We start from the raw sequence: 45064 nt of genomic DNA on the forward strand, positions 1-45064 counted from the left end.
ATAAGAGATTTATCTAGTATATCTTTTATTTAACACTGCCCGTGACTATACAGACGAGGAAACGCCTTGCTCCATCTCGAACCAAGAAGCTAAGCTCGTCCTGGCTGATGATACTCTCCCTTACTGGGATGTTGGAAAAGTAGGTCGTTGCGGGCTTTGTTGTTAATCTGCTTTAATTCTTATATTATTTAATCCTAGTTTTTATTAGTGTTTATTTCTGTTTAAGTATATGATATTAGTTTTTACTTTATATAATTAGTTTTTATTGATTAAATGTAGTAAGGCTTTTTATATATGTTTTTATGTTATTGGGTTTATTCGTTTTTTTAATTTTATTCTTTTCTTTTTATATCTTTTAGACTAAATTTGACTTAAGGGTTTTTCTAAAAAATAAATACATGGCTAAAGTTGAACCATAAACAAGTGTTATGATTGATTAATTTCTTATATTAAAGCTTCAATGTATATCTCTTTATAAAATTTGATATAAATTTTTTTAAAATTTTAACAATGTTTTTATTTTTTTAAAATGGGCTATGAAATTTGAGAACCCAAAGCTTAAGCTACTTGATGCAATAGATACAAGTAACGACAAGGTAGGCTTTATTAAGAAAGTCTTATTAAACAAAGACATAAGCGACGGAGTAAAAGCTAAAGCAGTAAATAGGCTAACTAAAATTAGTCAAGGTGCAAAAACTAGCTGTATATCTACTAAAAACTCAGATAACAATTAAAAGCCCTATTTTTAGGGCTTACTCTTTTTTTCAAAGCAAACAAAAAAATATTCTTTTTGCCAAAATTGGGTAGATTTGGCACAGCCACAAATGATAAATTGCCATTAAATTGCATAAAAGGAGCAAAGAAATGGCAATAACTACAACTGGGTTTCAAGCCCCAGCTACAAAACGTGAAGGCTTAAAGCCTTCAGTCTACGAAAACATAATCTTAATAGGTGCTGACTAGACGCCTATACTTAAACTAATTGGCACTTCAAGTGTTAAAGGTATAGAGCTCTCCTCTCTAACTGACAGCTTAGCTGCCTCAAAGAAAAACGCACAGCTAGAGATTTCTGACTTTGATGATCAGATCAAATCAAGTGTGCAAAAGACCTCAAATGCGGTGCAAATTTTTACTTCTAATGTTGGCGTTTCAAGAAGTATGCAAGCAGTGGCTACTTATGGCGGTAAAGAGCTAGAGCGTGAGACAGCTAAAAGAGCGAAAGAGCATAAGCTAGATATGGAGTATGCTATCTTTGGTATTGGTCGTGATGCTGACGCTAAAAAGAGTGTATTTAAAGCACCCGAGCGTTAGAACTGATGTAACAGCTGGCGAAATGGCAGGACTATTTTTATTTCTTGGCTAAAGGCGCAGGTGCGTATACTGCTAAAGATGCTAAAAGAGAAATATATAATATAATTGTTGTGAAGCTAAACGAAGATATTTTTAAAATAACAGCAAAAAATTAGAAATAAAAAGAATTTTATAATGATGCAGCAATTTCTAGCAAAATAGCAAAACTATTATTTCATGATATATAGGTTTATATATGCATTAAACTACTAGCCTACCTTTATAAAATTCTCTTGGTTTTTAAAGAATGGTTTTAGCCCCTCGTAGGCTGCTTGGATCTTTTTAAATTTAGCGTTATACTCGTTTTTTATGCTTTCGCTTTTGTTTGAGTGTCTATCTGGGTGATAAATTTTAGCAAGGGCTAGGTAGCTATCTCTTACGGTTTCGAAGCTATCGCTATTTGCGCAGCCTAAAATTTCAAAATTTTCTTCTAGTAAATTTGCTAAAGCGCTAAAGCGACTTTTAAATTTGGCCGAGTTTTGGATCTTGTAATTTCTCTTGAACTCTTTAAATTTGACTTCATTGTAGTTAAAATTTACTATAAATTTTAGATGTTCGCGTCTTGAAATGATCTCTTCTATCAAGTCAAAATCGCTTTCTTTTTTTATCTTTAGGCTAAATTTATGATTTTTCTCGTCAAATGTAGACTTATTGCCTTTAAAATTTTGCAAAATGTAGCTAGCAAAAGCTCTTGGAGTGTTATTTAGTGTAAAGATCATCTCGTCGTTAAGAAACTCAATGTCGATGTTGTAGATGTTTGTCAGAGCGTTTCTTTGCACTAGAGATAGTTTTATGGTTTTGTATTTTGCAAAGGTTACATCAAGCTCGTTGCCCTGTTTTTCGTAAAGTTTTTTTATAAATTTTAAAAAGCATTTTCGCTGTGGGATCTCGCTCTCTTCGTAAAAAGAGATGATCTTGTCTTTGTTTGCTAGTGTTTTTGTGAAATTTTTACTTATCAGTGCGCGAAGCTCGCAAAAAAGGGCGTCGCTATCGGTTAAAATGCTTAAAGATTCTAAAGTTTGGGTTATATTCATGGGTTTCTCCATTCAAAATATCCCTATTTAAAGCAACTAGCGTTCCAAAGTTAAATTTTTCTGATATTGCTATCTTTTGTATATGCCAAAAACTCATCTCTTAGCTTTTGTTCTTTGTGTAAGATCGCCTCCTCTTTTGTGTGAGAAGCGGTTTCTTTTTGGGGCTTTTTTGCCACTCCTTGCTCTTTTGTAAGCTCTTTTTTTATCTCTTTTAGACTATCAAAAAAATCGTTCATTTTTGCTCCTTTTGCTTAAAGGATTTTACTAAAAAGGTTATAAATTTAAAATGAATACAATCTCTTTTTAAGGAAAGTTTGGTTAATATCACAACTTAATTTTTCATGTGCGCTCGTAGCTCAGCTGGATAGAGCATTTGATTGCGGTTCAAAAGGTCAGAGATTCGAATTCTCTCGGGCGCACCATCCTTTTCTCCCCAAATTTTATTTTCATACCACTTTTGAGCTTAGTTAAATTTATAAAAAACTCTATTTAGATATAGCCCTTCAGCAGGTGCTGGTATGCGAGTTAGAGCAGGACGTCCATTTAGTGAAGCTTTGATGAGCTCGCTGCTGTCTTTTTGTTTTAGCGCCTTTAGTAAATTTGCAACCATGAGCCGCACCTGGCCGCGTAAAAAGCCATTTGCTTTAAAAACGATGATAGTCTGCTCTTTGTGTGTGTAGCAAAATGCTTTGTAAATTTCTCGCACTGGGCTTTTTGTATCGCTCCCAGTTTTCATATATGCGCTAAAATCATGCTCGCCGATAAAATTTCGCAAAATTTCATTTGCTTTTTTGATATCAAATTTAGGCAAAAATACCTTGTAGTTTGAGCTAAAAACATCAAATTTACCGTGATCTATCACATATCTATAAGACCTTGCGACCGCGTCAAATCTTGCTTGAAAGCTATCATCCACCAAATTTATGCGTTTTATGTGAATGCTTGGATGTGCGTGGCGGTTTATAAGATCTTTTAGGCGATTTAAATCTTTAAAGTGATCGCCGCAAACGACGCTTGAGCTTTGGTTGTTTGCATGCACGCTTTTATCGGTGCGCGAGCTAGAGATCACTCTTTCGAAAATGCCAACGTGAGCTAGGGCGCGCTCTAACTCATCCTCTACGCCGTTTTCGTGCGGCTGGGTCTGCGAGCCTTGAAATTTCGAGCCATCGTAGCTGTAGATTAGCTGAATTTTCATCAGTATCTTCGTGTGATCTTAGCTTTATAAAGTAAGACGCCAGCTAGTAAAAATACGAAAAATATGAGCGGTATCGCAAGCGCTGGCTTTGATGAAAAGAGCATTATTAGCGTAAAATAGCCAAACAAAACGCCAAAAGTGCCCACATAGACCATGCCCTTTTCATATCTATATGTGACGATGCCAAGGCTGATCGCAAAGAGCGTGCTAGCAAGCGGGAAGAGGGCCACTAGGACGTAAGTGCTAAGGTCTTTTCTGCGCTTATCGCTGCTAGCTGCATCCATCCAGTACTCTTTGATGCTGCCAACGTCGCTTATCTCCTCGCTTTGGGCGGTTCTTATCTTCATTGATTTGAAGTTACTTTGGTGATAAATTTCATCTCTTATGTCATACATTTTGCCCTCGTTTAAAGAGAGCTCCACGCTTTGATCCACGTTTATGATCTTTGCGTTTTTGGCGGTTATTAGGCGCTGTGAGTCTTTGACAAATGGGTTAAACATAACGATATCTTTGTAGGTTGTGCCATTTTTGTCTTCGCTTTCGCTGCCCACATAGACCATCCAGTCGGAGAATTTTTGTCCAAACTGGGTTGGCTTTAAATTTAGCTTAGCAACCGTCTTTTTATAGTCGATGAAATTTGCATTTAGCTGGGCGGCTATTGGTATCATGACGATGGCGACTACTAGCAAAGCAGCGCTTAAAAGGGCTGAAAAAGCTAAGAAAAATCTTGCGATCTTATTTGGCGAGCCACCAAGCGTGAAGATAACGATACTTTCATTCTCTTTTGATAGCCGAAAAAGTGTCATTGCAAGTGAGACGAAAAACGCGATAGGCACGACAAAGAGCAGCACGCGTGGGAGCATAAATGAGTAGAGTTTAAAGAGCTCGCCAAAGCTGATCTCGATATATGAAGTGATACGCGCGATCTGGATGAAAAAGACGATCGACATGATCAAAAAAAGCGTACTAAATAGCGATGCAAACGTGCCTAAAAAGTTAAACAAAAGATATTTATTTACTCTACTCATAAATGAACCTTAAAATTTCTAAAATTTGCCCGTCAAAAGCGTAGGTGACAAGCAGCCCCATGCTTAAAAACGGCACAAAGGCTAGCTCGTAGCCCTTTTTGCGAACGAGCGCATAGACTGGAAGCGTAAGAAGTGCGGCCAGATAGATCGCCACAAGGGCTACCTTGACTGGTAAAATAGCTCCGATGATCGCTGCGATAAATATGTCAGCACTGCCCATGGCTTCGCGCTTCATCGCATAGCTCACGACAAATCTAAGCGCCAAAAATATAAATCCAAAGAGGATTAAATTTAAAATTTGAGCAAAATTTCCTTTAAAGATAAAAAGCAGCAGGGCGTAGCCAAATGCAAAAAATAGCGCTGCAAAAAGGAGCGGATCTGGCACGGCTTTATATCTTATATCTATGACGCTAAGGGCTAGTAGCATGATAAAGCAAAGCCCTAAAAATAGCGTATAAAGCAAGGTTTCTATGCTCAAAATTTCGCCGCACTCTTTAAAAAAGCAGATCAGAAAAAGCAGGCCAGAAACTAGCTCAACTAGCGGATAGACAAGGCTTATCTTTTGCTTGCAAAAGGCGCATTTGCCACCTAAAAATAGCCATGAAAAAAGTGGAACGTTGTGATAAAAATTTAGCTTGTGGGAGCACTTTGGGCAGTGTGAGGCTGGGAAATTTATACTTTCACTTCGTGGCAAGCGGTATATCAGCACATTTGAAAATGACCCCACGCAGATGCCAAAAACAAAAGCAAAAACGGCAAAAAAGATGACTAGAATATCCATTATCTCACTAAACTCCGCCAAATCTTCGCTCTATATCTTTAAATTTAGCAACGATGCTTGCAAGCTCATCCTTGCCAAAGTCAGGCCACAGTGTCGGCGTGAAAAAGAGCTCCGCGTAGCTTGCCTGCCAGAGCATGAAATTTGAAAGCCTGCTCTCGCCACCAGTCCTAATGAGAAGATCCACCGGCTCACTCTCATCAAGCGCCGCATTTAGGCTCGCTTCACTTATCTGGGCACCTTCTAAATTTAGCTTTTTTATGGCTCTTATGATCTCATCTTTTGAGCCATAGTTTATCGCTAAATTTAAAAGTAAATTTGTATTTTCCCTTGTTGCGTCTTTGGTGATCTCTATCTCATTTTTTAGCTCATCGCTAAATGGCGAGATGTCGCCGATCGTGTTAAATTTGATCCCATTTTTTATAAAATCATCACGCTTTAAAAGAAGAAATTTTTTGAGTAAATTCATCAAAAAATCAACCTCTTTTTGCGGTCTTTTCCAGTTTTCGGTGCTAAATGCGTAAAGGCTTAAAATTTTTACCCCATTGTCGATGCAAAATTCGCACATATCACTCACTACATTTGCTCCGGCCTCGTGCCCATTTGTCCGCAAAAATCCACGCTTTTTCGCCCAGCGTCCGTTGCCGTCCATGATGATAGCGAGGTGGTTAAGTTTGTTCAATATCTAGCCTTTAAAGTCAATTATCTGCTCTTTTTTACTCCAAAGAGCGCTTACGTTTTGCACCACAACTGGCGTGTCAAATTCGCTCTTTAGCAAGCTTGCGACGTTGCTAAATGGAGTTGAGATCTCACACAAAATTTCATCTTTAAATTTAAAAATAAGTGGCGCAAAATTTGAAAATACTAGAAAAACTCTCATCTCATTTGCCTCTTTTTTAAGCTGGAAAATGCCGTTTGTGCCGCTATATGCAAATGGTATATGCACGACGTTTTCTTGTAGAGCAAAGAGCATTTTTGCTAGCACTCTCATCTCATCTTTTGTTTTAACTTCGCTTAAGTTTTTAAATAAATAGCTGTAAAGCCACGATAAATTCTCGTTTTTTACCAAATTTTCTATCAAATTTAGCCCGTCAGCCAAAACGTCCTCATCTAAAATTTTTGGCTTTTCGTATAAATTTTTTATGACGATGTTTTCGCCCTGACTATGCACCTCGCCCCAGTATCTAGAGCCCACATTTAGCTCTTTTACGCTTTTTGTGTTTAAATTTCTATTTGCGAAATTTAAGATGTATCTGTTAAAGCTGACCTTTTGGCTCACCAAAATGCTAAGTGGCAAGGACGAATTTATCGCTACTAGCGGAGCTTGGCTGTTGTTTGCTATCTTTTGGACGCGTGAGATTTGTTCTATCATAAATTTGCCGCTAGCTCCACGATACGCCCTGCGATCTCGTCTTTTGAGGCAAGTGGCAGTAGGGTTTCGCTGCCCCTTGTAATGAAATTTACCTCGTTTTGCTCGCTTGCAAAGCCATTTTTCTCGCCTAAAATATTTAGACAAACTGCATCAAGCGCTTTTTTCTCTAACATCGATCTAGCGCTTTTTAGAGCGCTCTCGCTTGAGATTTCAAGCTTAAAGCCGATCTTTTTACATTTAAACTCTTTTAAGCTTTGCAAAATATCGACATTTCTCTTTAGGTCTAAATTTAAGCTCTCTCCAACGTCCTCTTTTTTTATCTTGCCGTCTATCTTTGTCGGTACAAAATCGCTCACCGCAGCGCACATTACAAGTAAATTTGCACCCTCACACTCACTCTTGCAAAGCTCTAAAAGCTCGCTACTTGAGCTAAATTTAAGGCTAAGAAACGGCTCGTTTGCGGTTTCAAAACTAGCAAGCAGTTTTACCTCCGCACCTGCGTAGTAAAAGGCTCTAGCCAAGGCTCTTGCCATCTTTCCGCTTGAGAAATTTGTAATGGCTCTAACATCATCTATCTTTTCAGTTGTTGCGCCACCAGTTATCACTACTTTTTTGCCTGCGAAAAGTGGCTTGCTAAGCCTTTTAATGGCAGCTTCTACTATCACTTCAGGACTTGCAAGACCGCCCTTACCAACGTCGCCACAAGCTAGAGTTTTAAGTACTGGCTCAACCACTAAAACGCCGTTTTTCTTTAAAATTTCAAGTGAATTTTGCGTTGCAAAATGCTCGATCATATTGTTATTTGCAGCTGGGGCAACGACCAAAGGCACGTGCGAGGCGGCGATTAGCGTTTGCATAAAGACATTGTCGCAGATACCAGCTGTTAGCTTATTTATCGTATTTACCGAGGCAGGTGCTATGAGGACTAGATCCATTTTGGAGTAGGCTATGTGATTTACGCCGTCTTGCCAGTTTTGCGTTTGTGAGCTTAAAATTTTATGCTCGCTTAGCGCCTCAAAGCCGCTTATACTGCAAAATTCAAGCGCTCCGTCACTTAAAGCCACATAAACATCAGCACCTTTCTTTTTAAGCAGCGATAAAATTTCAAATGCCTTGTAAAAGGCGATACTGCCGCAAACGGCAAGTAAAATTTTCTTATTTTTTAACATCGTCTTTGCCAAAGAATTTCTCAAAAAAGCCGCTTTTATTCTCTTGACGACCTCTGCTGATAGCTAGAGCGCCGCTCTCAACGTCTTTTGTGATGGTGCTGCCAGCTGCAATGATGACGTTATCAGCGATATTTACAGGGGCGACTAGCTGCGTATCTGAGCCAACAAAGACGTTTTTGCCGATTTTGGTTTTGTATTTTGCCTTGCCGTCGTAGTTGCATGTGATCGTGCCACAACCGATGTTTGTGCCACTTTCTATCTCGCAGTCGCCAAGATAGCTTAAGTGTCCAGCTTTTACGCCGCTAAGAACGCCTTTTTTAACCTCGACGAAATTTCCTATGTGCGTGTCAGAAATTTCAGAATTTGGCCTTATGTGAGCTAGTGGGCCGATGTCTGAGTTTTTGATGACGCTGCTTTCTATCACTGATGAGCTTTTGATGATGCTCTCAGTGATGACGCACTCGCCAAGGATGCTTACGTTTTCTTCGAGCACGCACTCGCCTTCAAATTTAGCCCTGCTATCTATGAAAATGCTCTCAGGCATGCGCATCAACACGCCAGCTTTCATCAAATTTTGTTTGATCTCATCTTGCATTATTTTTTCAGCGATGCTTAGCTGAAATTTATCATTTATACCCATGAAATTTTGCTCATTTACATTTACTGCGACGCACTTTAAGCCCTTTTCATTTGCTATTTTGATGGCGTCAGTTAGGTAGTACTCTTTTTGTGCGTTTTGGTTGCTTATGAGCGGTAAAATTTGCTCTAGCGCCTCGCGTTTAAAGCAGTAGCAGCCAGCATTTACGCTTTTTATCGCAAGTTGTGCTTCGCTCGCATCTTTTTGCTCGACGATGGCCTCGACTTTGCCGTTTTTTATGATGACTCTGCCGTAGCCAAAAGGATTTGCCGCTTCAAATGAGCTCATAACCACGTCTGCTTCGGCATTTGCTAGACGCATAAGGTCAGTTGATCTAACAAGTGGCATGTCGCCGCAAGTGACAAGCACCTTTTCACCGTTTAAATTTACGCCTTTTATCGCGCCAGCAGTGCCTGGGAAATTTGCTAGATCTTGCTCGAAAATTTTAGTTTGAGGGAAAATTTCTTTTATCTTTTTGCTAATTAACTCTTTTTCGTAGTGAAGCACGACACTAACGTCATTTGTGATAGCATAAGCTTGCTTTAAGATGTGAATGATCATTGGCTCGCCGCATAGCTCAAATAGGACTTTTGGGTGTTTTGATTTCATCCTGGTGCCAAGACCAGCAGCTAGGATTATGATTGAAGTATTATTGTTCATTTTTAAGCCTTTTAACGTTAAAAATTTCGCAGATTGTAGCAAAAAATGGCAAACATTTTTTTTAATTTAACGATTGTTTCAACAAAAAGCTAATAAAATAGCAATTCTTAAGAATTTATAAATAAAGCGAGTTTAAATGGATTTAGGAACCGTCGTCGGCTGGGTTTTGACCCTGGTGCTTTTGTTTGGATCAATGGCGATAGGCGTTGGTATAGGACCATACATCGATATCCCTTCTGTGATGATCGTTTTTGGTGGTACTATCGGCGTTATGATGGTTGGCTTCAAGATGGAGACGCTTAAAGGTGTTGGTAAATTTTATGGTGTTGCTGTTAAGCCATCAGTTGTTGTAAATTTACCTGAGACTATAAAAAAAGTAGTTGATTACTCAACCAAAGCTAGGCGAGATGGCATCTTAGCACTTGAGAGCGAAGTAAATAATGAATCAAATCAGTTTTTAAAAAAAGGCCTTTCAATGGCGGTCGATGGCAATGAGCCAGATGCGATCAGAGCGCTTTTGGAGATCGATATTGATCAAACCAGCACAAGGCATGCAAATAACATCAAAATTTTCGAGCAAGTAGGTGGTTTTGCTGGTGCGATGGGTATGATCGGTACGCTGATCGGCCTTGTTGCGATGCTTCTTAACATGTCAGATCCTAGTGCGATCGGTCCATCTATGGCGGTTGCTTTGCTTACGACACTTTATGGTGCGATGATAGGTAACATCATCGGCTCACCTGTTGCAAATATCCTCTCGATCCGCGATGCTGATGAGGCACTTGAGAAGCAAGTCATTTTAGAGGGTATCATGGCGATACAAGCAGGGGATAACCCAAGAACGCTTGAAGCTAAGCTTTTAGCATTTTTACCTCCAAAAGATAGAAAAAGTCAGTTTGAATAATGGGTAAATTAATAAAACCAGAAGAGTGCCCAAAGTGTATGCCTGAGTGGCTGGCTGCCTTTGGTGACCTTATGTCGCTTCTACTTTGCTTCTTCGTTTTGCTCCTTTCTATGGCGACAATGGATGCTAAAAAGATGGAGGCTGCTGTTGGCTCACTAGCTGGTGCGCTAAGCGTACTAGAGGGTGGCGCAAGACCAGATAGTCAGGTAGAAAAAGAGACAGACCCTGAAAGCAGACGCACTCCAAAGCCAAAAGCTCAAAAAGGCGCTCAAAATGAGGTCACTTCGACTGTTAAAAAGATAAATGAGCTACTAACGGCTAGCGGGGCACCTGAGATCACGATGGAGGAGAGCGAGGATGGCTTTATCGTGAGACTTCCAGCTGCGATGCTCTTTGACAAAGATAGTGCTGAAATTTCTGGCGAGGATGCGAAGCTCTTTTTAAAGCGAATAGGCATGATCATAGCCAAAATGCCAAATGAGGTAAAAACAGATATCATCGGATATACTGATAATACAAATCCAAGCAAAGACTCTATATACAAAAACAACTGGCAGCTCTCTACCGCAAGGGCGCTAAGCGTGCTTGAAGAGCTAGTTAGCGATGGCGTGCCACAAGAGAGGCTTATCACTTCTGGCAGAGCCTCTTTTGATCCGATCGCTAGCAACAGCACAGAGGAGGGCAGAGCTAAAAACAATAGAGTAGAAATTCACTTCGTCTCGCTCGAGCCAAAAAATAAAGAGGCTACTAAGAAAAGTATCCTTGATACGAGGAATTAGTCGTGAAAGCACTGCTTAGTTTAGCGGTTTTGTTTTGTGTAGTTTTTGGCGCTGATCCTGCGCTGCCAACTATAAATTTAAGCCTAAATTCACCGCAAAATGCCGAGCAGCTTGTAAATTCACTAAATGTTTTACTAATCCTCACCGCACTAGCACTCGCTCCTTCGCTCATCTTTATGATGACGAGCTTTTTGCGCCTTGTCATTGTATTTTCATTTTTACGTCAAGCGATGGGCACGCAGCAAGTGCCACCTTCAACGGTGCTTATCTCGCTTGCGATGGTGCTTACATTTTTCATCATGGAGCCAGTTGGACAAAGAAGCTACGATGAGGGCATAAAGCCTTATATAGCCGAGCAGATAGGCTATGAGGAGATGCTTGATAAGAGCTTAAAGCCCTTTAAAGAATTTATGGTCAAAAACACTAGAGAGAAGGATCTTGCGCTATTTTTTAGGATAAGAAATTTGCAAAATCCAGCAAATATCGAGGATATCCCGCTAAGCATTGCGATGTCAGCCTTTATGATAAGTGAGCTAAAGACATCTTTTGAGATAGCATTTTTGCTCTATCTGCCATTTTTAGTTATCGACATGGTCGTAAGCTCCGTTTTGATGGCGATGGGTATGATGATGCTGCCTCCTGTCATGATCTCGCTGCCATTTAAACTACTCATTTTCGTGCTAGTTGATGGCTGGAATTTACTAATAGGAAATTTAGTAAAGAGTTTTCACTGATGAAAAAAATTTTATTAGCACTTTTACCTTTGGCGCTATTTGGATCAAATTTAAGCGAGATAGCAAACAAGGCCACTCAAAACGAAATTTCAAAGATCAAAGAGCTTGAGCTAAAAAGAGCAAATTTAAGTGATGAAGCGACATCAAGCGCTTATTTGCCAAGCCTTAGCCTAGAGGGCTCATACGGCAAAAACGCAAGCACCTTCCCAAGCATAGTCGCCAAAGAGTCAGCTGGCGTGCTAGCAAGGATCGATTTTTTACTATATGATGGTGGAGCTAGAGAGGCTAGGCTAAAGATGAGCCAGCTTTTAAAAAATAAAGCCGCTATCGCAAGTGATGAAGCCAAAAACTACCTTGCTTTTAAGGCTGTAAATTTATACTTTAACGCCTGCGCACTTGAAAATATAATAGCAGCCAAAAACGCTCAGGCAAATTTCTTAAAAGGCGTTTTAGACAAGCTTGAAAAGGCAAATAAAGCAGGACTTGCCCCAAAAGACGAGCTAGAAAATGTGCGGGCAAAATACCACCTAGCAAACAGCACGCAGCTTGAATATAAAAATAAAATGGAGCAAATTTTAAATGAGATAAATTTGCTAACAGGCGAGCAAATCGCACCTATGAGCGGGGCAAAAATGGCTGAGATTGGCTCAAATTTAGCTTCAAAAAATGCCGAGCTTGACAGACTAAATCAAGATATATCTTTAAGTGAGGCTAAGCTTAGCGAGACAAGAGCTGGCTTTTTGCCTCAAATCATGCTTTATGACACCTATGGATTTTACAAAAATAACTACGACATCGACCTTGGCAAGTATAGTGCTTATCGCCCATATCTTGATAAATATCTAAAAGAGGACACACACGGCAATAAATTTGGCGTTAGCTTTAGGTGGAAAATTTTTGACTTTTTTGCCACTAGCAAGATGAGCCAAGCTAGCAAGATCGCGCTTGATGAGGCGAGGCTAAATTTAGAGTATAAAAAGCGTGAAAATGAGACTAAACTTAAAAATTTACAAAACGAGATCGCAACTCTTAGCTCAAAGATCACCTCGCTAAATGAGTATGTAAAGGCGAGTGATCTAGCACTTAGAGCGAGCTTTGAGAAGTATAACTCTGGACTTTTAGGGTATAGTGACCTACTTGAAGCACTTTCTCAGAAATTTGACGCCATTAGCCTTTTTGAAGGGGCAAAAGATGAGCTAGAGATCAAAAAAGCGGAGTATTTTTTTGAGAGTGGCGAGAGCATTTTAGAGAGGATTAGGGATTGAAAAAGCTGATAATTTTAATGATATTTTGCATCTTTTCATTTGCAGCAGAGGAGATTTTTGCTGATTTTGAAGTCTATGCTAAGCAAAGCTCAAAGCTTGCATTTGAGAGTAGCGGCAAGGTGGATAAAATTTTTGTAGATGTCTCAAGCCACGTTAAAAAGGGCGACGCTTTAGCTAGTCTTGATCAAACGAGCCTTGAGATCGCTCTAAAAAAGGCAAAAAACGACCTAGCGCTTGCCAAAAATGCCAAAGAATTTGCTAAAAGCACCTTTAATAAATTTAGCCAAGTAAAGGACGTCACTTCAAAGCAAGAATTTGATGAAGTAAAGTATAAATTTGACGAGGCAGCTCTAAGAGTTCAAGCGGCTGAGATCGCTATTTTAAACGCAGATGATCATCTTAAAAAGGCCATTTTAAAAGCTCCTTTTGATGGCGTCATAGCTAGTAAAAATGTCGAGCTTGGCGAGAGTGCTTCGCCGCTTCAGCCAGCCTTTGTTCTAAACTCTGAGGAGGCTAAAATTTTAATAGCGATTGACGAAAAATACGCAAATTTAGTAAAAGTTGGCGACATATTTAAATTTAAGCTTGACGCGACAAGCGAGGAAAAAGAGGTTAAAATCGCGCTAATTTACCCAGAGATTAAGCGAGAGACTAGGAAATTTTACGCCGAGGCTTATGACAGCGGGCTAAAGCCAGGCATATTTGGTCAAGGAAAAGTGATAATCGGCGAAAATAAATGATAAAAACAGCCATAAACCGCCCCATAACTACGCTTATGATATTTTTAAGCCTCGTTGTCTTTGGCATCTACTCGCTAAAGACGATGAATGTAAATTTATACCCGCAAGTAAATATCCCAATAGTAAAGATCACGACCTACGCAAACGGCGATATGAACTATATAAAAACTAAGATCACGCAAAAGATCGAGGACGAGGTCTCAAGCATCGAGGGGATAAAAAAGCTTTACTCAACTAGCTTTGACAACCTAAGCGTGGTAAGCATTGAATTTGAGCTAAACAAAGACCTAGAGAGCGCTACAAACGACGTCCGCGACAAGATGCAAAAGGCGAGACTTGGCGCAAACTACGAGATAGAAAAGCTAAATGGCCTTTCTTCAGCCGTCTTTAGCCTCTTTATCACAAGGCTTGATGGCAACGAAACTAGGCTCATGCAAGAGATCGATGACGTGGCAAAGCCATTTTTAGAGCGCATAAGCGGCGTTTCAAAGGTTAAGACAAACGGCTTTTTAGAGCCAGCGGTTAAAATTTTACTAGATAGATTTAAGCTTGATAAAAACGCCCTTAGTGCAAATGAAGTGGCAAATTTGATAAAGGTTGAAAATTTAAAAGCACCGCTTGGCAAGATAGAAAATGAGCAGATCCAAATGGCGATCAAGTCAAATTTTAGCGCCAAAAGCATAGATGAGATAAGAAATTTAACGATCAAGCAAGGGGTCTTTTTAAAAGATATCGCAAGTGTTGATCTTGCTTACAAAGACGCAAACGAAGCAGCGATAATGGATAAAAAAAGTGGCGTCTTGCTGGGTCTTGAGCTAGCTCCAGACGCAAACGCTCTAACCGTGATCGCTCTAGCTAAGTCAAAACTAGATCAGTTTAAAAGCCTGCTTGGTAACGAATACGACGTAAAAATAGCCTATGATAAGAGCGAAGTGATACAAAAGCACATCGATCAAACCGCCTTTGATATGATCCTTGGCGTCTTGCTAACCATCGTGATCGTCTATCTGTTTTTAAGAAATTTCTCGATCACCATTATCTCGGTCGTGGCGATCCCAACGAGTATCGTGGCGACATTTTTCATCATAAATGCCCTTGGATACGACATAAACCGCCTAAGTCTTATCGCACTTACGCTTGGTATTGGAATTTTTATCGATGATGCGATAGTCGTCACTGAAAACATCGCAAGCCGGCTAAAAGATGAGCCAAATGCCCTAAAGGCAAGCTTTGCAGGCATAAAAGAGATAGCATTTAGCGTCTTTGCGATCTCACTCGTGCTGCTTTGCGTCTTTGTGCCAATAGCCTTTATGAGTGGCATCGTTGGCAAATACTTTAACTCATTTGCGATGAGCGTAGCAGCTGGCATCGTCATCTCGTTTTTTGTGAGTATATTTCTTGTGCCAACGCTTAGCGCTAGGTTTGTAAATGCTAAGGAGGGCAAATTTTATATAAAGAGTGAGCCATTTTTTGAGGCACTTGAAAATGGCTATGAGAAGCTTTTAACTTTAGCGCTTAAATTTAAACTCATATTTTTAGCTATAACGCTTGTGGTCGTTGTTTGCTCGTTTGGACTGGCTAAATTTGTAGGTGGCGACTTCATGCCAAGCGAGGATAACTCGGAGTTTAACATCTACTTTAAGCTTGATCCCTCACTTAGCCTGCAAGCTAGCAAAGAGAGGCTAAAAGATAAAATTTCACTCATAAACGCCGATCCTCAGGTCGCTTACGCCTACTTCATCCTTGGCTACACAGACGCCAAGCAGCCTTATCTTGTAAAAGCTTACGTTAGGCTAAAGGAGCTAAAAGATAGAGCTAATCACGAGCGGCAAAACGCCATCATGCAGAGGTTTCGCGACAAGCTAAAAAGTGACGATATGAGCGTCATTGTAGCTGATCTTCCGGTGGTTGAAGGTGGCGATGTGCAGCCAGTTAAGCTTACTATCACCTCTGAAAATGGCAAAGAGTTAGAGAAATTTGTGCCAAAGATCAGCAAGATGCTAAAAGAGATAAATGACGCAACGGACGTAAATTCGCCCGAAGAAGATCTGCTAAAGCGCGTGCAAATTTCTATCGATGAAGATAAGGCAAAAAGGCTAAATTTAGACAAAGCCAGCGTTGCAAGCGCCGTTTATAGCGCATTTAGCCAGAACGAGGTCTCTGTTTTTGAAAACGAAAATGGCAAAGAGTATGAGCTTTACATGCGCCTTGATGATAAATTTAGAAGCGATACAAATGATATCTTAAAGACCAAGATAAGAAGCAACGAGGGCTTTTTCGTGACACTTGGCGATGTGGCGACGATTAGTTTTGAGCAAAAGCCAGCTAGTATTTCAAGGTTTAATAGAGCCGATGAGATCAAATTTCTAGCAAATACTAAAAATAACGCTCCGCTAAATAGCGTGGCAAACGAAATTTCAAAGAAGCTTGATGAAATTTTGCCTGCAAATTTTAAGTATAAATTTCTTGGTTTTGTCGAGCTGATGGACGATACAAACGCTTCGTTTATCTTTACAGTAAGTGCGAGCGCAGTGCTTATTTACATGGTGCTAGCTGCACTTTATGAGAGCTTTTTGCTGCCATTTCTCATCATGCTAGCCATGCCGCTTGCCTTTTGTGGCGTGGTGATCGGACTTTTTATAAGCGGCAATCCATTTAGCCTTTTTGTCATGGTTGGCGTCATCTTGCTCTTTGGTATGGTCGGTAAAAACGCCATTTTGGTGGTTGATTTTGCAAACCACTTTGCAAATAGCGGCATGGAGGCGAACGAAGCTGTGAAAATGGCTGCTAAGAAGCGTCTAAGGGCTGTTTTGATGACCACTTTTGCGATGATATTTGCCATGCTGCCTCTTGCTCTTAGCAGGGGTGCTGGCTATGAGGCCAACTCACCTATGGCTATAAGCATCATCTTTGGGCTCATTAGCTCGACTTTACTAAGCTTGCTTGTCGTGCCAGTGCTTTTTGCATGGGTCTATAATCTTGATAAATTTATAAGAAAATTTTATGAAAGGGAGAGAATTTGAAGAAGATTTTGGCTGTTTTGCTCTTTGCTTTGCCTCTTTGGGCTGGAAATTTACTAGAGATCATCGCTCTTGCGCAAAGTGCGAAGCTTGAGAGTTTGAAAGAATTTAATAAAAATGAATATATAAATAAAAATAAGAGCAACAAGCTAAATTTATCCCTTGATGGCAGATATACCTTTGTGCCTGACGAGCTAAAGGGCGGATATATGACAAAGGCTGGATCGATCACGGCAAAGGTCGAGTATCTCATCTTTGATGGTGGTGCGAGCGAGGCTTCGGATAAGATTTTAGACCACAAGGGTGTTGCAAAAATTTACAAAGATGAAGAGCTGATGAATTTAACCGCTTTTCAGGTCGCAAAGGTCTATTTTAACGCCGTTGCGCTAAATTCGCTGATAAATTTAGAGACAAAATTTGTTGATAGCTTTGCCAAGGCTGCAGCTGAAAATGAGTTTTGGTTTGAATATGGCGAGATAGATAAGAGCGAATTTGATGCGATAAATTTCACCTTAAATAAAAAAAGAGCCGAACTAGACGAACTTGGGCTTAAGCTAGCTGAGCTAAACTCAAGGATAAATTTGCTCTCAAACGGCGAGATCGGCTTTAATGCTGGCTCAAAGATAGTGATGCCTGATTTTAGCAAGGATGATCTAAGCGCTAAGCTTGGGGCTATGGAGCAAGAAAAATATATAAAAGAGCAAGAAAATGAGAAGCAAAAGAGTAAATTTGCTCCAAAAATTTACTTAAAAGATACGCAAAGTGTGAATAATAACAGCTTTAAAAAAGGCGAGAGGACGACTTCGCAGATGGTTGATGCGTATGCTGATGCAAACAAGCCTAGAGTGGAGTTTGAGTGGAAGCTGCCAGATAGCCTAAGCCTTAGCAAGCAAAGCCAAACTAAGCGCATAGAAGAGCAAAAGGCCGCACTTGATCTAAGCGACGAAGAAAACAGGATAATAGCTAGGCTAAAGGATCTAAGAGGCGTGATAGAGGGCCTAAGCGCTAGGCTAAATTTAGACTCGCTAAAGCAAGATAGCCTTGATAGCGACTTTAATGACCTGTTAAATGGCTATCTTAGCGGCAAGGTAAAATTTGAGCAGTTTTTGTTTGTGAGTGAGAAAAATTTTAGCGACAGAGCAAATTTCATCCTAAATGGCGATTTGCTCGAGCTAAACAAGCTTGAATACTTTTTTGAATGCGCAAGAAATATAAATGAGGTGGTGATAGAATGAATAAACTGATCTTTGTGACCATTTTGTGGGCGTTTAGCTTTAGTTTGATAGGCGAGTTTTTGGCTGGCAAGGTCGATAGCTATCTGGCTGTTTTTGTGCGTGTGACGCTTGCAAGCCTAGTTTTTTTGCCATTTACGAAATTTCGAGGCGTTAGTCCAAAGCTAGCCCTTGGCATAATGGGCATAGGAGCGGTGCAGATAGGGCTAATGTATCTTTGCTACTACAACTCGTTTTTGTATCTAAGCGTGCCTGAAGTCGCGCTTTTTACCATTTTTACGCCGTTTTATGTGACACTGATCTACGATGCGTTTAGCTTTAAATTTAGACCGCTTTATCTCTTTAGCGTTGGTGTTGCGGTCTTTGGCGCGCTTATTATCAAGTATGGTGCGATAAACGAAGGGGCGATAAAGGGCTTTTTGCTGGTGCAAGGGGCAAACATCTGCTTTGGAGCAGGGCAGAGTGCATATAAAGCGCTTTTGGAGAGATATGACGTGGATCAAAAAAAGGTCTTTGGCTACTTTCACTTTGGAGCGTTTTTTGTGGCAGTGATCGCACTCATAACCCTTGGCAATCCAGCTAAATTTCACGTTGATCTAACCCAAACTTTGGTGCTTTTGTGGCTTGGAGCTGTTGCTAGCGGGCTGGGATATTTTATGTGGAACAAAGGTGCTTGCGAGGTCGATAGCGGCGTGCTTGCCATCATGAACAACGCCCTCATACCAGCTGCTATCATCGTAAATTTAGTCTTTTGGCAAAAGGACACTAATCTAACAAGGCTCATTTTGGGCGCTGTGATAATGTATGTCTCGCTATTAATTCACAATAGAGTGATGAAATTTTACGGCGTAAAGGCCGCGTGAGGTTAAATTTAGGGTTAAATTTGAGCTATTTAAGCGCCTTGCATCTTTACAAGCTGGGCGTTTAGTTGCATTATCTGAGCAAAGATAGCCCCCTTTTTGCTCTGAAGTGAGGCTACTATCTCTTTTGCGTATGGATTTTTGCTAGCACTTGCCTGCTTTATCGCAGCTTCAATCTCTTTTAGCTGTTTTTGCAGTTTTTCTAACTGCTTTTTTATGATATCAGCGCTACTCTCGCTCTCGTTATTTGTTTCGCTAACTAAATTTGAAGCGTCATGCAAGATAGCGCTTTTGTCGCTATTTTGTGAATTTTGGCTTTTTAAATTTGCTTCATCTAGCCCACTTTTGGGAGTGCTTTTGTTTAAATTTATAAAATTTGAGTTTATCTGCATCGCCTCGCCTTTAAATTTAAAAGCATATCGGCAAATTTAAATAAAACTTTGACTACAAAAAATTTAGCAAAAAGAGCAAAAACGATGCCATGCCAAAGAGTGGTGGCAAAAATGCTGCAAACTTAAATTTAACGCATAAAAGCGTGATGGCGTTATAAAGTAAAAAGACAAATGTGCTTATGTGAAGGCTGTTTGAGCTTAGCCTAAAAGCTAGCATCTTGCTTAAAATTTCATCAAAAATGCCGCCATATCCAAAGAGGTGAAGTAAAAAGCTTAGTGGATAAAATATGCCAAATAGGTAGTTTAAAGCTAGCACGCTAAGCTGCAAGAGACTAATGAGCGGGAAAAAGTAAAGCACCGCAACCTCCATCGCAAAAAAGACATATAAATTTAAAAGTAGCGAGTTAGCCAGTAGGCTAAATTTGGGCGCAAAGTATAAAAGATAGACGAAGATATAAAAGACACCAAGGCATGAAAAATAAAAGCCAACACTAAAAAGAAGCTGCGGAAATAGGGCGACGCTAAATAAAATAACGCCAAAAAGTGTGTAGAAATTTAAGATCTTTATCTTTTTGCAGATCATGTAAAAGCCAGCCACGCTCATCAAAAATGCCCGCAAAAAGCTTGCTATAAAGCCGATCATGTAAAAATAAAAGCAAAGCACCAAAAATACAGCGATCGTAAAGTCAAAAATGTAAGAGCGATATGGTAGATATCTTGTGTAAATGGGCTTAAAAACGAGCTTTAAAAGAAAAAAGCAAACCGCGCTTATGACGCCAAGGTGATAGCCGCTAATGGCGATGAGATGCGCCACACCCCAGTTTGAGACGTCATCTCTTAGCTCGCCAAAGACGTTTGTGCCAAGAAAGAGCGCTGAGAAAAGCTGCGAAATTTTAGCATTTTCGTGCTGGACGGAGATGAAATTTATAGCTCTTTGCCTTAGGCTCTCATCTCTTTTGATAACGGCTCTATCGTAGCTTGGCATGTAAAATGTGCCAGAAAGATAGTTTTTGAAACTAACGTCTATTGGCTGAACGCTAAGCGCCACTATGTCATAAAGGCTGATCTCATCTTTTTTAGAAGCGGTTGTGTAAAAGCTAAAATTTGAGGTGTCGATCCTTATTATCTGGCGCTTTTTGCCATTTTTCTCTTTGGTGAAATTTACGCTTACTTTGCCTGTGATATCTTGCTCGCCAAGCTCCATAAATGCGCTGTATTCATGAAATTTAAGCGCTAAATTTATACAAAAAATAAATAGGCAAAGCAGGAGAAAATAAAATATACGCCTGCTTTTTGGCAAATTTACTCTTTAAATTCAGTTGATTGCACTGGTGTGGTGGCGATATCGCAAAAGCGCGAGTACTGCTTTTGAAAGAGCACGTCGATAGATCCCACTTCGCCGTTTCTGTTTTTGCCAACTATTATCTCTGCGTTTTCTTGAAGCTTGTTAAAAACGTGCTCGCTTTTATACTCTTTGCCCTCGGCTGCTGCCTTGCTCTTTTTCTCGTTCTCCTCTTGCTCCAGATAGACCTCGTGTCTATATACAAAAAGGATGATGTCGGCGTCTTGCTCGATCGCGCCTGACTCTCTTAGGTCACTTAGCATAGGGCGCTTGTTCGCGCGTGCTTCAAGGCCGCGGTTTAGCTGCGAAAGTGCGATGATAGGCATATCCAGCTCGCGCGCTAGAAGCTTTAAGCCACGAGAAATTTCAGCTATTTGTATGTGGCGGTCGGCGAAGTTGTTTGTGCTCATCATAAGGCCGATGTAGTCGATGACGCAGAGTGAAATTTCAGGATGAGCTGACTTTAGCTTGCGAAGCTGCGTCCTTACTTGGTGGATATTTACGTAGCCGCTATCATGCACAAAGAGTTTAGCGTGCGAAAATTCGCTGCATGCGTGGCTAAAGTGAGCGAGCTTCTCATCGTCTAGGCTCGCTGTCATTATCTCTTGAAGTGGGATCGAGGTCTTGTCTGCTAGCATCCTCATCATGATCTGCTCTGCTGGCATCTCAAGTGAGAAAAAGACGACGCCAGCGCCACTTTTTAAAACGTGCCCCATGAAATTTAGACAAAGCGTCGTTTTACCCATGCCAGGGCGCGCTGCGATGATGATGAGATCGCCATTTTTAAAGCCTTTTATCATCTCATTTAGCTTTTTAAAGCCGGTGTTTAGTCCGATGATATCGCGCTCGTTTAGGGCAGCTTGCTTTTGCATATGCACGATCAAGCTTTTTATGATATCTTCGCTGTCTCTGATGCTGCCAGTGCCGCTGCCATCGACAAGAGAATAAAACTCCTGGCTTAGCTCATCTACCATATCGCGGCTAGCTTTGTCTTCATTTACCTTGCTTGGGATGTCGTGGGCGATCTTAACAAGGCTTCGTTTTATCGACTTTTCTTTTAGCTCGTTTGCGTATCTTTGGATGTCTATGATCGAGTTTGTGGCTAAAATGCTCGCCATGACGTTGTCATCGTAGCTCTCGCCAAGCTTGTTTTTGATAAATGTCGATGCGATAGGCACGTCGCCGTTTAGACAATCAACCATCGCTTTGTAAATTTGAGCGTGAGCTTTTAGATAAAAGTCTCCAGCCTTTATCGTGTCAAAAATTTCGCCCAAAGCGTCGTTGTTTGCGATGATCGAGCTTAGTATGGCTCGCTCCATATCAAGGTCGTAAAGGTTGCTGAATTCTATCTCGTTAAGTCTCTCTTTTGCCACTGCTTTATCCTCTGCTCTTTATCTCGTCGTCGATCTCTTGTAAAAATCTATCCACAAGCTCGCTCTCAGGCAGCCTTGCGACTACTTCGCCGTGGCGCATGATCATGCCATTTCCCTTGCCAAATGCTATGGCTACGTCTGCGCCCTTTGCCTCGCCGATAGCATTTACCACGCAGCCCATCACTGAGACGTTTAGTGGCTCTTTTATCCCTTTTGTCTTTTCTTCTACGAGCTTTACTGCTGCCATGAGATCAGCTTGTAAACGCCCACAAGTTGGGCATGAGATGATGTTTAGCCCCTCTTTTTGGCGGCCACTATCTTTTAAGATCGCCTTTGCGACTTTGATCTCCTCTTCAAGCTCGCCCGTGATGCTAACTCTCATCGTATCGCCGATGCCCTCAAGCAAAAGCCCGCCAAGTGCGATGGCTGATTTTATGGTAGCGTGAAACGCCGTGCCAGCCTCTGTTACACCTAGATGAAATGGGTAGTTTGTCTTTGGACGAAGCGCTCTGTAAGCTTGCATAGTGCGCTCGACGTCGCTTGATTTAAGTGAAATTTTAATGTCTGTAAAGTCAAAATCCTCAAGAAGCTTGATGTTGTATAAGGCACTCTCCACCATAGCCTCCACCGTGCGGCCGTAGCGGTCTTCAAACTGCTTTTCAAGCGAGCCAGAATTTACGCCTATGCGAATAGGTAAATTTCGCTGCTTGCAGGCATCAACGACTGCTTTTATATTCTTAGCGGAGCCTATGTTACCTGGATTTATGCGGATAGCATCGACAAATTCGCTAACGATGAGCGCGTAGGTGTGGTTAAAATGAATGTCTGCAACGACTGGGATTGGGGAGCTTGCGACGATCTGCTTTAGCGCGCTGGCGTCCTCTTTGTCAAAAACTGCGCAGCGCACGATGTCACAGCCTGCAAAATATAGCCTTTGTATCTGCTCTAGCGTGCCTTTTACGTCCTTTGTCTTTGAAAATGTCATCGACTGCACGGAGATCGGTGCGTCACCGCCTATTAAAACATCGCGAATTTTTATCTGTTTTGTCGGGTATCGTTGCAAAATTTTGCCTTTAAATTTTATTGGGGATTATAAGAAAAAATGGCTTTTAAAAGGCTTGAAAAATTAATAAAGTTTTTAAATGCAGGCAGTTTGCAATTAAGGCTCATGTATCGTAAATGCAAATTTTAAACTTTCATTCACCCCTAAGAGTTAGCTACTAAAATTTGGCTTCGCTTACAGCTTAGCTCAAATTTTAGAGCCGAAAATACTCGTTTAAAATTTACTTGATGATTATCTGATGATAAACCGCATGCAGTGCGCTAGCACCATTGCATGCACCTTGAACGTGCGAGGGGTTTGGGGGATTTGAAAAAGGGGGATAAGGGGACGGCTTCGTAATTCAAGTCCCCTTGTCTCCCTTTTGGATAAAAAAGAGCTTAAAAATTAAAGTCTATATTTTAAAAGTAGAAATTTATTATTTTGCAAATTTTAAAATCCCATTCACTCGCAAGAATTGACTACTAAAATTTGGCTTCGCTTACAGCTTAGCTCAAATTTTAGAGCCGAAATTACTCACTCATGAAATTTTAAAATTTACTTGGCGCTCACCTGATTTAACAAAGCAAATTTGCAAATTTTAAAACTTTGCTCACTCGCCTTAGCAACTTGCTAAATTTAAAATTTGCTTGTGTTAAATCGTCTTCTAGCTAAAATTCACCGGATCTATATCAATATCACTAAGTTCGCTTTTGCAGAGGTTTGCCGCTTTTAAAAGCATGGTGTGAGAGTTTGAGCGAAGCAGAATTTCATATCTAAATTTGCCCCCAAGATATTCTATCTGGCATTTGCCATATCCCACGATCTCGAGCTCGTCGCCCTTTAAACTTTCCAAATTTCTTACAAAATCATTTGTTGCACCCTTTGCCGTGCTCTCATCTTTGTGCGAGATAACTATGCGAAGTAGCCTAGTAAATGGCGGATAAAGAGCTTCTCTAAAAGGTATCTCATCCTTTAAAAATGCGTCGTAGTCGCTGATATAACTTTCAAAAAACTCCCTTTGTTTGCTTTGGATGATGACCCTGCCAGCTCCGTTTCTGCCAGCTCTGCCAGCTACTTGCATGGCAAGGGCAAGTGTCCGCTCTCTAGCTCTAAAATCAGGAAAATTTAAAAGCTCGTCAAAGCCCATGATGACGGCTAGCTCGACGTTGTGATAGTCATGCCCCTTGCTTAGCATCTGCGTGCCTAGCAGGATGTCGATTTTGCCGTCGTTAAATTCCTTCAAAGCCTTTACAAGCTTATTTTGCGTCGTGATCTCGTCTCTGTCAAATTTAGCGATCCTAGCGTTTGCAAACTCAGCTTGCAGCCTCTCAAGAAGCTCACTTGTACCGATCTTTTTAGCCTCTATCATCTCGCTGCCGCACTGGTGGCAGGTCTTTGGCACGGCCATTTTGTGCTCGCAGTATTGACACTTTAGCACGTTTTGCTTTTTATAGTAGCTCATGCCGATGCTACAAAATGGGCACTTTACCGTCTCGCCGCAGTTTTTGCAGACAAGATATTTGAAATTTGCCCTTGTTGGCAGGCAGATGACGGCTTGTTTTTTGTTTTCAAGCGTCTTTGCGATCTGCTCTTTTAAAATTTCGCTTATGCCAGTCTCGCTCTCGTCAAATATATAGCTCTTTTGCGACGCAAAGTATGTCCCCTTTAGGCGAAAACATTCTTGCTTGTAAAAGCTAGTGAGGCTTGGCGTGGCACTACCCAGAACTACTTGCAGGTCAAATTTGCTAGTTAAAAAGAGGGCTAGGTCTCTTGCGTTGTAGTGGGGTTTTGAGCCTGTGTTTTTGTAGCTATCGTCGTGCTCTTCGTCGATGATGATGAGTTTTAGCCTCTCAAGTGGTAAAAATAGGGCAGATCTTGCACCTGCAACAAGCCTTACCTTGCCACTTTTAATATCCTTTAAAATTTGCTCTTTTTTCTTTGGTGTGATCTTTGAGTGCCACACAGCCACAGCCTCGCCAAAGAAGCTCTCTAAGCGCTTTTGCATCTGCGGTGTGAGTGAAATTTCAGGCATCAAAAATAGCGCTTGGCCGCCTGCGTTTAAAATTTCTCTAATCTTTGCTATATAAATTTCGCTTTTGCCACTTCCCGTGTCGCCAAAGATGAGCGAGCTTTTTCGTGCGTTTATAAAATTTAGCGCTTCAAGCTGCTTTTGGCTTAAATTTGGCGCTTTAAAGTCGGTTGCGCCACTATAAATTTCATCATCAGTAAGGCTTTGTGGTTCAAATAAATTTATAGCAACGCCAAGCTCGCAGGTGTAGTAGTAGGCGATAAATTTAGCCAAAGTTGCTTGGATGTCGTTTAGCTTAATGGGTAAAATTTCATCAATAAAGCTTGTTTTAAAGCTTGGCTCATCTACTTCACGCAGGATAAAGCCAGTTAAACTTTTGCCTCTAATTTTTGCAGTGACGGCGCGAAATGGCGCAATATCTAGCTCGCTTTTATATGTGAGCGCAGCTAAATTTACCCCGCTAAATACGACCTCGTAGTATCTCATCACTCAAGGGTGCTACAAAGTCCGTCGCTGCTCGTGCAGTCAAATTCGCCAGTGTCTTTGTCGTAAGTGAAATTTGCTGTTTGTCCGTCTAGTTTGAAGGTATAAGTTGTTGCTCCAGTTTTATGCCAGCCGTTTTTTGTGCCGTTGTCTTTTACAGGCACGCTCACAACGTTTTGAAAAAGGTTACTTCCTGGGCTCTCAAGCGTATCAGGATACTTTGGAGCGCCTTTTAGGACGCTATCATTGTATTTTAGCGAGATGCCACTTTTTATGGCAGCTATTTGTGTTCTTGCGTTTGCGACTATGGCGTCGCCTCTAGTAAAGAAAAGCTTTGGTATCGCAACAGCGCTCAAGACGCCAAGTATGACGATGACAAATATAATTTCTATTAGGGTAAAAGCTCGTTTTTTCATTTATTTTCCGGTTTTAGTATCTCTTCTATATCTTTTGTGACGTCCTTTACGACGCGCAAATTTGTGTAGCTCTCGTAGCTCTTTTCGACAAAGGCGTTTATAAGCTCACGAGGCTCGATAAATTTCTTTCCCCCCATAAATTTCTGCCAGTCGCGCTCAAAAATTTCAGCAAAATCATCATCAAGCGTGATTGTATAGTCGCGAGATGATACGGTGAGCGTGATCTGTTTCATTTTTTATGCCAAAAATGCCTAGCTTATCTACCAAGGACAGCTTCGATCTTTTTCATTACATCATCAGCTTCGCTATTTTTCTTATCAAGATCCTCTTCTAGGCGCATGATCTGGTTGGTTTTTGCCTCATTTTGTGCTTTTAATGTTACGATCTCGTTACGTAGCTCTTCATTTACTCTGCAGACTTCATCGTATTTTGTGATGAGGTTATTTACTTTATCGCTTAGTGTGGTTAAGATCGCATTATCTTCAAACATAAAGGTTCCTTTAAAATAATAATTAATGCCGTATTCTAACACGCAGAGGCTAAATTCTTTTTAAAATTCTCATTTGACAAAGCACTATCTTTGCTATAAAATTCGCCCAAATTTAAAGGCGATCAATGAGTAAATTTGAAATTTCATCTAAATTTAGCCCAAGCAGCGACCAAGCAAGAGCGATAAAAGAGATAGTAAAAAGCATAAAATCAGGCAATAAATATCAAACACTTCTGGGCGTGACAGGGTCTGGTAAGACCTTCACCATGGCAAACGTCATACGTGAGCTAAATATGCCAACGCTCATCATGACACATAATAAATCCCTTGCCGCGCAGCTTTATAGCGAATTTAAGGGCTTTTTCCCAAAAAACCACGTCGAGTATTTCATAAGCTACTATGACTACTACCAGCCAGAGGCCTACATCCCAAGAAGCGACCTATATATAGAAAAGGATAGCTCAGTAAATGAGGAGCTTGAGCGTCTGCGCCTCTCTGCGACAGCTAGCTTGCTAAGCTTTGACGACGTCGTCTGCGTGGCCTCAGTCTCTGCAAACTACGGCCTTGGTAATCCAAGCGAGTATAAAGGCATGGTCGCATACCTAAACGTCGGCGATAAAATCAACCAGCGCACGCTACTGCAAAAGCTAGTGGACATGGGATACAAGCGAAACGACGTTTATTTCGACCGAGGCGACTTTCGCGTAAACGGCGACGTGGTGGACGTATATCCCGCATATTTTAACGACGAGGCGTTTAGGATCGAGTTTTTCGGCGACGAGATCGAGACGATGTATAGCCTGGACGTGCTGGAAAACAAAAAAAGACACGACCTGAAAAAATTTATCCTCTACCCGACCAGCCAGTTTATCGTGGGCGCTGATAGGCTAAAGATCGCTATGAAAGAGATCGAAGAGGAGCTTGATGTGCGCTTGAAAGAATTTAACGAGCAGGGCAAGCTAGTTGAGGCGCAGAGACTAAAGCAGAGAGTGGAGTTTGACCTTGAGATGATGGCGAGTACGGGCATGTGTAAAGGTATCGAAAACTATGCGCGCCACCTAACTGGTCAAAAGGCTGGAGAGACGCCGTACTCGATGTTTGACTACTTTGAGATAAGTGGCGAGGACTATCTGGTTATCGTCGATGAAAGCCACGTGAGTTTGCCGCAGTTTAGGGGCATGTATGCGGGTGATAGGAGCCGTAAAGAGGTGCTTGTGGAGTATGGATTTCGTTTGCCATCAGCGCTTGACAACAGGCCGCTTAAATTTGATGAGTTCATAAGCAAAAAGGCGAAATTTCTCTTTGTCTCAGCCACGCCAAACGAGTACGAGCTTGGTATCAGCCAGGGACACGTCTATGAGCAAATTTTGCGACCTACGGGGCTACTTGATCCGATCATCGAGATAAAAGATAGTGACAATCAAGTAGAAGCGCTATTTGACGAGGCAAAGGCGGTCATTGCAAGAGGTGAGCGTGTGCTAGTTACGGTGCTAACTAAAAAGATGGCTGAGGAGCTAAGCCGCTACTACATCGAGCTTGGCATAAAGGTCAAGTATATGCACTCAGACATCGACGCGATCGAGCGAAATGAGATCATTAGAGGGCTTAGAAGTGGCGAGTTTGATATGCTAATAGGCATAAATTTGCTCCGTGAGGGGCTTGACCTGCCTGAAGTGAGCTTGATAGCGATCATGGACGCTGATAAAGAGGGCTTTTTGCGCTCGACCACGAGCCTTATACAGACGATGGGGCGTGCGGCTAGAAACGTAAATGGCAAGGTGCTAATGTTTGCCAAAAAGATAACAAAATCTATGAAAGAGGCGATCGATACGACGACTGCTAGGCGTAAATTTCAAGATGAATACAACAAAGCTCACGGCATAACGCCACACTCTGCCAGCAGAAATATCGAAGAGAGCCTGCACGTCGAGGACGGTACGGAGATTTTAAGAAAAGGCGCAAATCTGGAAAAAATGCCTGCGAGCGAGCGAGCCGCGATAGTAAAAGAGCTAAGAAAGCAGATGCTTGAAGCGGCTGCGCAGCTGGAGTTTGAGAAGGCGGCGGCGTTACGTGATGAGATAGCAAAGATGAGAAAACTATAAAAAAGACAAGCCCTTTTTGTTTTATACTGCGTTGGATATCGCTTCAAACTTCGGTCACGTATCATATATACGCTCCCTCGTTTTTGCTCATCCGCCTTGTCTGAAACAAAAATTTTCTTGTCTTGATGGCTTAAATTTATTTGTTCTATCTTCGGTCGAAAATTTCTTTGTTTCTGCTTGCAGTTGCGAGCTTGCGAAGCAAAACATTTAAAATCATCACAAGAACTTTGCCTTGATGCTTCGTTGTTAAATTTAAAAATAAAAATTACTGCAAAATACCGACGCCCTAAGCGCCATGGCTTAGCTCTTTTAGTCTTTAAATTTGCCTTTATAGAGGAGCAAAAATTTTATTCTATTTGACAATGTTTGTCTAAATTTCAACTCACATCAAATTTCATCTACCAAGCAAATTTAAAGCCCAAAAAGTAAAATTCTAAAATCAGCTCTAGGGGCGAGAAATTTAACCGTGTCTCTTTAGCTTTGCGCCAAAGTGGGGCGTGCAAAGGACTGTGGCTCAGGGTTTGCCAGCTGGTGCCATTTTGAACAAAAGAGCTTGGTAAAAGCCGCAGCATTTGAGGCATCAAAAATAGGTGGCGAGATCGCTTACAATATCAGAGGTGACGGCAAGGCTATTATATACGCTGTTAGCAAGCTATTTTTGTAAATTTATATCTTGCTAACCGGCTTTAAAAAGTAGCTAGAAGCCGCGCAGATAAGCGAAACTGTGGCGATAAAGTAAAACGAGTGCGTTAGGCTAAAGATGTCAGCGATCTTGCCGATGACCGTTGCGAATATACCGCCGATTGTGATGCTAAGCCCAAGCGTTACGCCTGAGGCTAGGCCGATTTGATTTGGCAGATAAAGCTGCGCAAGGGCGATAGAGGGGCTAAAAGATAGGCTTATGCAGGTGCTCACGCAGATGGAGGCTGCGAGAAATAGCGCGTAGCTGTCGATAAAGAGCATTAGCACGACTAGTGGTGCAGCGATGCTTAGGCTTATTTTGATGAGCCTAACTAAGCCGTATCTATCAGCTAGTGCTCCGCCAAATAGCGTAGAGATCGCACCTGCAGCAAAAAACATACTTAAATTTACATTTGCAGCCTCTTTGCTAAGGCCAAAAATTTTGATGAGGTAGATGCTAAAAAATGCCGAAAAGCCAAAAGCGACGATAGAGCGTGAAAATATACACAGACAAAGCCTCAAAAATGCGCCCAGATCGTCTTTTAGGGCGCTTGTTTTTTGTGAAATTTGCTTTTTGTGACTGCCTTCTAGCGCTTTTATAAATTTGCCTTTTTTAAGGTATAAAAGTGTTAGAAAAATTTGAGGGATTATAAAGACTAGCGTCCCTTTTAGGCCAAAATTTCCCACAAAAATGGCGACTAAAATGGGGCCAACTGCAAAGCCGATATTACCACCAAATGAAAATATGCTTATACTTTTGGCTCTATTTTTGGCGTTTGAGGCGTAGTTTACGATCCTTGCAGCGCTTGGGTGAAAGAGCGCGGCGCCGATACCGCTTATCATTACGCAAAGCAAGATGAGGTAGTAGTTTGTGATAAAGCCAGTGAGGCTCATGCCCCCGCCTGCCAAAAGTAGCCCAAGCGGGATGACGTAGGGCAGCTCTTTTTTGTCGCTTAAGCGGCCGATAAGTGGCTGGATGAGTGAGCTTGCTAAATTTGTGGCAGTTACGAGCGAGGCGGCTGTGGCGTAGTCGTAGTGGTAGCTCGCGATGAAAAAAGGCAGCATCGCACCAAGCGCGCTTTGGTTTATGTCGCTACAAAAGTGCCCAAGCCCCATTAGATACTTTAAATTTTCCGCCTTTTTCATCTAAAATAGCCCTTTTAAAAGCCCCTTTAAATTTTGCTTTTCGCCGCTTGCGTCATCATCTTTGCCCAGCTTTTTGTCTAAAAATCTACCTATCTCTTTTTTGACCTTATTTTCGAGATACTGCGATCTGACGTCGTATTTTAGCTTGTCTGTCGTGCCTGAAATTTGCACGTTTAGATCGGTCTTTTCTAGCCTGCAAACAAGCGGCGCGTTAAGCATTTTTGTCGCGGTATTATAAGTGCCGTTTGCAACCTTTATATCGCTCTTTGGCGAGCTTAAATTTACGTTAAAAACAACATTATCGCCCTTTATATCGCCGTAAATTTTGCCATCTTTGTAAATTTCTTTTGTGATATCCTTGCCGGTGAAGATTTTGATGTTGTTTGTGAGATTTGTGCTGGCTAGGTGACCTTCTTTTAACAAGATGTCAAATTTGCCGAGCTTTTGCTTTGTTTCGTAGTCAAATTTAGCATCGCCGTTGCCATCATAGAGATGCTCTAGCCCCAAAGTCTGCGTTAGTCCTTTGACTTCAAAGTTTTTTAGCACCGCATCAAGCGTGCCACCTTTGTAGTTTGCCTCTAGTTTGCCCTTAAATAGATCATCTGAAGTGGCTTTTACGCTTAGATCATCCACTTTGCCATTTGCCGTTACGAGGGCTGCAAATTTACCGTGAAGCTCGCGACCAGCTAAAAATGCAAGCTTATTTAGCTCTGAAACCACCGTTTGAAGCTTTAAGCTTAGCGTGCTTTTACCCACGTCAAAACTGCCGTCTATGTCCTTTATATCAGCTAGCGAGCTAAGAAAGTCGCCACTAAATTTTGCTATGTCGCCTTTATAGTCTAGGTTCAAATTTGAGCTAAATTTCTCGTTTTCTGGGAATTTTTTATCAAGCATTTTACTAAGTGCTGCAGCGTTAAATTTGCCATCATTTAAAGCAATAGTTGCGGCTATACTTGGGCTTTTGCTAAAGATATTTTGCCCCTTTGCTTGGACATTTGTCTTAGCGTTTGCTAGCCTATCGTTGCCGCTAAGTGCTAAAATTTCTCCTAGCTGCGCCTCTTTTAGGCTAAGATCAAGATTTTCATTTTTTATGGTGGCGTTTAGCTTGCCAGCAAAGGCATCGCCGCCTAAATTTAGCTCATCTATCTTGCTTGCTTTAACCTTCACATCGCCCGCAAGCGCCATCTTTGAGCCCACCTCAAAGCCACTAACCGCTTTAAATTTCTCAGGGTCGCTAATAAGCAGGGCAAATTTGCTAAAAATTTGGCTGTTTTTTAGGTCAAAAACGCCCTTTACATCCTTTAGCTCGCCAAGGTCGCTAAGCACGTTTGCGTCAAAATTTACAAGCTCACCTTTTGCGGTGGCACCGCCTTTTAGCTCAAATTTAGCCGCATTTTTAAGCTTTGCAAGACCATTGTCTATAAGACCGTTTTTTATCTCAAATTTAGCCTCGCCTGCAAGCTTTTTTAGCTCATCAAAGTCGCTAAAATTTGCGTTTAAATTTATCTGTCCGTCTGCGTAGCTAGGCTGCAAAGCAAGCGCTAAAAGCTCTTTTAGCTTGATATTTGCGGCATTTAGGATTAAATTTTTACTATCAAAATTTGCATTTATCTTGCCGCCAAGGCCGCTTATCTCAGCCTTTAGGTTTTTAAGGGCATTTTCTTGCATTGTAATTTCGCCGTTTGCATCCACAGCGCCACTTAGTTGCTCTCCTAAGAGCTTGCCAAAAAGGGCAAGATCAGGCACATTTAGAGAAAAGTCGCTCTTTAAATTTTTGCTAGCTAGATCATAAGTCGTCTCGTTTGCTTTTAAAGTGGCTTCAGGTGCGATGATAAGGGTTTTTGCGCTCACTTTTTCATTTGCAAATTTAGCATTTACGCCACCTTTAAAGCTTATGTCTTTTGCTAAATTTAGCCCAAATTCGTTTTTAAGAATTTCTTTGTTTATCGCTGCATCGCTTGCTAAAATTTGAGCGTTTATGATGGGCTCATTTTTCTCATCAACTCCTTGCATATTGCTCGTTAGATCAAGTTTTCCGCTAGCTAAATTTGGCTTTTGCGCAAGAGCTGATATCTCAGAAAGCTCGATATTTTTAGCGTCAAGATTTAGAGCTTTTGGCAGGTAGTCTTTTAAATTTGCGTTTAAATTTATGTTTGAGCCAAGCGCCGTGCCAGTTGCCGTTAGTTTGAAGTCACTAAATTTACCAGACACGTTTGCTTTAAGCGCGATGTCTTTTTTTAGACCAAGCTCGCTAGCCTTTGCCTTGTCGGCATTTATATCCATGTTTAAGCTCATACTTTGAGCAAGCAAGGATAGATCGCCATTTACCTTTAAATTTATGGCATTCATCACGGTCGCCTCTAAATTTAAGGTGCTAAGACCAAGGTTAAACTCTTTAAATTTGACATCTATACCACGAGCTAGCGCCTCTTTTTCTATTTTGCTGGCTATAAATTTATTGCCAAAAGAGCTAAAGATAAAGCCAAAGATGCAAGCTACTATGAGCACAAGCGCGCCAACTATGTAAGCTACTTTTTTCATAAAATTCCTTTATATTAGTTTTACATATCATAAAACTTTAGTCACTTAGACTAAAGTTTTTAATAAAATTCACTATAAATTATTGACTTTTTCAGAAAAAAATGCTAGGATTTCATCACTCAAAAATAAAGAGTGCTAAAAAAGACAATTAAACTAAAAGGATGAACAATGAACTTTCAACCATTAGGCAAGCGTGTCCTAGTCGAACGCGTAGAAGAGACAAAGACGACAGCTTCGGGCATAATTATACCTGATAACGCAAAAGAAAAACCTTTAAGCGGCGAGGTAAAAGCAGTTGGTGCTGAAGCTGAGGGCGTAAAAGTTGGCGAAAAAGTAGTATTTGCTAAATACGCTGGCACTGAGGTAAATTTAGATGATAAAACATATCTTGTTTTAAACATCGACGATGTTTTAGGCGTGATTAAATAATTTAAAAAGGAAAGACAATGGCAAAAGAAATTTTTTACTCTGATGATGCAAGAAATCGCCTATACGAGGGCGTAAAAAAACTAAATGACGCTGTAAAAGTGACAATGGGACCAAGAGGCAGAAATGTCCTTATCCAAAAGAGTTTTGGCGCTCCAAACATCACAAAAGACGGCGTTAGCGTGGCTAAAGAGGTTGAGCTAAAAGATACTATCGAAAACATGGGTGCAAGCCTAGTTAGAGAAGTAGCAAGCAAGACAAACGACCAAGCAGGCGACGGCACTACAACAGCGACTGTGCTAGCTCATGCGATATTTAAAGAGGGTCTTAGAAACGTAACTGCTGGCGCAAATCCTATCGAAGTAAAACGCGGCATGGATAAAGAAGTAGCAGCACTAATAGATGCACTAAAAAACATCTCTAAAAAAGTTTCTGGCTCAAAAGAGATCGCTCAGATCGCTACTATCTCTGCTAACTCAGACGAGAGCATCGGCAAGCTTATCGCTGATGCGATGGAGAAAGTCGGCAAAGACGGCGTCATAACAGTAGAAGAGGCAAAGTCTATCCAAGACGAGCTAAGCGTTGTTGAGGGTATGCAGTTTGACCGCGGATATCTAAGCCCATACTTCATCACAAACCCTGAAAAGATGCAAGTTGAGCTAAGCAATCCATTTATATTATTATTTGACAAGAAGATCACAAATTTAAAAGACTTGCTCCCAGTGCTTGAGCAAGTACAAAAGAGTGGCAAACCACTTCTAATCATCGCTGAAGATATCGAGGGCGAGGCACTTGCAACGCTTGTTGTAAATAAACTTCGTGGCGTGCTAAACATCTCAGCTGTTAAAGCTCCTGGCTTTGGCGATAGAAGAAAAGCGATGCTTGAAGATATCGCTATCTTAACAGGTGGCGAAGTTATCAGCGAAGAGCTAGGCAGAACACTTGAGAGTGCCACTATAAACGACCTTGGACAAGCTTCAAGCGTAGTTATCGACAAAGATAACACTACTATCGTAAATGGTGCAGGCGAGAAGTCAGCGATCGACGCTAGAATAACTCAAATAAAAGCTCAAATCGCTGAGACTACAAGCGACTATGACAAAGAAAAACTTCAAGAGCGCCTTGCAAAACTAAGCGGCGGCGTGGCAGTTATAAAAGTAGGTGCTGCGACTGAGACTGAGATGAAAGAGAAAAAAGACCGCGTAGATGACGCTCTAAGCGCTACTCGTGCAGCTGTAGAAGAGGGCATCGTAGTAGGTGGCGGTTCGGCTCTTATCCTCGCTTCAAAGAGTGTAAATTTAAATTTACAAGGTGACGAGGCAATCGGTGCTGAAATCGTTAGAAGAGCGCTTCGTGCTCCACTTCGCCAAATCGCTGAGAACGCTGGCTTTGACGCAGGTGTAGTAGCAAACGCAGTTGAGACAAGCAAAGATGCAAATTTTGGCTTTAACGCTGCAACTGGCGAATATGTAAATATGTTTGAAGCTGGCATCATCGACCCAGTTAAAGTTGAGAGAGTTGCGCTTCAAAACGCTGTTAGCGTGGCTAGCTTGCTACTAACAACTGAAGCAACTATCAGCGAGATAAAAGAAGAAAAAGCAATGCCTGCAATGCCTGACATGGGCGGAATGGGTGGCATGGGTGGCATGATGTAGCAGCCCTTTTCGAGCTAGAGCTTTCTAGCTCGAATTTAAATTTTAACCTCACTAAATTTATAAAATTATTTACTCCTTTTTAAATTTATTCTTGTATCATTTTTGCATTCTTTTAGGGAGAATTTACAATGAAATATGATGAAATTTTTAGAGAATACGACATCCGCGGCATCTTTGAAAAAGACTTGACAGAGGACAGCGTCAAGGCTATAGGGCTTGCTTTGGGTAAGAAATTTAACGAATTTGGCGTAAAAACTTTAAGCGTTGGTTTTGATGCAAGGCTAAGTGCTAGCACGCTTTTTAGGTATCTGCTAAGTGGACTAAACAAGGCTGGGGGCTTTAAAATTTATAACATCGGCTTGCTACCAACTCCTGTTGGCTACTTTAGCGTTTATGCTGATTATTTTGACGCAAACATCATGATCACGGGCTCTCACAATCCAAAAGATTATAACGGCTTTAAGATCACTATCAAAAAGGATAGTTTTTTTGGCAAAGATCTGCAAATTTTAAAAGATAAAGTCAATGAAATAATCGCCTCAAATTTAGAGATCGCAGACGATGAGAGCTGTGGGGAATTTAATATCTTAGAAAAATACGTTGAGTTTTTTGTAAAAGAATTTAGCGAGCTTAAAAATTTCAAAAAGCCTTTTGTTATAGACTGCGCAAATGGCGCTGTTGGCGTGAGCTTGGTGCCTATCGTCAAGGCACTTGGGCTAAATGCGAAAATTTTATATGAAGATCCAGACGGAAATTTCCCAAATCACCATCCAGACCCAAGCGAAAAAGAGAATTTAAAAGAGCTATTTTCGCTCATTGAAAAGAAGGAATTTGACCTTGGATTTGGCTTTGACGGAGATGGTGACAGGATCGCGGTTATAACGCCAAAAAGAGATATAAAAGGCGATGAGCTAGCATATCTTTATGCGCTAAATATGAAACATCCAAAGGTGCTTGGCGAGGTAAAATGCTCACAAAATATGTATGATGAAATCGCCAAGATCGGCGAAGTTTTCATGGGTAAGACTGGTCATAGCAACATCAAAAAAATGATGAAAGAGCTAAACGTAGATCTCGCGGCTGAAGTGAGCGGTCATATCTTCTTTAAAGAGCGCTATTTTGGCTTTGATGACGCGCTTTATGCGATGATGAGGGTGCTTGAGCTAGTTCACAAGGGCTTTGACCTTGACGGCGAGCTTGATAAGATGCCGCTTGTCTTTAGCACCGATGAGATCAAGATAAAGACGACTGACGAGGCTAAATTTAAGATAGTTGCTAAGTTAAAAGAGTGCGTGAAAAATGAAGGCTGCGACCTGCCAAAGATAAAAAATATCATCGACATTGATGGTATAAGGATTCAGTTTGAAAATGGCTGGGCGCTTGTGCGTGCGTCAAATACAACGCCAGTTATCGTCACTAGATTTGAGGCAAAGAGCAAGGAATTTCTTGCAGAGATCGAGCAAAAAGTGACAAATTTACTAAAGAGCTTGATGTAGCCAATAAAAGCATTTTGGGTTAAATTTACTCCAAAATGCTTTTTAAAATTTTATTTAAGTATTCAAAAACTAGGTTTTATTTTTTCATTATTTTACGAATTTTTCTCTGTATAGATATCATTTAGAAGCTTTAAACAATTGCCATATTTTAAATTTATTAGATAGATCACCCGCGCAAGTTAAATCCGCAAGTAGCCTATCTCGTTTGGTATTTTTTAAAAACAAGCTTATTATCGCAAGGCTCGTGCTCGTTTAAAACCAAGGTGTGTAAGATCGCTCGTTATGAATTTTAAAACAGTCTCATTTGCTGACAAAAATTTTAGAAACATTATCGTAAATTTACATGCTAGCTTGCTGCCAAGAATTACAAAACTGTCGTCATGGATTTTAAAGTGATATCACTGCTGAAAAATTGTTAAATTTAAAAAGATAAATGGCGTAAAGATTACGCCATTAAATTTAGAGTTTGCCGCCTTCGACGACTAGAGATTCAGGATTTACGCTGTCGCCATAGATTGGTTTTAACGTTGCGTCATAGTCTTTGTGGAAGAAATTTTCTTTTCCAAGCTCAATTATCTCGTTATTTAGCCACTCAAGCAAGGCTTTGTTACCTTTTTTAACAGCTGGAGCTATCACATCTACATCACCAAGTGCTTCAACGCCAACGACAAAGCCAGGAGTCTCTTTCGCCCAGGCAAAAAGTAGGGCATTATCATGCGCTAGAGCCGCACCCCTTTTATCAACCAAAGCTGCGAAAGTTTCGGTGTTTTGATCATACTTTAAAAGCTTGATATCAGGATAATTTTTTGTAAAAAATGCGTCTGCGGTTGTGCCTTTATTGACGATTAATGTCTTGTCTTTTAGCTCATCGACGCTCTTTATCACAGCACCTTCTGGGCTAACGATGCCAAGTGAGACCTTCATATATGGAAGCGCAAAATCAACAACTTGCGCGCGCTCAGGCGTCTTTGTAAAATTTGCAAGCGTGATATCGACCTTGTCAGCTGTGAGCACTTCGACCCTGCCAGCAGCCTCGACTAGCTCAAATTTAACCTTGCTCTCATCGCCAAGCAGGTCTTTTGCGATGCGTTTTGCAAAGTAGATGTCATAGCCTTGGTTTTTGCCGTCTTTATCGACGTAGCCAAACGGCGGTTTGTCGCTGAAAACGCCTATCCTTATATATCCACGCTCTTTGATCTTTGCGATCGTATCAGCTTGGTTTGAAGCGGCTGCTTTGTCCGCACCTTTGTCATCACCACAACCCGTTAGAAAGACGGTAGCGACTAATGCTAATAAGAAAAATTTAAATTTTCTCACTCTTTCTCCTTTGAAAAATTTAGTAAATAAGAGCGACCAAATCTCGCTCTAAACGCATTTTGAAAAACGGCAAATTATCTCTTATTTTTTCTAAAACGAGAATAAATTTAGAAATTTCTTCGCTCGCTCGCTCTTTGGATTAGTAAAAAACTCCTCTGGCTCGCTGATCTCCACGATCGCTCCAGCGTCCATAAATACGATCTTATTTGCAACCGCTCTTGCAAAGCTCATCTCGTGAGTGACTATTAGCATCGTCATGCCATCTTTGGCTAAATTTAGTATCACATCAAGCACTTCTCTAACGATCTCAGGATCGAGCGCAGCCGTAACCTCGTCAAATAGCATGATCTCAGGGTTTAAGCAAAGGCTTCTAACTATTGCTATGCGCTGTTTTTGACCGCCGCTTAGCTCCTTTGGATAGGCAAATTTCTTATCAAGTAGCCCAACCTTGCTTAGCCACATATCAGCCGTTTTTTCAGCCTCGGCTCTATCTCTTTTTTGCACCTTTAAAGGTCCAAGAAGGACGTTGTCTATAACGTTCATGTGATCAAATAGCTCGTAGCTTTGAAAGACCATGCCGACTTTTTGGCGGATCCTTTGCCACTCATTAAATTTAGCATCTATCACTTCGCCGTCTATGACGATCTCGCCGCTTGCTATGCTCTCAAGGCCGTTTATGCATCTAAGTGTTGTGCTCTTGCCACAGCCTGATGGTCCAAGAAGCACGACCACTTCGCCACTTTTTACCTCTAAGCTTATATCCTTTAAGGCGTGAAGCTCTCCATAAAATTTGTTTATTTTTTTAAGTTCTAAGATATTTTCGCTCATTTTAGCTCCATTTTTCTTCTAGTTTTTTCGATAGTTTTGAGACTGGATAGCAGATCGCAAAATATAAAAAGAATATGAGCGTGTATATCCAAAATGGCGCCATAGGATTTGTAAATACATTTCGCTCGATGATCTGCTGACCGACTTTGACCACCTCTACAACGCCGATTAGCACGACGATAGAGGTCGTTTTTATCATACGGCTTAGTAAATTTACAGCTCCAGGCACCAGCCTTCTTGTGGCAAGTGGGATGATGACATAAAAGTAAATTTGAAATTTGCTAAGTCCTAGCGAGGCGGCTGACTCAAACTGGTGCTTTGGTATCGATGTGATCGCTCCTCGCACGATATCCATCATCTCAAAAACGCCCCAAAGGCTAAAGACGATGAGCGAGGCGGTAAATGCTGAGATATGAATATCAAAAGCCTTGCTAACGCCAAAGTAAAATAAAAATAGCCAGACGATCTGAGGCATGATACGAACGATCTCGAGGCAAATTTTTAAAACAAGATATATAAATTTGTTTTTCATACTCATCAAAACGCCAAGTATGAGGCCGCCGATGACGGAGATGGTGATAGAGATGAGTGAAATTTCAGTGCTTACTACAAGACCTTCAAGTAGCCTTAGTAAATTTTGCGTGTCAAATAATATACTAACTCCTTGCATTTCTCACCCTTTTTTCGACGTAGCTAAGCGCCAGCGAGACTGGCAAGATGATGATGAGATAGCTAATAACCAGCATAAAAAGCGCCTCGTCTGTCTTGTAGTAAAGTCCGATGAGATCCTTTGCGACGTAGACTAGATCAGCAAGGGCTACGATGCTGACGATACTTGTCTCTTTTAGTAAAAATATGACGTTTGCGCTGATACTTGGCAATGCCACGCTAAAGGCCTGTGGCAAGATGACATATCTTAGGAGCTGGTTTTTGCTAAGGGCGATACTAAGTCCTGCTTCTATCTGCGACCTTCTAACCGCCTCAAAGCCAAGTCTAAAGCTCTCGCTCATGTAGCTGCCACCAAGAAAGCTAAGCCCCACGACCGCACAGGTAAAGCCGCTCATCGACACTCCAAGCTTTGGCAAGCCGTAGTATAAAAAGAAGAGCTGGATAAGAAGCGGCGTGTTTCTTGAAAGCTCAACGTAACAATCAACGAGCTTTGAGAGAAATTTTAGCTTGTAAAATTTCACAGCCATGCAAAAAATGCCTATCAAAATAGAAAAAACGATCCCCAAAAAGGCGATCTGGCAGGTGAGAATCCCAGCCTTTACAAAAAGGGGGTAAAATTTCTCAATAAACTCAAAATCCATAAACTTTAATCCAATCTGAAAAATGGAGTTATTTTATCCCATAATCATAAATTTAAAACTAATTAGATATGATCACGCTTTAAATTTAAGCTTACAAAAAGGATAAAATTTGATCGATCTTTTTCAGATCATCGGTTTTTTAGGGATGATTTGTATCGTTATGGGCTACTTTTTACTTCAGATCGGCCGCCTAAATAGCCGCGATCTAGCCTACCAGATAATAAATTTAGCAGGTGCGGTGCTGCTCATCATTTCGCTTTTTGTGCACTTTAACCTCGGCTCATTTTTGATAGAGGTCTTTTGGATAATCATTACGATATATGGAATTTATAAAATTTACAAGGAGAGAGCGTGAGAGCGTATGCAGAATGGGAAGAGCAGGAACTTTTGTTTTTATCGCTGCCACATAGTAAGAGCGACTGGGAGCCTTATTTAGAGGAGATTTTGTTGGGTTATGAGGAGCTTGTGGCTGCTGTTACGCCCTTTGAAAAGGTGGTGCTCATCTGCCCTGATGAGGCAAATTTTACTAGGTTTAAGAAATTTAAAAATGTTGAGTTTGTAAAGCTTGAAACTGATGATACTTGGATCAGAGACTACGGTATGATCGACGTTTGCACCAAGGACGGCATAAAGAGTTATGACTTTAAATTTAACGCTTGGGGCGGTAAATTTAAGAGTTCAAAAGATGATGCGATAAATTTAGAGCTAGCTAAAATTTACAAAACTAAGCTTGAGTCAGTTGATATGATACTAGAGGGTGGAAGCGTCGAGTTTAACGGAGATGGCGTGCTTTTAACCACCTCAAAATGCCTACTAAATGAAAATAGAAACAAAGCACTTAGCAAAGAGCAGATCGAGGAGAAGCTTAAAAATTTATTTGGCTTAAAGCGTATCATCTGGCTCGAAAATGGCTTTATAAAAGGCGATGACACAGATAGTCACATCGACACTTTAGCGCGTTTTATCACACCTGATACTATCGCTTACGCAGCTTGTGATGACAAGAGTGATGAGCACTTTGATGAGCTTAAAAGAATGGAAGATGAGCTTAAAAAAACTGGCTTTAAGCTGCTTGCTCTGCCACTTCCTAAGCCTAAATTTTATGAGGGCAAAAGACTTGGCTGCACCTATGCAAACTTTATCTTTATAAATGGTGCGCTAATCGTGCCAACATATAACGACGAGAACGATGAAAAGGTGCTAAATTTACTTGCCAAGGCACTGCCAGACAGAAAGATCATCGGTGTAAATTCACTAGTTTTTGTCCGCCAAAATGGCTCGCTTCACTGCTCAAGCCAAAATAGATACAAAAGGGCTTAGGTTTGGGAAGTCCGTTTGATTATGAGTTTAACCGCATAAATAAGCAGGAGTGCACGCAGGGCGAAAATAAGGCCGTCATCGCAGCAGGAGCTTGCGCCTTTTTGCTCGCACTTGTGAAATTTGCGGCGGGACTTTTTAGCGGTTCGGTCGCGGTGCTTGGCTCAGCGATAGACTCGATGCTTGATTTTATCGTCTCGCTTTTAAATTTATTTGCGCTTAGAAAGTCAAGAAAGCAAGCTGATGAGAAATTTAACTTTGGCTATACAAAGCTAGAGGCCTTAGCAGCGCTATTTGAGTGCGTCATCATCGTGCTGGCGGCAGGATATATATTTTATGAGAGCGTTAAGAAATTTAGCGAGCCAAATTTAGAGATAGACCTTGGCTTAAGCCTTGGCGTGATGGTATTTTCGGTAGTTATGACGCTATGTTTGGTGCTATTTTTAAACCAAATTTCTAAAAAAAGTGGCAACCTTATCATAAAAGCAGACGCTCTGCACTATAAGATCGACCTTTTTAGCAACCTAGCAGTCATCATCTCGCTGCTTATCATTAAATTTAGCGGATTTGTGATGATAGATGCGATCTTTGGCATCGTGATAAGTGGCTACATCGCTCAAAGCGCCATAAGCCTTGGCAAAGACGCCCTTGGTGTCTTGCTAGATCACGCAGCAAGCCCTGAAGTCACAGCTGAGATCATCAAGATGATAAAAGCAAAGAATAGAATTTCAGACTTTCACTATCTAAACACAAGACAGAGCGCAAATACCATATTTTTAACGCTGCATTTAGTTTTTGACAAAGATATCTCGCTTTACGACGCGCACGAGGTGGCCGACTCGCTTGAAGCTGAGATAAGAGAGAAATTTAAGGAATTTTCGTGGCAGATAACCACGCATTTAGACCCATATAACGACAAAGAATGGAGATGAGATGAAAGTAGCACTACTTCAACAAGAATTTAAAGGGACAAAAGAGGCGACTATCGCAAAGACGCTTGAGCTAATAGCTGAGGCAAAAAAAGGAGGTGCTGATCTAGTTGTCTGCCAAGAGCTGCACCAGACGCAGTACTTTTGCCAAAGCGAGGATACAAATTTCTTTGACCACGCAAACGACTGGCAAGAGGACGTCGCTTTTTGGGGCAGGGTGGCAAAAGAAAATGGCGTTGTTTTGGTCACTTCGCTCTTTGAAAAGAGGGCTGACGGACTTTATCACAACACCGCCTTTGTCTTCGAGCGTGACGGCAGCGTGGCTGGCAAATACAGAAAAATGCACATTCCTGATGACCCTGGATTTTACGAGAAATTTTACTTCACGCCTGGTGACATTGGCTTTGAGCCAGTTGAAACTAGTCTTGGTAAGCTTGGCGTTTTGGTTTGCTGGGATCAGTGGTATCCAGAGGCAGCAAGGCTAATGGCGCTAAAAGGGGCGAAAATTCTCATCTATCCAACGGCTATTGGCTGGTTTGAGGGCGATAGTGAGGATGAAAAGTCAAGACAGCTTGAAGCGTGGGTGGCGGTGCAAAGAGGCCACAGCGTGGCAAATGGTCTGCCAGTGGTCGCAGTAAATCGCGTGGGCTTTGAAAAAGATGATAGCGGCGTGATGGATGGGATTAAGTTTTGGGGAAATAGCTTTGTTTTTGGGCCTCAAGGTGAGCAGCTTTTCCGCGCAAATAGCACAGATGAGCTTTGCAAAATCGTTGAAATAGACATGAAAAGAAGTGAAGAAGTGCGCAGAATTTGGCCATTTTTAAGAGACCGCAGGATCGACGCCTACGCAAATATCACAAAGAGATTTATCGACTAAATTTATAGCTAGAATTTCTAGCTCTTTTAAAATGTAAATTTCTTATCCACTATGCGGACTATCCTGCCGCCAAGCCTTTTTGTCTGCTCTTCGTTGTGCGTGGTGATGATGATCGTATATCTTTGCGACAGGCTTTTTAAAAGCTCCTCTACGATCAAGACATTTTTCATATCAAGCGATGAGCAAGGCTCGTCAAGCATAAGTACTTCAGGCTTTGTAGTTAGCATCCTTGCGATGCAAAGTCTTTGCTTTTGACCGCCTGAGAGTTTGCTAGCTGGCATATCAAGGTCATTTATCTCATCTAGTAAATTTACGCTTTTAAGTAGCTCCTCTACTCTTTTTTTGCTTGTCTTTTATGCTGCCCTCGTAAAATTCCATCGCATAGGTCAAATTTCTTTCTACGCTAAAGGGAAAGAGCGTGGCGTCTTGAAAGAGTATGGCTAGCTTTCTTCTTAGCCAAATTTCGCCCTTATCTTTGATATTTTGGCCTTTAAATAAAATTTCTCCGCTATATCTGCCGCCTTTTTGCTCCAAAAAGCCATTTAGCGCTGAAAGAAATGTTGATTTGCCACATCCTGAGCTACCCATTAGGCAGATGATCTTGTTTTGGGTGACGTTTAAATTTAGACCTTTTAAAATTTCATTCTCTTGTTGTAAATTTTTGGCTTTTAAAGAAGACTATAAATATGATTATATAAAAGAAAGATAAAATATAATAGGAAAAATTGTATGGGTCGAACTATTGAATTTCAACCCACTGGATAATGAATTAATATCTACGTTTAAATTAAAAACAAAAATTATTCTGTTTTGTCTTTAACGTAGGTAGCACCTTTGTTAACTTTGTCTTTTGACCACTCGACTGCATTGCCAGTATCTTCTTTGGCACCATGCCAAGTATTAGAACAGCCAACCATAAAAAAGGCAGCGCACAACAGTGTTAGAAAATAACGCATATTTACTCCTTTGTTTTTAAGAGATGGCGCTTGGGCAGAATTTGGCAATCTTTTATGCCTTAAACGGTTTTCAAGATCTTCGCTTTCAGCAACACGGTCATCTCTTGAAATTATATAGCTAATTATATCTAAAATTTATTAATTTTTTTATCAAAAGTAAGAAAAGAGTATAAAAAATTAGTTTTTATAGAAATTTTCTTAAGGTAGGTATTATAAAATTTTTATCTATTATTGATATCAAGGCCTGCTTAATATTGCCTCGATTGATTAGGCTGAGTTCTGTTGAAAAGTTTGGTAATGGATCATTTAGTAATAAATTTAGCTTAGCCTCTTCGAGTTTTAGCTTTTTTTTATCTGTGTTTTTGTTCTCTAGCATCGATACTACTATTCTTAGCCTTTCTTTTGTTATATCACTTTGCACGGAATACCTTGTATATGATAAATGAAGATAAAAAAGCCACAGCAGAGCAGGCAAAATACGCCCAAATTTCCCCAATAGTTTTTTCAAGGAGCGTGTGCAGGCCTAACAAAAAGAATACTAAGCCTATGATGAAAATCACACCCACAATTATATTGAGTACAACTGAATTGGCACTCTTTAAAAAAGAGCACCTAATATCGTCAGCTTGAGCATCTATAAGCTCAACCACGGATACTATAAATTCAGATATGCTCGCCATTATTTTTTTAATAACCAGGCAGCTAAAAATCCAACGCCTGCAGCAATAGCAATGCTTTTAATCGGATCTTCTTTTATTGCGTCGTTTACGTTCTCTATGCCGTCTTTGCCTTTTGATTTTAGATCATCTATGTATTTTTTGATCTCATCGATATTTAGTTGGTCTAAAATTTTATCTTTAGCGGATTCCGCACGCTCTGCACCCATATCTTTGATAGATTTTATAACATCTTTAAAATCTGCTTTCAAAGAATCTAAGTCTTTTTTTAAAGACTCTAAATTTACCTCTTGAGTAGCCATTAGGACTCCTTTATTAATATTGTTTTGAGCTGAAGTTCTCGTATAATTATATATGATGTTACTTAATGGTTAATAAATTTAGCAATTCAAATAATCTCATTGGTGGTATGATGCTATTCTATGTTCCGTTAATAACTAAAAGTCACCATAAGGTATTCCGATATCCTTTCAAAATTCTTA

Annotated in this window: 48 protein-coding genes, 1 tRNA gene and 1 rRNA gene; 22 read left to right on the forward strand and 28 right to left on the reverse strand. The window is 40.9% G+C overall.

Annotated elements, in window-relative coordinates; all coding sequences use genetic code 11:
* Nucleotides 1-37: 37 nt before the first annotated feature.
* The 3 genes from rrf to F3G98_RS04135 all read left to right on the forward strand — a co-directional run bounded on the left by rrf (nt 38) and on the right by F3G98_RS04135 (nt 1311).
* A 5S ribosomal RNA gene (rrf, locus tag F3G98_RS04125) occupies nt 38-156 on the forward strand.
* 380 nt (nt 157-536) lie between these two features.
* A complete protein-coding gene (locus F3G98_RS04130) occupies nt 537-734 on the forward strand; it encodes a hypothetical protein (protein WP_103608789.1) in 198 nt (65 codons plus the stop codon).
* A gap of 235 nt (nt 735-969) precedes the next feature.
* Entirely contained in the window at nt 970-1311 is a 342-nt protein-coding gene (locus tag F3G98_RS04135) for an SU10 major capsid protein (protein WP_188116972.1), read from the forward strand.
* A 248-nt stretch (nt 1312-1559) separates the two neighbouring features.
* Here F3G98_RS04135 and F3G98_RS04140 read toward each other — a convergent pair whose 3' ends face one another.
* Together F3G98_RS04140 and F3G98_RS04145 are read right to left on the reverse strand one after the other, a co-directional pair.
* The gene (locus tag F3G98_RS04140) at nt 1560-2384 is read right to left on the reverse strand and encodes an adenylosuccinate lyase (protein ID WP_103608790.1); all 825 of its coding nucleotides are present in this window, start codon (nt 2382-2384) and stop codon (nt 1560-1562) included.
* A gap of 50 nt (nt 2385-2434) precedes the next feature.
* Nucleotides 2435-2620: a hypothetical protein gene (locus tag F3G98_RS04145; protein WP_002942965.1), complete on the reverse strand. Its 186-nt coding sequence runs from the start codon at nt 2618-2620 to the stop codon at nt 2435-2437.
* Nucleotides 2621-2729: 109 nt separating this feature from the next.
* Between F3G98_RS04145 and F3G98_RS04150 the strand changes: the two genes are divergently transcribed.
* Nucleotides 2730-2806: transfer RNA gene (locus F3G98_RS04150), tRNA-Arg, on the forward strand.
* A gap of 41 nt (nt 2807-2847) precedes the next feature.
* On the opposite strand, the gene truA is transcribed toward F3G98_RS04150, so the two are convergent.
* From truA to glmU, 7 genes are read right to left on the reverse strand one after another with little or no spacing between them, the layout of a single operon-like run.
* The gene (truA, locus tag F3G98_RS04155; RefSeq protein ID WP_149725775.1) at nt 2848-3579 is read right to left on the reverse strand and encodes a tRNA pseudouridine(38-40) synthase TruA; all 732 of its coding nucleotides are present in this window, start codon (nt 3577-3579) and stop codon (nt 2848-2850) included.
* Nucleotides 3579-4607: an LptF/LptG family permease gene (locus tag F3G98_RS04160; RefSeq protein WP_149725776.1), complete on the reverse strand. Its 1029-nt coding sequence runs from the start codon at nt 4605-4607 to the stop codon at nt 3579-3581. The genes truA and F3G98_RS04160 overlap by 1 nt, the downstream gene beginning before the upstream one ends.
* The gene (locus F3G98_RS04165; protein WP_103608860.1) at nt 4600-5388 is read right to left on the reverse strand and encodes a prepilin peptidase; all 789 of its coding nucleotides are present in this window, start codon (nt 5386-5388) and stop codon (nt 4600-4602) included. The genes F3G98_RS04160 and F3G98_RS04165 overlap by 8 nt, the downstream gene beginning before the upstream one ends.
* A 7-nt stretch (nt 5389-5395) precedes the next feature.
* Nucleotides 5396-6067 (reverse strand): polyprenyl diphosphate synthase, encoded by a 672-nt coding sequence (gene uppS, locus F3G98_RS04170; RefSeq protein WP_103608793.1) that lies wholly within the window; start codon nt 6065-6067, stop codon nt 5396-5398.
* Nucleotides 6068-6070: 3 nt separating this feature from the next.
* Nucleotides 6071-6757, reverse strand: coding sequence for a hypothetical protein (locus F3G98_RS04175; RefSeq protein WP_103608794.1), 687 nt, complete (start codon nt 6755-6757; stop codon nt 6071-6073).
* Complete coding sequence (gene coaBC / locus F3G98_RS04180) at nt 6754-7926, reverse strand: bifunctional phosphopantothenoylcysteine decarboxylase/phosphopantothenate--cysteine ligase CoaBC (RefSeq protein WP_103608795.1); 1173 nt, start codon at nt 7924-7926, stop codon at nt 6754-6756. The genes F3G98_RS04175 and coaBC overlap by 4 nt, the downstream gene beginning before the upstream one ends.
* On the reverse strand, nt 7913-9223 hold the full coding sequence (glmU, locus tag F3G98_RS04185; protein WP_103608796.1) for a bifunctional UDP-N-acetylglucosamine diphosphorylase/glucosamine-1-phosphate N-acetyltransferase GlmU: 1311 nt from the start codon (nt 9221-9223) through the stop codon (nt 7913-7915). Before glmU ends, coaBC begins: the two co-directional genes overlap by 14 nt.
* 136 nt (nt 9224-9359) lie before the next feature.
* Between glmU and F3G98_RS04190 the strand changes: the two genes are divergently transcribed.
* Genes F3G98_RS04190 through F3G98_RS04225 form a run of 8 tightly spaced genes read left to right on the forward strand, consistent with a single transcriptional unit; the run spans nt 9360 to nt 18760 of the window.
* Nucleotides 9360-10127, forward strand: coding sequence for a motility protein A (locus tag F3G98_RS04190; protein WP_004318159.1), 768 nt, complete (start codon nt 9360-9362; stop codon nt 10125-10127).
* Nucleotides 10127-10906 carry a flagellar motor protein MotB gene (locus F3G98_RS04195; protein ID WP_009293623.1) on the forward strand — a complete coding sequence of 260 codons (780 nt, stop codon included), beginning with the start codon at nt 10127-10129 and terminating at the stop codon, nt 10904-10906. The genes F3G98_RS04190 and F3G98_RS04195 overlap by 1 nt, the downstream gene beginning before the upstream one ends.
* 11 nt (nt 10907-10917) lie before the next feature.
* Nucleotides 10918-11640 carry a flagellar type III secretion system pore protein FliP gene (gene fliP, locus F3G98_RS04200; RefSeq protein WP_196779718.1) on the forward strand — a complete coding sequence of 241 codons (723 nt, stop codon included), beginning with the start codon at nt 10918-10920 and terminating at the stop codon, nt 11638-11640.
* A complete protein-coding gene (locus F3G98_RS04205) occupies nt 11640-12905 on the forward strand; it encodes a TolC family protein (RefSeq protein ID WP_149725777.1) in 1266 nt (421 codons plus the stop codon). Before fliP ends, F3G98_RS04205 begins: the two co-directional genes overlap by 1 nt.
* A complete protein-coding gene (locus F3G98_RS04210; protein WP_149725778.1) occupies nt 12902-13645 on the forward strand; it encodes an efflux RND transporter periplasmic adaptor subunit in 744 nt (247 codons plus the stop codon). The genes F3G98_RS04205 and F3G98_RS04210 overlap by 4 nt, the downstream gene beginning before the upstream one ends.
* Nucleotides 13642-16668 (forward strand): efflux RND transporter permease subunit, encoded by a 3027-nt coding sequence (locus F3G98_RS04215; protein ID WP_149725779.1) that lies wholly within the window; start codon nt 13642-13644, stop codon nt 16666-16668. Before F3G98_RS04210 ends, F3G98_RS04215 begins: the two co-directional genes overlap by 4 nt.
* Entirely contained in the window at nt 16665-17900 is a 1236-nt protein-coding gene (locus F3G98_RS04220) for a TolC family protein (RefSeq protein WP_103608800.1), read from the forward strand. The genes F3G98_RS04215 and F3G98_RS04220 overlap by 4 nt, the downstream gene beginning before the upstream one ends.
* A complete protein-coding gene (locus F3G98_RS04225) occupies nt 17897-18760 on the forward strand; it encodes an EamA family transporter (RefSeq protein ID WP_103608801.1) in 864 nt (287 codons plus the stop codon). Before F3G98_RS04220 ends, F3G98_RS04225 begins: the two co-directional genes overlap by 4 nt.
* A 29-nt stretch (nt 18761-18789) precedes the next feature.
* On the opposite strand, the gene F3G98_RS04230 is transcribed toward F3G98_RS04225, so the two are convergent.
* The 8 genes from F3G98_RS04230 to F3G98_RS04265 form a co-directional block, all read right to left on the reverse strand.
* Nucleotides 18790-19149: a hypothetical protein gene (locus F3G98_RS04230; protein WP_149725780.1), complete on the reverse strand. Its 360-nt coding sequence runs from the start codon at nt 19147-19149 to the stop codon at nt 18790-18792.
* 52 nt (nt 19150-19201) lie between these two features.
* Nucleotides 19202-20449 carry a ComEC/Rec2 family competence protein gene (locus F3G98_RS04235; protein WP_149725781.1) on the reverse strand — a complete coding sequence of 416 codons (1248 nt, stop codon included), beginning with the start codon at nt 20447-20449 and terminating at the stop codon, nt 19202-19204.
* Between the two features lie 2 nt (nt 20450-20451).
* Nucleotides 20452-21864: a replicative DNA helicase gene (locus F3G98_RS04240; RefSeq protein WP_103608804.1), complete on the reverse strand. Its 1413-nt coding sequence runs from the start codon at nt 21862-21864 to the stop codon at nt 20452-20454.
* Between the two features lie 4 nt (nt 21865-21868).
* Nucleotides 21869-22927 carry a flavodoxin-dependent (E)-4-hydroxy-3-methylbut-2-enyl-diphosphate synthase gene (gene ispG, locus F3G98_RS04245; protein ID WP_103573513.1) on the reverse strand — a complete coding sequence of 353 codons (1059 nt, stop codon included), beginning with the start codon at nt 22925-22927 and terminating at the stop codon, nt 21869-21871.
* Nucleotides 22928-23570: 643 nt separating this feature from the next.
* Nucleotides 23571-25421, reverse strand: coding sequence for a primosomal protein N' (locus F3G98_RS04250; RefSeq protein ID WP_149725782.1), 1851 nt, complete (start codon nt 25419-25421; stop codon nt 23571-23573).
* Nucleotides 25421-25834, reverse strand: a complete 414-nt coding sequence (locus F3G98_RS04255) for a type II secretion system protein (RefSeq protein ID WP_149725783.1) — start codon at nt 25832-25834, stop codon at nt 25421-25423. Before F3G98_RS04255 ends, F3G98_RS04250 begins: the two co-directional genes overlap by 1 nt.
* Complete coding sequence (locus tag F3G98_RS04260) at nt 25831-26067, reverse strand: hypothetical protein (protein ID WP_149725784.1); 237 nt, start codon at nt 26065-26067, stop codon at nt 25831-25833. Before F3G98_RS04260 ends, F3G98_RS04255 begins: the two co-directional genes overlap by 4 nt.
* 23 nt (nt 26068-26090) lie before the next feature.
* Nucleotides 26091-26324 carry a hypothetical protein gene (locus tag F3G98_RS04265; protein ID WP_103620760.1) on the reverse strand — a complete coding sequence of 78 codons (234 nt, stop codon included), beginning with the start codon at nt 26322-26324 and terminating at the stop codon, nt 26091-26093.
* Nucleotides 26325-26449: 125 nt separating this feature from the next.
* Between F3G98_RS04265 and uvrB the strand changes: the two genes are divergently transcribed.
* Together uvrB and F3G98_RS10355 are read left to right on the forward strand one after the other, a co-directional pair.
* Nucleotides 26450-28426 carry an excinuclease ABC subunit UvrB gene (gene uvrB, locus F3G98_RS04270; RefSeq protein WP_103615513.1) on the forward strand — a complete coding sequence of 659 codons (1977 nt, stop codon included), beginning with the start codon at nt 26450-26452 and terminating at the stop codon, nt 28424-28426.
* Nucleotides 28427-28916: 490 nt separating this feature from the next.
* Nucleotides 28917-29090 carry a hypothetical protein gene (locus F3G98_RS10355; RefSeq protein ID WP_180999511.1) on the forward strand — a complete coding sequence of 58 codons (174 nt, stop codon included), beginning with the start codon at nt 28917-28919 and terminating at the stop codon, nt 29088-29090.
* Nucleotides 29091-29092: 2 nt separating this feature from the next.
* On the opposite strand, the gene F3G98_RS04275 is transcribed toward F3G98_RS10355, so the two are convergent.
* Nucleotides 29093-30253, reverse strand: a complete 1161-nt coding sequence (locus F3G98_RS04275; protein ID WP_103608807.1) for an MFS transporter — start codon at nt 30251-30253, stop codon at nt 29093-29095.
* On the reverse strand, nt 30254-32794 hold the full coding sequence (locus tag F3G98_RS04280; RefSeq protein WP_103608808.1) for a translocation/assembly module TamB domain-containing protein: 2541 nt from the start codon (nt 32792-32794) through the stop codon (nt 30254-30256).
* Between the two features lie 168 nt (nt 32795-32962).
* On the opposite strand from F3G98_RS04280, the gene groES reads away from it, so the two are divergent.
* The 3 genes from groES to F3G98_RS04295 all read left to right on the forward strand — a co-directional run bounded on the left by groES (nt 32963) and on the right by F3G98_RS04295 (nt 36371).
* The gene (gene groES, locus F3G98_RS04285; protein WP_002940431.1) at nt 32963-33223 is read left to right on the forward strand and encodes a co-chaperone GroES; all 261 of its coding nucleotides are present in this window, start codon (nt 32963-32965) and stop codon (nt 33221-33223) included.
* Nucleotides 33224-33240: 17 nt separating this feature from the next.
* Nucleotides 33241-34875 carry a chaperonin GroEL gene (groL, locus tag F3G98_RS04290; protein WP_002940160.1) on the forward strand — a complete coding sequence of 545 codons (1635 nt, stop codon included), beginning with the start codon at nt 33241-33243 and terminating at the stop codon, nt 34873-34875.
* Nucleotides 34876-35003: 128 nt separating this feature from the next.
* Entirely contained in the window at nt 35004-36371 is a 1368-nt protein-coding gene (locus F3G98_RS04295) for a phosphomannomutase/phosphoglucomutase (RefSeq protein WP_149725785.1), read from the forward strand.
* Nucleotides 36372-36830: 459 nt separating this feature from the next.
* Here the strand turns inward: F3G98_RS04295 and F3G98_RS04300 are convergent, their stop codons facing one another.
* The 4 genes from F3G98_RS04300 to F3G98_RS04315 all read right to left on the reverse strand — a co-directional run bounded on the left by F3G98_RS04300 (nt 36831) and on the right by F3G98_RS04315 (nt 39826).
* Nucleotides 36831-37688 (reverse strand): cysteine ABC transporter substrate-binding protein, encoded by an 858-nt coding sequence (locus tag F3G98_RS04300; RefSeq protein WP_009293645.1) that lies wholly within the window; start codon nt 37686-37688, stop codon nt 36831-36833.
* Nucleotides 37689-37778: 90 nt separating this feature from the next.
* Nucleotides 37779-38516, reverse strand: a complete 738-nt coding sequence (locus F3G98_RS04305) for an amino acid ABC transporter ATP-binding protein (protein ID WP_149725786.1) — start codon at nt 38514-38516, stop codon at nt 37779-37781.
* A gap of 1 nt (nt 38517) precedes the next feature.
* Nucleotides 38518-39186 (reverse strand): amino acid ABC transporter permease, encoded by a 669-nt coding sequence (locus F3G98_RS04310; RefSeq protein WP_149725787.1) that lies wholly within the window; start codon nt 39184-39186, stop codon nt 38518-38520.
* Nucleotides 39173-39826 carry an amino acid ABC transporter permease gene (locus F3G98_RS04315; RefSeq protein ID WP_149725788.1) on the reverse strand — a complete coding sequence of 218 codons (654 nt, stop codon included), beginning with the start codon at nt 39824-39826 and terminating at the stop codon, nt 39173-39175. Before F3G98_RS04315 ends, F3G98_RS04310 begins: the two co-directional genes overlap by 14 nt.
* A gap of 109 nt (nt 39827-39935) precedes the next feature.
* On the opposite strand from F3G98_RS04315, the gene F3G98_RS04320 reads away from it, so the two are divergent.
* The 4 genes from F3G98_RS04320 to F3G98_RS04335 are packed head-to-tail and all read left to right on the forward strand — an operon-like array spanning nt 39936 to nt 42949.
* Nucleotides 39936-40181, forward strand: coding sequence for a CBU_0592 family membrane protein (locus F3G98_RS04320; RefSeq protein WP_021089339.1), 246 nt, complete (start codon nt 39936-39938; stop codon nt 40179-40181).
* Complete coding sequence (locus F3G98_RS04325; RefSeq protein WP_149725789.1) at nt 40178-41146, forward strand: agmatine deiminase family protein; 969 nt, start codon at nt 40178-40180, stop codon at nt 41144-41146. Before F3G98_RS04320 ends, F3G98_RS04325 begins: the two co-directional genes overlap by 4 nt.
* Before the next feature lie 2 nt (nt 41147-41148).
* Nucleotides 41149-42075, forward strand: coding sequence for a cation diffusion facilitator family transporter (locus tag F3G98_RS04330; protein ID WP_149725790.1), 927 nt, complete (start codon nt 41149-41151; stop codon nt 42073-42075).
* Nucleotide 42076: 1 nt separating this feature from the next.
* Entirely contained in the window at nt 42077-42949 is an 873-nt protein-coding gene (locus F3G98_RS04335; RefSeq protein WP_021084837.1) for a carbon-nitrogen hydrolase, read from the forward strand.
* A 26-nt stretch (nt 42950-42975) separates the two neighbouring features.
* Here F3G98_RS04335 and F3G98_RS10895 read toward each other — a convergent pair whose 3' ends face one another.
* From F3G98_RS10895 to F3G98_RS04345, 4 genes are all read right to left on the reverse strand, one after another.
* Nucleotides 42976-43245, reverse strand: a complete 270-nt coding sequence (locus F3G98_RS10895; protein ID WP_258030398.1) for an ATP-binding cassette domain-containing protein — start codon at nt 43243-43245, stop codon at nt 42976-42978.
* Nucleotides 43246-43267: 22 nt separating this feature from the next.
* Nucleotides 43268-43588, reverse strand: a complete 321-nt coding sequence (locus F3G98_RS10900; protein WP_219809572.1) for an ATP-binding cassette domain-containing protein — start codon at nt 43586-43588, stop codon at nt 43268-43270.
* A 161-nt stretch (nt 43589-43749) separates the two neighbouring features.
* Nucleotides 43750-43905: a hypothetical protein gene (locus F3G98_RS10360; protein WP_180995817.1), complete on the reverse strand. Its 156-nt coding sequence runs from the start codon at nt 43903-43905 to the stop codon at nt 43750-43752.
* Nucleotides 43906-44089: 184 nt separating this feature from the next.
* Nucleotides 44090-44326: a hypothetical protein gene (locus F3G98_RS04345; protein WP_103608814.1), complete on the reverse strand. Its 237-nt coding sequence runs from the start codon at nt 44324-44326 to the stop codon at nt 44090-44092.
* Nucleotides 44327-44340: 14 nt separating this feature from the next.
* Between F3G98_RS04345 and F3G98_RS10365 the strand changes: the two genes are divergently transcribed.
* Nucleotides 44341-44535, forward strand: a complete 195-nt coding sequence (locus F3G98_RS10365) for a hypothetical protein (protein ID WP_181001393.1) — start codon at nt 44341-44343, stop codon at nt 44533-44535.
* A gap of 49 nt (nt 44536-44584) precedes the next feature.
* Here F3G98_RS10365 and F3G98_RS04355 read toward each other — a convergent pair whose 3' ends face one another.
* Nucleotides 44585-44884, reverse strand: a complete 300-nt coding sequence (locus tag F3G98_RS04355; RefSeq protein WP_103599593.1) for an ElaB/YgaM/YqjD family protein — start codon at nt 44882-44884, stop codon at nt 44585-44587.
* Nucleotides 44885-45064 lie beyond the last annotated feature (180 nt).

The sequence above is a fragment of the Campylobacter concisus genome (genome assembly GCF_902460895.1).
GTDB classification, from domain to species: Bacteria; Campylobacterota; Campylobacteria; order Campylobacterales; family Campylobacteraceae; genus Campylobacter_A; species Campylobacter_A concisus_BC.

Coding starts and splice junctions, on each gene's coding strand:
- F3G98_RS04130 (WP_103608789.1), top strand. CDS start 537: ATGAAATTTGAGAACCCAAAGCTTAAGCTACTTGATGCAATAGATACA.
- F3G98_RS04140 (WP_103608790.1), bottom strand. CDS start 2,384: ATGAATATAACCCAAACTTTAGAATCTTTAAGCATTTTAACCGATAGC.
- F3G98_RS04145 (WP_002942965.1), bottom strand. CDS start 2,620: ATGAACGATTTTTTTGATAGTCTAAAAGAGATAAAAAAAGAGCTTACA.
- truA (WP_149725775.1), bottom strand. CDS start 3,579: ATGAAAATTCAGCTAATCTACAGCTACGATGGCTCGAAATTTCAAGGC.
- F3G98_RS04160 (WP_149725776.1), bottom strand. CDS start 4,607: ATGAGTAGAGTAAATAAATATCTTTTGTTTAACTTTTTAGGCACGTTT.
- F3G98_RS04165 (WP_103608860.1), bottom strand. CDS start 5,388: ATGGATATTCTAGTCATCTTTTTTGCCGTTTTTGCTTTTGTTTTTGGC.
- F3G98_RS04175 (WP_103608794.1), bottom strand. CDS start 6,757: ATGATAGAACAAATCTCACGCGTCCAAAAGATAGCAAACAACAGCCAA.
- coaBC (WP_103608795.1), bottom strand. CDS start 7,926: ATGTTAAAAAATAAGAAAATTTTACTTGCCGTTTGCGGCAGTATCGCC.
- glmU (WP_103608796.1), bottom strand. CDS start 9,223: ATGAACAATAATACTTCAATCATAATCCTAGCTGCTGGTCTTGGCACC.
- F3G98_RS04190 (WP_004318159.1), top strand. CDS start 9,360: ATGGATTTAGGAACCGTCGTCGGCTGGGTTTTGACCCTGGTGCTTTTG.
- F3G98_RS04195 (WP_009293623.1), top strand. CDS start 10,127: ATGGGTAAATTAATAAAACCAGAAGAGTGCCCAAAGTGTATGCCTGAG.
- F3G98_RS04205 (WP_149725777.1), top strand. CDS start 11,640: ATGAAAAAAATTTTATTAGCACTTTTACCTTTGGCGCTATTTGGATCA.
- F3G98_RS04215 (WP_149725779.1), top strand. CDS start 13,642: ATGATAAAAACAGCCATAAACCGCCCCATAACTACGCTTATGATATTT.
- F3G98_RS04225 (WP_103608801.1), top strand. CDS start 17,897: ATGAATAAACTGATCTTTGTGACCATTTTGTGGGCGTTTAGCTTTAGT.
- F3G98_RS04230 (WP_149725780.1), bottom strand. CDS start 19,149: ATGCAGATAAACTCAAATTTTATAAATTTAAACAAAAGCACTCCCAAA.
- F3G98_RS04250 (WP_149725782.1), bottom strand. CDS start 25,421: ATGAGATACTACGAGGTCGTATTTAGCGGGGTAAATTTAGCTGCGCTC.
- F3G98_RS04255 (WP_149725783.1), bottom strand. CDS start 25,834: ATGAAAAAACGAGCTTTTACCCTAATAGAAATTATATTTGTCATCGTC.
- F3G98_RS04260 (WP_149725784.1), bottom strand. CDS start 26,067: ATGAAACAGATCACGCTCACCGTATCATCTCGCGACTATACAATCACG.
- F3G98_RS04265 (WP_103620760.1), bottom strand. CDS start 26,324: ATGTTTGAAGATAATGCGATCTTAACCACACTAAGCGATAAAGTAAAT.
- uvrB (WP_103615513.1), top strand. CDS start 26,450: ATGAGTAAATTTGAAATTTCATCTAAATTTAGCCCAAGCAGCGACCAA.
- F3G98_RS04275 (WP_103608807.1), bottom strand. CDS start 30,253: ATGAAAAAGGCGGAAAATTTAAAGTATCTAATGGGGCTTGGGCACTTT.
- F3G98_RS04280 (WP_103608808.1), bottom strand. CDS start 32,794: ATGAAAAAAGTAGCTTACATAGTTGGCGCGCTTGTGCTCATAGTAGCT.
- groES (WP_002940431.1), top strand. CDS start 32,963: ATGAACTTTCAACCATTAGGCAAGCGTGTCCTAGTCGAACGCGTAGAA.
- groL (WP_002940160.1), top strand. CDS start 33,241: ATGGCAAAAGAAATTTTTTACTCTGATGATGCAAGAAATCGCCTATAC.
- F3G98_RS04295 (WP_149725785.1), top strand. CDS start 35,004: ATGAAATATGATGAAATTTTTAGAGAATACGACATCCGCGGCATCTTT.
- F3G98_RS04305 (WP_149725786.1), bottom strand. CDS start 38,516: ATGAGCGAAAATATCTTAGAACTTAAAAAAATAAACAAATTTTATGGA.
- F3G98_RS04310 (WP_149725787.1), bottom strand. CDS start 39,186: ATGCAAGGAGTTAGTATATTATTTGACACGCAAAATTTACTAAGGCTA.
- F3G98_RS04315 (WP_149725788.1), bottom strand. CDS start 39,826: ATGGATTTTGAGTTTATTGAGAAATTTTACCCCCTTTTTGTAAAGGCT.
- F3G98_RS04335 (WP_021084837.1), top strand. CDS start 42,077: ATGAAAGTAGCACTACTTCAACAAGAATTTAAAGGGACAAAAGAGGCG.
- F3G98_RS10360 (WP_180995817.1), bottom strand. CDS start 43,905: ATGCGTTATTTTCTAACACTGTTGTGCGCTGCCTTTTTTATGGTTGGC.
- F3G98_RS10365 (WP_181001393.1), top strand. CDS start 44,341: ATGATAAATGAAGATAAAAAAGCCACAGCAGAGCAGGCAAAATACGCC.
- F3G98_RS04355 (WP_103599593.1), bottom strand. CDS start 44,884: ATGGCTACTCAAGAGGTAAATTTAGAGTCTTTAAAAAAAGACTTAGAT.